This is a genomic window from Actinomyces sp. ICM47 (assembly GCF_905369875.1).
GTDB lineage: Bacteria > Actinomycetota > Actinomycetes > Actinomycetales > Actinomycetaceae > Pauljensenia.
Genome location: NZ_CAJPJE010000002.1, coordinates 57,672 through 107,948 on the forward strand (window position 1 = coordinate 57,672; position 50,277 = coordinate 107,948).

Genomic DNA, 50,277 nt, shown 5'->3' on the forward strand with positions numbered 1-50,277 from the left:
GCGCCTCGCAGGAAAACACGATGTACGACATCGAAGCCTTCAACAACACGGAATACGGCGCGTTCATTATGGACAACCTCGCCGAGGCCATGGGCGAGGAAGGCGTCTACACGACGATGGTCGGTCACGTCACGAACGCCTCCCACAACGAGTGGGCGGACGGTGCCGTCGCCCACCAGAAGGAAAAGTACCCGAAGATGACGCTGCTCGAGGCTGAGCCCCGCGTCGAATCCCAGGACAACGGCGAGACCGCCTACCAGACCGCCAAGGAAGTCCTCAAGAAGTACCCCGAAGTCAAGGGCATCCTCGGCACCTCCTCCTTCGACGCGCCCGGCACCGCCCGCGCCATCGATGAGCTGGGCCTGAAGGGCAAGGTCTTCACCGCTGGCACCGGCATGCCCGCCGCGAACGCCCAGATCCTCAAGGACGGCTCCGTCTCCACCCTGACCCTGTGGGACCCCGCGAACGCCGGCTACGCCATGGCGTCCCTGGCCACGAAGATCCTCAACGGTGAGACCATCGAAGACGGCGTGAACCTAGGCGTCGAAGGCTACGAGAGCATGCACTTCTCGTCCGGCTCCACCAAGGTCCTCGAGGGCACCGGCTGGCTCAAGATCACGAAGGACAACGTCGACTCCCTCGGCTTCTGATCCGCAAACAGGCGACGACCACCGAGGCTCCACGGCCTCGTCCCTCGCTCCATTGACGAGGCCGTGGCTGGGCCACTCCCGCGCGTGCACGGACGCTCGCGCATCCTTGTTCCTCCTGCGCGCGACGCCCGCGCGCGTGGGGGTGGCCTTTGGGCGGTGGCATGCGTCGGAAAGGACACCACATGGACACCCCAGTGCTGGCGGTACGACACGTCAGCAAATCCTTCGCGGGCGTGCGAGCCCTGGTCGACATTGACCTGGAGATCGCGCCCGGAGAAATCCACTGCCTGGCCGGGGAAAACGGGTCGGGCAAGTCCACGCTCATCAAGGTCATTTCGGGCGTACACACCCCCGAACACGGGACGGTCTCGATTGACGGCCGCGACTTCACGCGCCTGACGCCGGCCGCCGCGATCGACGCGGGTGTGCGCGTCATCTACCAGGATTTCTCGATTTTCCCGAACCTCTCCGTTATGGAGAACATCGCGCTGGGCAGCGAAGTGGCTGCCGGGCGTCGCCTGGTAAACCGTTCCCGCATGCGCGAGGTCGCGCGCGAGGCCGTGGCGAAGATCGGCTTCGACGTGGACCTCGACGAGCTGGTCGGCAACCTGTCCGTGGCCGACAAGCAGCTCGTCGCCATCAGCCGCGCCCTCATGGGCGACGCGAAGCTCATCATCATGGACGAGCCGACGACCGCCCTCACGAAGAAGGAAGTCGCCGCCCTCTTCGACATCGTCCGCGACCTGCAGTCGCGCGGCATCGCGATCCTTTTCGTGTCCCACAAGCTCGAGGAAGTCTTCGAGATCGCGCAGCGCTTCACTATCCTGCGCAGCGGCCATAAGGTCATCACTTGCCCGAAGGAGGAGCTTGACCGCGCGAGTTTCGCCCGCTACATGACGGGGCGTGACTTCGCGGAGGAACGCTACCAGCCGGGCACTATTGACGAGGCCCCGATCCTCCAGGTGAAGGGGGCGACGGTGAGCGGTGCCTTCGCCGACGCGTCCCTGAGCGTGAGGCCCGGCGAAATCCTGGGTATCACGGGACTGCTGGGGTCGGGCCGCACCGAGCTGGCCCTCTCCCTCTTCGGGATGCTGCCCCTTGACTCGGGGTGCATCCGCGTCAAGGGACAGGACGTCACACTGCGCGGCGTGCGCGACGCAATCGAGGCCGGCATCGCTTACGTGCCCGAAGACCGCCTCACCGAAGGCCTATTCCTATCCCGCTCGATCAGCGAAAACATCACCATCTCCGAGATGGAGAACTTCACCAAGGTACTCGGCTTCATCGATAAGAAAGCCATTCGCGCCGAAGAACAGAAATGGGTGACGCGCCTCGAAGTCGTCACCCCCGACCCTGCCAACGCCGTCAACACCCTGTCGGGCGGCAACCAGCAGAAGGTCGTCCTCGCCAAGTGGCTGGCCACCAAACCCTCCGTTCTCATCCTCAACGGCCCCACCGTCGGCGTCGACATCGGCTCCAAGTTCACGATCCACTCGATCCTGCGCGAACTCGCCTCCCAAGGCATGGCCGTTATCATCATCTCCGACGACATCGCCGAAGTACTCACCAACTGCTCGACGATCGCCATCATGCGCGCCGGACACCTCAGCGAAGCCATGAGCCCCGACACCCTCACCGAGGCCGAGCTGACCCGGCTCCTGTCCGAGGACCGCGCCCCGGCCTCGTCCACCGAAGGGGGAGAGAACTAATGCCCCGACTCATTACGAAAGTCCTCCACGCCAACGAATTCTGGGTCTTCCTGGTCATCGCAGCGCTGAGCCTGGTCATCCAGGCGCGCTCCGGGCAGTTCTTCACGGCGAACAACCTGGTCGACCTGGCCGGCGCGATGGTCGTCCCCGGCCTCTTCGCTGTCGCCGCGCACCTCGTCCTCGTCTCCGGCGGCATCGACGTATCCTTCCCAGCGCTGGCCTCCCTGGCGGTCTACGTGACCACAAGGGTCCTGGTCGACAACGGGTGGAATGGCCCGGTCATCGTGCCCTTCCTGATCGCCGCCGGCCTCGGCGCGCTCCTGGGTGCCTTCAACGGCATCTTCACCTCCAGGCTCACTGTGCCGACGCTGATCATCACCCTGGGCACGGCCAACGTCTTCAATGGCGTCATGCAAGGCGCGCTCAAATCCGTGCAGATCAACACGATCCCAGCCTCTATGCGCTCCTTCGGGTCATCCTCCCTGTTCGTCGCCCGCAACGACACTTCCGGCCTACAGTCGTCGATGCCTGTGTCCTTCCTGATCCTCGTCGCGGTTGTTGCCGTGGCCTTCGTCGTCACCCGCTACACCATGTTCGGGCGATCCCTCTACGCCATCGGCGGCGACGAAAGCGCGGCCGCGCGCGTCGGATTCAAAGTACGCGCCACCAAGTTCTGGCTCTACGTCATCGTCGGCATCATCGCCGCCCTGGCCGGCATGGTCCGCACCTGCGCCATGGGACAGATGCACCCCACCAACCTGCTCGGCATGGAAATGATGGTCATCGCCGCCGTCGTCCTGGGCGGCACCGCCATCACCGGCGGCAAAGGCTCCCTCACCGGCGTCATGCTCGGCACACTCCTCATCGTCATCGTCCAAAACTCCATGATCCTCATGGGCATCAAGACGTTCTGGCAGGGCTTCGCCCTGGGCCTGCTCATCATCGTGGGAACCGGCGTCTCCGCGCTCCAGGTCATGCGCGGCCGCCGCAACGCAGCATAGGAGGACCACATGTCAACGCTACTCGCCTCCCCGCGCCTCGCTTTCCTCAAAAAAGACAGCTACATGGCGCGCCTCGTCATCGTCTTCCTGCTCCTGCTCATCTTCTTCGCCGCCGTGCGCCCCGGCCCCTTCTTCGCCGTACGTACCTGGCAGTCCATGGCCGTCCAATTCCCCGAATTCGGCCTCATGAGCCTGGGCGTCATGTTCACTATGTTCACCGCCGGCATCGACCTGTCCGTCGTCGCCATCGCCAACGTCACCGGCATCTGCGCCGCCCTCACCCTGCGCGCCACCCTCACGGGGCCAGCCACGGCCTCGTCCATGGGAATGGCCGTCCTCATCGCGCTCGGCGTCGCCCTGGTCGTCGGCGTCGTATGCGGCCTCATCAACGGCATCCTCGTCGCAATCCTCAAGATCCCACCCATCCTCGCCACCCTCGGCACCCTCGAACTCTTCGGCGGCATCGCCCTGGTCCTCACCGAAGGCAAACCCGTCTCCGGCCTGCCCCCAGCGTTCAGCACCGTATTCACCGCGAAGGTGGTAGGCCTCGTGCCCATCCCCCTCGTTGTGTTCCTCGTGTGCGCGGCCGTCGCCGGTTTCATCGTCGCGTGCACCAGCTTCGGACGCACCATCCTCATGCTCGGCACGAACGACACCGCGGCGCGCTTCTCCGGCCTGAAAGTCAACAGCCTCCTGATCCGCACCTACGTGCTCTCCGGAGTCATGGCGGCCATGGCGGGCGTCGTCATGCTCGCGAATTACAACTCCGCGAAGGCCGACTACGGCACCTCCTACACGTTGCTCACCGTCCTCATCGTCGTCCTCGGCGGCGTCAACCCCAACGGCGGCTCCGGGCGACTGAGCGGCGTCCTCCTGTCCATCCTCATGCTCCAGGTCCTCTCCTCGGGCCTGAACATGTTCCCCAACATCTCCAACTTCTACCGGCCCCTCATCTGGGGTGGCGTGCTCCTGCTTGTCATCTGCATGAACGAGGGCCTCTTCTCCTTCACCTCCCTGCGCACATTCCTGAAAGGACGCTCCCATGCTGACAGTTAAAGACAAACACGTCGTCGTCGGTGCCGACTTCGCCGGGTACCCCCTCAAAGAAGCTGTCAAAGCCCACCTCGAAGAGCGCGGCTGGACCGTCACCGACCTGACGCCCGACGCCGAGAGCGCCCCCATGTACCACCGCGTCGGCTTCGCGCTCGGCGCGCAGATCGCCGAAGGAAAGTTCGAACGCGCCCTCGCGTTCTGCGGCACCGGCATGGGCATCCACATCGCCGCCTCCAAGTGCCCCCATGTGCACGCCGCCGTCTGCGAGTCCGTGCCCGCCGCGCGCCGCTGCGCCGCCGCCAACAACGCGAACCTGCTCGCCATGGGTGCCTTCTACGTCGCGCCGCGCACCGCGATGGCCATGGCGGACGCGTTCCTCGAGTCTTCCCTCGGGTCCGGGTACGAGGCCTGGGACGGCTTCTACGAGTACCACCGCATCGGGTACGACGAATGCGAAAACTTCGACTACGAGGCCTACAAAGCCAACGGCTTCGAGGTCGTCAACCCGGGGTTTGCCGTCCTTGCGGAGCAGCCGAAGGGGCTGGCGTACTGAGGCGATTCTGCCGCGACAGAGAGGTGGGGGCTCCCGTTTGGGAGCCCCCACCTGTGTGCATACTGGCACGGTGTGCTTACGTGTCGAATGCACGTGTGCTGTCGGCGTCGGCAGCTGATTCGGCTCTGGTCGATGTCGAAACTGACGAGTCGCTGTCGTTCTTTACAGCTGAATCTGAACCTAAACCCCACAGTTTGACAAGATCAATCGTCTCATTGTCGGGTCTGCGCCCCTCTGGCAGTTCATCGATCTTCACGATCGCGGGAATCTGGACACTGGTACCGGAAATGATGCATGTGCCTCGAGGAAGTGATGAGAGCTCATCGAACGACTTGGCGTCAAGATAGGAAACTGCGCGGCGTACAGCATCAATGTCCTTGGGATTGACGAGTTGGTGAAGAAGATAGTGATGTAGCTGTGACGTGATCGTTGCGGAAATGTCATGCGGACGCTGTGAAGCGAGCGTTACGAATACCCCAAATTTCCGGCCTTCTTTGAGTACCTCTTCGAACATCTCGAGGCGCGTGTTGCGCCACGTCTCGCTTTCTTGTGAAGACTCATATGACAACAGGTTATGAGCCTCATCTATGATGATATTCAAATAACGGTCAGAATGAAAGTTGTCCTTTTGTGTCTTATATGCTGCCCTTGTGACGAGTAGTGGAATTAACTTTCGTTCTTCGATACTACAGTAACGTAAATTTATGATTCTCATTGCTGGGCGTCTCAAGTCAACACTGCGCTCAAATTGAAATGCTCTTGCAAGGAGAGAAGTGCGTTGACGAAGGCGTCCAATCAGTGGTCGCAAATGTGCTACGATGTGAAAACCGCACGAAATATCATCGTAAAATTGGCAAACTATCTTAAGTTGCGTCAAACTAAGTGGATCGAGTCTGCTTCCAATGTAAGGAGAGTAAGCTTGGTTAAAAAAATTATCAATAAGTAAGTGGAAATTGTCGTCATTTACAAAAATTCTAGTATCGTTTGGCTTGGTAATGGCTCTTGAAACATTGAAACAACTGTCGCGAAAGTAACAGTCGCCAGAGGGGCTAAAAATACTAAAGTTGCTCTCAAAGCGCGCAAATGCCTCTTCGAAAGCGGTGTGGGTTCCATCTGCAATCGAATGAATATCGTTCAAATACTGAAAAATAAGAGTTGTGTCGACATCTCCGGACTTAGTTGCCGTGAGTAATTGAAGTAGTCGATGCTTGAATGTATCGCGTTGGAGCCAGTATGGTGTGGCGCTAGGTGAAATTGGAATTGTGAAATCGCGTAGTGCGCGCGCAATAAAAGGTCGCTGGGTCTTCTCGGTTGCTTCAAGTAGTGTGTACCAAAAATCTGGTTCCGTAAGCGTGTGTTCGGGAAGTGGGATCTTGGAGTCACCTTCATTTTGGTCATTAGAATGCTTCGATGGCTTGAGTGTGAGCACCTCTTTGAATGAGCTGGGACAGAATACTTCACCTCCAGAAGGGCTTGAATATTCACCATTCAAGTCAAAAATCAGAAATTGGGTGTGTGTGAATGATGTTTTTCGAACTCCAGCACTATCGGACGCTTGTGCTTTAGATTGGTCAAATGGGGAAAGTAGTTCAGCGAAGAGCTTCGTGTACAACTGTGTGAGTGTGTAAGATTTGCCTGAGCCTGTATTGCCGAAAATGCCAATGTGGCTAGCAAAAAATTTCCCGATGCTTAATTTAAAACGAACAGATGGATCGCTATTGAGGCTTCCGATTTCGAGAGTAGGTGGCATTGGTCTTTTTGTGGGTCCATTTGATGGCGGATCGCCCGTGCCGTATACGTCACCAACTTGTTGTTTCGTTGCGATGTAGGCTATGTTGCCAATCATGGGCATGATGGCGCGACCGCGTTCGAAGGAGTTGTCGATCAGCTCGCCCTGGAGTGTAGCTCTCAGTGTCCTCTTGTAGTGGTCTGCGTCTCGATGGTATTCGTCATCTCGCCACTGGCGATCCTCCGTGAGGTACTCCTCCTCGATATGTGCGACCAGTTTGCGGTAGCCACGGTGTATGATCACATGTGATCCGATTGTGACATTATCGATGATGTCACCCTTGTAGAGAATGCTCGGCTCATTTTTGTCAGCATCTACCGCAATCTCGACACCGCTCGCCCTGACTGCGCTTACAGTGCCGATTCGCAGAAGCGGTAGATCGTTATTTGTAATCTGTGTCATTTTGAAATCAACTCAAGAAGTGTAGCAACGTTGTTCAAATCTAGGTCTCCGTGTATGATCCCCTCGCCTTGTTTCATCGCTGTAACTGTAGTGACGTTGTGATTTGGGATTGCGTCGCATTCAGATAGCAAGTTTTCTTGAATGTCGTGTTCTGATTTTTTGTTGTAGCAAAATATTATGACATGGAGGGTCGGATTGGTCTCAGTAGCTCGCAAAATTAGTTTGCGAATGTGCTCATCGGCAAATGAAAATCCGATGATTAGTAGAATTGAGTTACGAACTTCTAATTGATTCGTAAGGCGTCTCAGCTGCGCGTAGTATATTTCATCGAGGACTGTGTCGTGGAATTTGTCTTTTGTTGGCCATACAATTTGCATGTTGTTGAACTGATTAATAAGTGTGTCGATGTCGGAAATTAAAGGCTTTATGTAATGTTTACTCGTCACTTCTTTCTTTAGCTTTGTGTATTCGTGTTCGGCTTGGTTGTGAATATCGATCTTTGGAAGTTTCATACCTGCTATTTTATTGATAGTCTCTATAAGATGGGATTGAGTGGTGTTGAAATATACGGAATGTGCATGATTTTTGGATGAATGTTCTGTTATCCATGATGCACAACCATGGAGTTTTACAAGATTTGCTGAAGCTAGTTCTGATTGATAGCCAAGTGTTAGTGTGCTCGTGGTGTATCGTCGGCCGAAGTCGCTCAAATCGAGCACCGCATTGTAGCGCCCTATGAAGCCCGAGTTTGTTGGTACCTTTGCGTGATCGAGTGCAAGGTCCATGCAGATATCGTAGTTTGTCACGAAGTATGATACTTGTTTTGGTGATATTGCTGCCTCTCGGTTCTTTGCTAAGTTGATAGAGGCAGCACAGAATCGTTGGTAAGCTCGTTTTGTTTCGAGTGTTTTTACAGTCGATGAGTTAGCGTAGCCATAATTGGCTTCTATCGCATGTTCAAAGAATGTTGCCCGAATTGTTATCTCGAGAACGCTCCTTTGATAACCGTCGAGTGTGTTATCTGCTTGGACCTTTTCCCAAAGTTGTTCAATGTTTCCGAGGGTGCCGAACGCCGGCATGGAGCATCCCGCACCCAGAAGGAAGTTGATGTTCGTACTTTCGCAAGTCCTGCGTAACTCGTCAATGAAGTTCGTATTCGTCTTGCGACGATTGATCGTGTCCAACGCTTCCCAGTCTTCCTTGAAAGTGTCCAAGAGGGCGATGGAACCTGCTCGCGCTCACGCACTGGCATGTCAAGACATTTTGAACGTTGTTCTTGTGTGTCTTACATGTCGTTCTCTCGTAGGAGTCTGCGCCCTCAATTCTGTTGTGATGATGCCAATAATAGTCGGTAACCTCTGTTGCATACGCGGCAGGACACACCTTCGAAGGAATACAAGTCAGATGCTGCGCTTGTGAGTAAATGACAAGAGCGCAGGCTCCTGACGCCTTGGTCCACACAAACCACCTCACGTCGCTCGTCAGCTCGCCTGCAGGCTCTGTTTTACCGCTGGTTGTTCGTGCGGACGGCCTTCAACCTGTAAATTTGGGTTGTGGCTTACTTGCGAAACAGCCGGCTGGACACTTCAACTACATGCGCAAGGTGGGGACCCCCATCCGGGGGCCCCACCTCAACAATGACCGCTCAGCCCTCCGCCTCGAGGGCTTTCTGCTCCTCGGGCGTGAGCTTGGCGATGCCGATGCCCGTGGCCGCCCACACGAGGGCGAAGAAGATGACGATCCAGTTAGAAATCGCCCAGGGCAGGTAGGCCAGGGTGGCGACGCCCAGGGTGCCGGCCATGTAGGCGCCCGCCGACGTCCACGGTAGGATCGGCTCCCACACGGTGGCCGCGTCCTCGATGGTTCGTGATAGGTTCTTCGGGTCCAGGCCCCGCTTGATGTACTCGCCGCGCAGTTCGCTGAGAAGAGAAGCGAGGCCGGGGCAAGCCACAACCGCGGCAGTCAGCGGCCCGACACGAGCGCCGCCCGGGCGACCTCCTCGAAGGTAAACGGGTTGCGGCCCGTCACATCGCGCACGGTCGTGGACACGACGTCCATCTCGCGGCGCGCGATCGACGTGTAGGTCGACACCCACGAGTCGTACTGCCACTGGGCGGCCGGCCACTTCTTGCGCGACTCGTACGCCTCCTCGACGGTTTCGCGCACGTACGTGACGGGGCGTCCCTGCACGCGGGTGAGGATTGCGGCGATCTCGTCGAGGGTGAGGGCCTCCGGGCCCGTCACGTCAAGGGTCTGATTCTCGTAACGTGCAGGATCTGTCAAGACACCCGCGGCCACACGCCCCGCGTCCTCGCGTGCGACCACGCCGACTCGCCCGTCGCCTGCGGGCCCGAGGATGCGGCCCTCCTCATCGGGCAGCGCCACGAAAAAGTCCGCGTAGAAGTTATCGCGCAAAAACGTGTACGTCATGCCCGACGCCTTGATGTGCTCCTCCGTGTGGAAGTGTGTGCGCGCCAGCGTGAACGTTGCATCGGGAGCCGGGTTCATAAACGACAAGTACACGATGTGGCACACCCCGGATGCGGCCGCCGCATCGACGAACGCGATGTGCTTGTCCAGGCGGTCCTCACTCTCGGGTGCGGACACCATGAAGAGGACGTCAACGCCCGTGAGGGCCTCGCGCGAGGCCGGGGTGTCCTCATACGAGCACTGGATGGCGCGCGCGCCGGGCAGCTTGGGCGCGCGCGACGGCGTGTTCGCGAGCAGGCGCAGGGGTAGGCCGCGCTCGGATAGGAGTCGGGCGACCACGCCGCCGACGTTTCCGGATGCGCCGGTGATCGCGAGGGGCGGGAGGAACGAGGCCTGGGCTGGCTCGTTCGTGCGGGCTGTGGGAGCGGGGGCGTCAGTCATGTGACCAGTGTGCTACCGGCGTTGTGGCGTGTGTGTACGCCACGCGAGGTTTGAGCCGTGGGCGTATCGGACGTTACCGCCGACGCGGGGCCTGCAGGGCCTGGCCGGGCTTCGAGATCGACCACTCCGAGCCGCAGGCTCGCGTGTGGCGATCTCGCGGGCGGGCAGGCTCCGCGTCGGCGGGAAAACGGGTCTCGTCGGTAAAGTAGGCCCCGCGTCCGTAGGGACGCGGGGCCTCGCACGCAGCAGGGAAGCGACTACACCCCGTAGCGCCTTGAGAAGTCGTGCTCGAACTGCTCCAGGGAGACGCCCCGGGTCTCGGGAACGATAAACAGGTAGAAGCACAGAGCGACGACGTTGATGATGCCGAAGGTCATGTATGTCCACGTGGCACCCAGGTGGCCGATCATGATGGGGAACAGCCACGTGACGACTGCGTTCATCATCCAGCCGCAGCCCACGGCAAAGCCCTGGGCGACGCCGCGGATGCGGGCGGGGAAGATCTCGGAGACCAGCACCCAGTTGACGGTGCCGGACTGCTTGGCGAACACGAAGAGGGACACGAGGACGAGGACCAGCCACGGCAGATAAGAAGGAATCTCGGGCGAAATACTCCCGTCGGCCAGCGTGTAGGGGCCGATGCCGAGTCCGAAAATGAGGGCGAGGGCGAATAGGGACAGGGTGACGCCCGTTTCCTGGTAGATGCCGACGTGGCGGCGAGCAAGCTTCGACACGAGGTACAGGCCAAATCCCGCGCCGATGCACGCGACGGCTCCCGTAATGACGTTGAGGGTGATGGAGTCGGCGGAGCTGAAGCCGGCGGCCGCCAGGATCTTGGGCAGGTAATACATGGCGGTGTTGATGCCTGTCAGCTGGTCGAAACACGCCAGGCCGATGCCGATAAACAGGAGCCGCCTGGTCCATGCGACCGATGCGGTGCGCCGCAGTGTCCAGTGCCCCTGGCTGGCTTCGGCGGCGTGCAGGGCCACAATCTCGCTGATCTCGGCGGCGACGTCGTCGCGCTGGGGGTCGCGGATCCGCTTGAGGGCACCCACGGCCTCGTAATAACGAGCCTTCGACGCGTACCAGCGTCCCGACTCGGGCATGAGGCGCATCCCGACCCACAGGAGCACCGCGGGGATTGTGGCGAGCACGAGCATCCACCGCCACGCCGAGCCGTCACCCTCGGAGACGACGGCGGTCGCGACGCGGGAGACCTCGTCCCACGAGTACCACTGGCCAGGCGTGAGCGTGCCTGACGGGTCGGCGCTCACGAGGACGCGCGGGCCGCCGTGCGCGTGGGAAAGCGCCGCGTTCATCGAGTAGGCGAGGAGCTGGCCGAACACGATCATGAACTGGTCGAGCGCCACCAGGGCACCGCGCATGCGCGTGGGTGCCGACTCGGACAGGTAGATTGGCACGGTCGCCGACGCGCCACCGACCGCCAGGCCGAGCACGAAACGGAACAGGTACAGCACCCAGACATTCGGCGCGAACGTGCACCCGAGCGTGCCGACGATGAACACGAGGGCGAGGAGGAGGATATTGTGCCGTCGCCCGTTGCGGTCCGACAGCCGCCCGGCGGCAATCGCGCCGATCGCTGCACCGATGGCGAGGACGCCGCCGACGAGGCCCTCCTCGAGTTCGTTGATCCCGAGTCCGCCGGCCGCGTGCGGCATATACATGTATGGCAGTGCGCCCGCGATGACGCCCGTGTCGTAGCCGAAGAGGAGGGATCCGAAGGTTGCGATGGCGGCCAGGAGTTTCACGGAACGCGCTGGCCCCGAGGCCGGGGTTTCCTCCGTGAGTGTGCGCAGTTCTTGGTCAGTGGGGGCACCGATGGCCCCAGGTCGGGTGCTCATAGGTTACATTGTGCGCCAGCGCACGCCGCGGTGCGCGGGTGAGTTTAATATTCAGGATTTTCCCAGGAAAGTCATAAGGCACGAATGAGGTGTTCATAGGTTTTTCATAGGGTTGCGTGGGGAAATAGGTGCATCGACAAAAGGAGACACCAATGACCGCCCTGATCCTGATTGCCATTGACCTGGTCGCCATGGCCGCCCTCGTGTTCGGCCTGTACTTCCCACGGCACCGCCGCGCCGACCTGGTCGCAGCCTTCCTCGGTGTGAATGTCGGCGTCCTCGCCGTCACGATCATCCTCGCGAACTCGACCGTGAGCGCGGGCCTCGGCCTCGGACTCTTCGGTGTTCTCTCAATCATCCGACTGCGGTCCGACCAGATTTCGCAGACGGAAATCGCCTACTACTTCGCGTCGCTGGCTCTTGGCCTGCTGACTGGCATGTCCTCGGCGGTGACCCCGCTGCTGGGTGGCCTCATTGCCCTGATCCTCGTGGCCCTCGCCTTCGGTGACTCGAAGCTGATTTTCGGCCGCTACACCTCGCAGACTGTGCAGCTGGACCGCGCGATTGCCGACCCGGCGGAGCTGAAGGCCGCCCTCGAGCAGCGCCTCGGTGCGTCCGTCGCCTCGGTCAACGTCGTCAAGCTTGACCTCGTGAACGACCTGACTCTCGTGGACGTTCGCTCGAAGGTCGCCTGACCCTCAAGGTCGCCTGACCCGCCGACCTGCCACCCGAGCCCGCCCTAGCAGCACCCTCGGCCCCGGCCTCGTCGCCACCACCCCGCAGACCACCTCTACTAAGGACACGACTCATGAACGCCACCCTGAACTCGCTCCTCGCCGACCTTGACGTGATCGGCCTCGACGACCTCAACAAGCGTGCGGCGATGCTGACTCGCGTGGACCGTAAGTACGCGCTGGACGCAGCCACGGCCTTGGCGATTCTGAGCCGGCTCCCCGAGGACGCGTTGGTCCTCCAAATCGCCGGCCAGGTGTCCCAGGGCTACGCGTCCACCTACTACGACACCCCCGACATGGATTCGTACCTGCTGACCGCCCTCAAGCGCCGCCGCCGCTTCAAGGTCCGCGCCCGCACCTACCTGTCCACCGGCACTTCCTTCCTCGAGGTGAAGACCCGGGGACCGCGCGGACTGACCGTCAAGAAGCGTATGCCGATTCAGCAGCACGAGGCCGGGGTCCCTCTCGCGGGTGAGCGCCGTTCCTGGGTCACGAGCAAGGTTGAGAAGACGGGGTATGGCCACCTGGTTCCTGCGCTTGAGCCTGTGCTCGCCGGAACCTACGAGCGCAACACCCTGCTCCTGCCCGGTGGCGCGGGCCGCGCGACGGTGGATACAAAGCTGACGTGGCGCTCGCTGCGCACGGATGGCACCGAGGTCGCACGCCCCGACCTGGTCATCATCGAAACGAAATCGGGAGCGACCCCGTCCATCGTCGACCACCTCCTGTGGGAGGGTGGCGTGCGACCCGTCAAGATCTCCAAGTACGGGACCGCGATGGCTGCCATGCACGACTTGCCCGCGAACAAGTGGTACCGCACGCTGCGCCGCTACTTTCCCGAATACGTCGAGGCCCCTGAGCTCACCCGCGAGGAGTCCCTCGCGATGGCTGCCTGAACGACCTCATACCGGCGCGCGAGTCATAGATAGCACACGACACGCAAGCGCTGAGCATAAGAAATACAAGCGTTAATTGCATGAAAGAGACATAGCAATGAAAGCCCTTCAGAAAATTTGGACTCCCGCCCGGACGATCGGCATGGTCGCCCTCGTCGGAACGCTGGCGCTGGGTGCCTGCAGCTCCTCGGGCGCGGCCTCCTCTGGTTCCACCGCGACGAGCGCGACCGCGGCCGTCGCGGCTGCCGGAACCAACGGCGACACGACCGCTCCGCCCACTGCGGCCGACGCCCTGGCCTCGAACGCGAAGGCCTCCCACGTGAAGGACAGTGACTGGAAGGCTTCGGACGCCGCCGACGTGACGCTCAGCGGCACGACTGCGACCTCCTCGTCCGACGTCGCGAGCGTGAGCGACGGCGTGCTGACCATCTCCAAGGCGGGCGTCTACAAGCTCAGCGGCTCCTTCACCGGTAAGGTCGTCGTGGCAGCCGGATCCGAGGACCGGGTCGTCCTGATCCTCGACAACGCGACCATCACCTCGTCCACGGGTGCCGCAATCGAGGCGACCAGCGGTGACGACCTCGTCCTGTCCCTTGAAGGCACCTCGACGGTCACCGACGGCACCTACACGGGGACCGAGGACGCGAACGCTGCAATTTACACCGACATGGATCTGACGATCACCGGCTCGGGCACGCTCAACGTGACCTCCGGCGCGTCGGACGCGATCACCTCCAAGGATGACCTGTACGTCCTGAGCGGCACGATCAACGCGACCGCCTCGGATGACGGTCTGCGCGGCAAGGACTCCCTGACGATCGCGGGCGGCACTGTCACCGTGAACGCCGGAGGCGACGCCCTCAAGTCCGACCAGGACAACGACGACACCAAGGGCTACGTGTCGATTATCGACGGAACCGTCACCCTGACCTCGGGCGGCGACGGCATCGACGCGTACACCGACGCGATCATCAGCGGCGGCACCCTGTCGATCACCTCGGGTGGGGGTGCCTCGACCGGCAAGCCCTCCACGGGCTCGGCCAAGGGTATCAAGGCTCAGACCTACATCATTGTCGACGGCGGCACGACCACCATCGACGCTGGGGATGACGCCATCCACTCCAACGGTGCGCTGCGCCTGAGCTCCGGCACGATCAGTGCTGCCTCCGGCGACGATGGCGTGCACACCGAGGTCGCGGCCGTCCTGGACGGCGCGAACGTGACCGTCACGCAGTCGAACGAAGCCCTCGAGGGCGGCCTCATCACGATCTCCAACGGCACGGTCGACCTGACCTCAAGCGACGACGGCATCAACGCCTCGGGCTCGATTACTGTCGAGGCCGGCCTGGCCGCCGTCGCCGAGTCCAGCTCCGATTCGACCAGCACCGACACAACCACGGCTACCGACCCGATGGCCCCCGGCGGCATGGGCCCCGGAGGCCCGGGTGACGGCGGCGGATCCATGGAAGACACGGGCGAGCAGATCACCATCACCGGTGGAACCGTGACCGTCAACGCGAATGGTGACGGCCTCGACTCCAACGGCTCGCTGACCATCAGCGGCGGCACGACGACCGTCTACGGCCCGGCGTCCGGCGCGAACGGCGCCCTGGACAGCAACGGTGCCATGAGCATCACGGGCGGCACGGTCATCGCCTTCGCCACCAACGAGATGGTGGAGACACCGACCACGACCGACGGCCAGGGCTGGGTTTCCGCATCCGCGACCGGGTCTGCCGGATCCACGGTGACGGTCACCGACTCCTCTGGCACCGTCCTGGGTACCTACACCTCGCTCAAAGCCTTCGGCAACGTCATCTACTCGACCTCCGGCATGACCAACGGCTCCACTTATACAGTGAGCGTCGATGGAAGCGCCACTGAGGCGACCGCCGGTGAGGGCGGCGGCATGGGCGGCGGTATGGGACCCGGAGGTCCGGGCGGTCAGCCCCCGGTGGGTGGTCCGGGTGAAGGTGGCCAACCCCCGGCTGGTGGCCCGGGTGAGGGTGGCCAGCCCCTGGCTGCGCCCCAGAACTGACGGCCATCTCTGATCGGCTTCCAGCCCCGACGGTCGGTTGGAGCTGGAAGCCAGTCGGCCCGGGTGTAGGCCCGATCTCGACAGTCGTTGTGGCCGCAAAGTCAGTGTGAACTGACGTCTCCAAGAATCTGTGCCCCGCGCGCTCACGAGCACGCGGGGCACAGTCGCAGGTGCCGAGGAGGCGGACGAGGTCGGCACCGGGATCTCACGACAGCACCCTCGCTCACCACCCCCTGGAAGAGCGCAACTAAACTGGAACCAGAGGACGAGGCCCAGGCCTCGTCAATCAGAACGAAAGGACCCCTCATGCTCCCCTCCGAGAAGCTCGCCGAGCTTGGCCTCGAGCTGCCCGCCGTCGCTACGCCCGTCGCCGCGTACGTGCCGGCCGTCATCGACCGCGGCGTCGTGCGCACCTCCGGTCAGATCCCCGTCGTGAACGGTGAGCCGGTGTGCATCGGCGCGGTCGGCGAGGATGGCGCGGACCCCGAGGATGCCAAGGACGCAGCGCGCGTGTGCGCCCTTAACGCTCTGGCAGCGGCGGCCTCCGTCGCGGGCGGCATCGACAATCTCGCGGGCGTTGTCAAGGTCGTGGGCTTCGTGTCCTCGCGCCCCGACTTCTACGGGCAGGCCGCCGTCATCAACGGTGCCTCCGAGCTGTTCGGCGAGATCTTCGGCAGCCAGCACGCCCGCAGCGCCGTCGGCGTTGCCGCGCTGCCCCTCAACGTCAGCGTCGAGGTCGAGGCCGAGTTCCTCATTAAGTGAACGCGCGTGCTCGGCTGAGGCGCGCCTACACTGGATAAGGTTCACTGAAGTGGCCCTGCGGGCCGAAGGATAAGGAAAAGATATGACTGATCGTCAGATGTTCAAGCTGGTCAACGCCAACACCGTCCCCTCCGAGGGCGGTAGCTGCGGGTGCGGCTGCGGCGGCGAAGGCAAGAAGGAGCGCGCCGAGCAGGCCGCTGTCGCCCAGCAGGCCCCCGCTGCTGAGCACACTGGCTGCGGATGCGGCGGCCACGGCCGCGCCGCACAGGCCGAGGCACCCGCGCAGACCCCCGCCGAGCGCCCTTATGAGATGGCCGCTGAACCCATCGCCTCCACGGCGGGCGGCTGCGGCTGCGGTGGTCACGGCGGCGGCCATGGCCACGGTGGCGGCCACGGCAAGGTCCACGCTGGCGGTGCTGGCGTCATCCACCGCCCCGGCGCGGACGAGCTTGTCATTCACTCGATCCCCCACGTCGTGCGCCACGCGGTCCTCTTCGCCGCGGTCGACAACCTGCCTGTGGGCGAGAATCTCCAGATCTGTGCACCCCACCAGCCCGAGCCGCTGTTCGCGCACCTGCAGAACTCTGAGCAGCACTACCGCGTGGAGACCCTTGAGGCCGGTCCCATCGACTGGCGCTACCGCATCACGCGCCTGGTCTGAACACGCCTCTTGACACGAGGCCGTGGTTGACTCTGCTTTTCCGGCGGAGCCAGCCACGGCCTCGTCGTATCCGAACGCAGATCGGCAGCAATTTTGTGACCTCGTTCGCGTGACGGAGCGCGTGCGAGCCGGTACCGTTGAGGTATGAGCATCTTTGACAGGACTTCTGACGGTGACGTTGAGGACGAGCTGGACCGCGTCGAGACCGACGTCGTCGTGGACTGTGACAGTGAGGCCGCGTGGGCGCTCGTGTCGGAGCCGGGCTGGTGGGTCAACGATGGCCCGCTGGGTGACCATGAGGTGAGCCTCGGGGACGACGGCATCTACCGCGTGAGCGACCCGGACGTTGGCGACTGGCTGATCGAGAAGGCCGACGAAGACCCCATGGATGTCGTTGCCTTCCGCTGGTACCCGCTGGCCGACGATGAGCTGCCCGACGAGTACGCGACCCGCGTCGAGATCTCTCTGTCCGAGGAGCGCGGCGGCGTCGGCATCCACGTCGAGGAGTCTGGCTTGGCGTCCGTCTCCGACGACGAGGCCGTGGCTCGTCAGGCGTACGAGGATGCGGTCGGCATGTGGGAGCAGGTCCTGGCCGCAGCGAAGAGCTACCTTGAGGGCCGCTGAGCTTCTGAGTTTCTGAGCCGACATCCGTTGATGTCGGTGAGGTTTCGCCGTCAACGGGTCGTTGGATGCGGCGGATTGGCGTCGTTTCGGCATCTGCTGGTGTCGTCGAGGTTTCGCCGTTGCAGCATTTCACCGGTGAAGTGCTCGTAGTTGGCGCATTGCCAGACTGTGAACCCCCGCAGTCTCACGGCTGCGGGGGTTTGTTGTGAGCGTGTGGCCAGTGACGTTGATGCTATCTGTCGGGGCAAGGGAGATGCCTGTACATGCATTGAAGCGGGGGCTATTGATCGTCTCAAAGGAGGGTGGCGTCAATGGGTGGTAGTAATGAGTTCGTTGAATGCTTCTGTGGGGGTGCGGTAGCCGAGGGTGGCTCTGGGGCAGTTGTCCGGGATTTTCCGATCATCAATGTCGGGGCGCTTCAATCAATCAATCGCATCCCAACAATGGTGGGACAAACCCGCCTCCAACCCCGCCATGATTGCAGTGTGATCCAGGGCACCAAGCATCCAACGACACCCCATGACCAGCCTCCAACCAGCATCACCGCTACACGAAAATTGCTGACACCCTACGATACCGACCGGTTTGGTCCGCGGTTGCGCTTGTGAGTATGGGTGCTGCACCCGATCCGTAGGCAGTGCGCCCGTTCTGATCGGGTGTAGCGTCCCGTAACGGGTGCAGTGCCGGGTGTAGGAATTGCTGCGCGAACCATGGTGGAGCTTGTGACTCTGAAGCGCTGCGCCATTTCGGGGAGCAGTGCACTAGCTAGCAAGTGGCGCGGTGCGCTAGGTAGCGTCATACCTACCCAAGTGGTGCATTGTTTGCCTCGATAGTCGTCCCGCCGTGTCTGGGCTTGTTCCTCAGCGGTGTTGCACTGTTTAGGGAGCATCGCACTAGCTGGGAGACGGTGTCATGCTCCCTAACTAGTGCAGAGCCTGCGGCGGCGTCGCTCAGGATCCCAGTAAGAGGTGCGATGCTCCCTCGATTGTGCGTCCCTTTTCAAAGTCGCATGCAATTCCCCTGAGAGTGTTTCAACTTTTTAAGTCAGAACGTTGAAATTCCGCGGTTTTGAGGCATTGACGCGTCAGGCCCTCAGGTAATTACGTGCAGAATTGATGGGGTGTTTGTAGATGTCGCTCCGGTGCTAGTTAGTTCGTCGCGCCTGATCCAACGTGGGCTTACTCCGCTGCTCCGCGCCTAGTCCGCGGTGAGCGCCGCGACTACTCCGCTTGCCCGGCCTCGCGCGTCGCCTCGCAGGCTGCTTTCTTGGCGCGGGCGTGGGCCTCGACCTCGTCGGGGGTGAGCGGACCCTGCGTGGTGCCGGCGCTGCCGTCGGTGCGCCGCCACGAGATGGTCAGGGCGTCGCGCACGCCGAATCGCGCCAGGTGAATGCCCGCGACGTGCTCGAGGTGATCAGCGCGCTCGGGGGTCGTGCGCAGCTCAAGAATCAGTGTCGACGGCATTGCGCTCACGTCGAAGCGTCCGACAGCGGGACCCTCGCGGTCAAAGAGGAGGTAGCCGCTGGCCGTTTCCTCGTTCCATTCGCCGGTGACCTTGTGTGCCATGTGTGTCACGAGCTGCTTGCCGTAACGCGCCGCGCGCTGCGTGGGCACGTTCGCGGTCGAAACCAGGGGGAACGAGGCCGGGGCGGGGGAGTGCGTCGTGTCAGGTGTCATGAGGCTAACCTAACCCCGCTGTGCGTTGTGTGCCATGCATCCCCACGATTCGGTCGCGGGCGGGCCGTTGCGGTAGCGTTGGAGGGTCAAGTGTGCTCCGTGCGCACGCAAAGACCGCGCAAAACTCTGCCTGTAGGCGGTACCAGCGGAAAGGAAAACGAATGAGCAGCGAGCCAGTCGTGCACGACGAGCCCCGTCAGGAGGGCGGCGAAAAGCTCCAGCGAAACCTGAAGAATCGCCATATTCAGCTGATTGCGATCGGCGGTGCAATCGGGACGGGCCTGTTCATGGGTTCGGGCAAGACGATCTCCGTCGCGGGTCCATCGATCCTGCTGGTCTACATAATCATTGGTGCTGTCCTGTTTCTGTTTATGCGCACGCTCGGCGAGCTGCTCCTGTCGGATCGCAAGTACGCGACCTTCGCGGACATCGCGCGCGACCTGATCGGCCCATGGGCGGGCTTCGTGACGGGGTGGACGTACTGGGCGTGTTGGGTTGTCACCGGCGTCGCCGACATGATCGCCATCACCGGCTACACGCACTTCTGGTGGCCGAACCTGCCTGCGTGGATCCCCATCACCGCCACGACCCTGCTGCTGTTCGCTCTCAACGCGATGACAGTTAAGGCTTTCGGTGAGACCGAATTCTGGTTCGCGCTCGTTAAGATCATCGCGATCATCGCCCTGGTCGTCGTCGGCTTCGGTATGGTCGCCATGGGCACGGTCGACGAGGAAGGGACCGCCGCAGCCGTCTCGAACCTGTGGAGCCACGGCGGCTTCTTCCCCAACGGATTCACCGGTTTCCTGGGCGGCTTCCAGATCGCGCTCTTCGCCTTCATCGGTATCGAGATGGTGGGCACGACGGTCGCCGAGACCGACGACCCGGACACCACTCTCCCCAAGGCCGTCAACTCGATCCCCGTGCGCATCATGCTCTTCTACGTGGCGGCCCTCGCGGCCATCATGATGGTGACCCCCTGGGATCAGGTGAGCCCGGAGAAATCCCCCTTCGTCACGATGTTCTCCCTGACGGGTCTGGGTGCGGCAGCCACGATCGTCAACCTGGTCGTGCTCTCCTCGGCAGCGTCCAGCGCGAACTCGGGCATCTACTCGACGTCGCGCATGCTGTACGGTCTGGCCCGCCAGGAGCAGGCACCCGGCATTTTCGCGCGCCTGTCGAAGCATCACGTGCCGCTGAACGCCCTGTTCTTGTCCTGCGTGTGCCTGCTGACAGCTATTGTCATCATGGCGACGGGCGGCTCGATTTCCGCGGCCTTTACGCTGGTGACCTCGGTGTCGGCCACCCTCTTCATGGGCGTGTGGGTCGTCATTGTCGTGTCCTACCTGGTCTATCTGCGCAAGCGCCCCCACCTGCACAAGGAATCGCACTTCAAGTCCCCCGGCGGTGCCGTTGGCGCGTGGGTGGTCTTGGCGTTCATGGGGGCCATGGGCCTTATTCTGGCGATGTGGGACGACACCCGCCCTGGCCTCGTCTATTCCCTGGTGTGGATCGCGTTCATCGTGGGCGCGGCCTTCGCGAACCGTCACTTCCTGCTGCGTCGCGCGGCGCGTGGCGTCCTGGGCGACGGCGGTACGGGCGAGGGTCCCCATCAGGGGCCTCACCTGCATGAGTAGCGTGATAAATACCAAGTGACTATGCTCACCACTGTGCCACGGGAGCTCGACGCGAGCTGAGAGGGGACCATCCCCGACCGTAGAACCTGATCCGGATCATACCGGCGTAGGAAGGCTCTTCCCTCGTGGCCGCCGTGCAACACGAAGGGAGTATTCTCGCATGGCTACCACTGCTCGGTCCCTTAGCTGGAGGGTCATCGATATCGTCACCGCCGCCGTCCTGGGCGTCGCATGCGGCCTCATTTTCGTCGCGTGGAACCAGGTGGGTAATGCCGCTTTGGAGGGCCTCAAGGCCATAACCCCCGGCCTGGACGGACTTGCGACGGGCATCTGGCTGCTGGGCGGCACGCTTGGCGGCTACATCATCCGTAAGCCGGGTGCTGCGCTCTTCGTGGAGCTGGTGGCCGCCACCGTCTCCATGGGACTGGGTTCGCAGTGGGCGGTCGAGACACTGTACTCGGGCCTCGCGCAGGGCATCGGTGCCGAGATTGTTTTCGCGTTTCTCGCCTACCGCCGCTTCAACGTGTGGGTTGTCGCCGCTGCCGGCGCGCTATCCTTCGCCTGCGAGTGGGCCCTCGAACTCTTCCTCTACGGCCACCTCGAGAAGGGGCCGCTCTACAACGCCATTTACTTGGTGTCCGGAGCGCTCTCGGGCATCGTTCTGGCCGGCGTCCTCGCGTGGGCGCTGACGAACGCGCTGGCGAAGACGGGTGCGTTGGATCGTTTCGCTTTGGGACGCGGAGCGCGTGAGCTTGTCTGATTCCCGCTCCATGAACGAGGCCTCCTCCGCTTTCTCCCGCCCCGTGTCCTCCCCGGATGGCCAGGTGCCGCTGGGTGAGGGGACGGGCGCGCGCGTGCGCGCGCGCGGATGGGGATGGCGTCACGCTGGGCGTAAGAACGCCGCGCTGTCGGGTGTTGATCTCGATATTGCGCCGGGTGAGCGCGTGTTGGTGCTCGGGCCGTCTGGCTCGGGCAAGTCGACGCTGATGGGTGGCTTGGCGGGCCTGCTGGGCGGTGCTGAGGAGGGCGAGGCCTCGGGTTCGCTCACCGTGGACGGCGTTGCCCCGGCGGAAGCCAGGGGCCGTGTGGGCCTGCTCATGCAGGACCCCGAGGCCCAGGTGGTCCTGGCTCGCGTGGGCGATGACGTGGCCTTCGGCATGGAGAATGTGGGTGTTCCCCGCGAGGAGATCTGGCCTCGCGTGGAGGAGTCCCTGAGCGCGGTGGGCTTGGACGTGTCCCTTGATCATTCGACGACGGAGCTGTCGGGCGGGCAGAAGCAGCGCTTGGCTCTGGCGTCGATCCTTGCCATGGGTCCGGGCCTGCTGATCCTGGATGAGCCGACCGCGAACCTGGATCCGAGCGGCGTCTCCGAGGTGCGCGACGTCGTCGCCTCCGTCGTGGAACGCACGGGCGCGACCCTGGTGGTTGTTGAGCACCGCGTGGATGTGTGGGCCTCCCTCGTGGATCGCGTCATCGTGGTGGCCGACGGTCGCATTGCCGCCGACGGCCCCCTGAGGCAGGTCCTCGAAGAGCAAGGCGAGGCGCTGCGCGAGCGCGGTATCTGGCTGCCCGGGGACGACGTGGCAGCCGAGGTCGGCCCCGCGCCCGAGTCCGCCCCGGCCTCGTCCGAGGACACCCCCATCGCCCGCGTCACCGACCTGACGATCGGCTACGACCAGGATGCCCCCGTGCGCAGCGGCATCAACCTGACGCTCGAGCGCGGCGTGTCCACCTGCATTGTGGGTGCCAACGGCGCGGGCAAGTCCACTTTCGCGCTCACCCTCGCGGGCCTCCTCAAACCCATCGCGGGTACGGTCGAGGTCGAGACCTCCGACGGCACGCGCGGCGACCCCCACGAGTGGTCGAGCAAGCAGCTGCTGGGCCGCATGTCGATGGTCTTCCAGGAACCCGAATACCAGTTCCTGGCCTCCACTGTCGCCGAGGAACTCGCCATCGGCCCGCGCGCGGTCGGCATGAGTGAGGAGGAGATAGTCCCCCTCGTCGAGGAACACATGGAGGCCCTGGGCCTCACCACCCTTGCACGCGCCAACCCCATGACGCTCTCCGGCGGCGAGAAGCGCCGCCTGTCGGTGGCGACTGCGCTCATCAGCGCCCCCGAGCTGCTCATCCTCGACGAGCCAACCTTCGGGCAGGATCGCGGCACGTGGCTGGGCCTCGTGCGCCTCCTGCGCGCCGCCCTCGCGCGCGGCGTCACCCTGGTGTCGATCACGCACGACCCCGCGTTCGTGGCCGCGATGGGCCAGCGCGTCGTCGACCTGGGATTGCTCGGGAGCCGAGGCAGGGGAGAGCCGCGCGGTTGCGCCGAGTCTGCGCTCGCCTCCCCACTTGACGAGGCCGACTCGGGTCGCGCGTCCCGCACGAGTGCCGGGTCGGAATTTGGCGACAGCGCCGACGCGGCGGCGAACGGCAACTCGACGGGTACCGAGGTGCCTGCGGACGACGCGCCTGCGGGCGAGGTGTCTGACAGTGCGGCGACCTCTGGTGCCGCACGGATGGGCGCGCCCGCCTCGGCCCGAGCGCCCCGTCGCGGCCTCCTGACCCGCACGAATCCCGTTGCCCGCGTGCTCGCCCTCCTGGTGGCGACTACGCCGCTGCTCATCACCATCGACCCGGTCAGCGCGGGCGTGGCGCTCGCGCTCGAGCTGTCCCTCATCCCTCTGTCGGGTGTGTCGGCGCGCAGCTTCTTCCTCAAAGCGACGCCGCTGCTCGTCGCCGCGCCCCTCGGTGCCCTCTCGATGCTGCTCTACGCCGCGCCCGGCGGGCACGTCTACTGGTCTTTTGGGCCGGCGGCGATTTCCGACCACTCGATGTGGCTGGCCCTCGGCATTGCCCTGCGCATGTGCGCACTTGTCGTCCCTGCCATCGCCCTGCTCGACCGCATCGACCCGACCGACATGGGCGACGGCCTCGCACAGATCCTGCACCTGCCCGCCCGACCGGTGCTGGCCGCGCTTGCGGGTGCGCGCATGACCTCGCTGATGGCTGCCGACTGGAAGGCCCTCGAGCGAGCTCGCCGCGCCCGAGGCGTGGGCGACGCCTCGCGCATCCGCTCCTTCCTGCGCGGCTCCTTCTCGCTGCTCGTGTTTGCGCTGCGACGCTCCGGCAAACTCGCGACCACGATGGAGGCGAGGGGCTTTGGTGCTTCCGGCGCGCGCACCTGGGCGCGCCCCTCGCGCCTGCGCGCCGCCGACGCGGCTCTTATGGCGGTCGCCATCGCCGTTCCCACCATCGCGCTGGCGCTCAGCGTCTGGGCCGGTACCTTCGCGCTGGTGGGACGATGAACGGCCAGGAGGGTGCGTCCGCAGGGGCGCTGGGCGGGGGAGTGCGGGTCACCGTCCCCGTGTCCCTCGCTCCCGACGAGGCCGCGCGAGGCCTCGTTCCGCGCCTGCGCGTGCTGATCGACGAGGCTGCCCCGGCCTCGTCCGGCGAGGCATACCCCGATGGGAGCGGCACCTACGCCGATCCTGTGATCACGCCGTGCCGCGTCCCCGTCGTGACAATCGACGGGTACTCGGGTTCGGGCAAGTCCACGCTGGCCGCCGCGCTCGTGTCTCTCTTGCCGGGCTGGCAGGTCCTGCACCTGGATGACTGGTACCCGGGGTGGGACGGGCTGGCGGCCGGCGCGCAGGTTGCGCGGCGCATCTGCGAGGACCTGCGCGCCGGGTGCCCGTCCTCGTACGAGGCCTGGGATTGGGAGGCCGACGCGCCCGGGGTGGTTGTAGACGTGCCCGTGGCCCCCACGATCATCGAAGGCTGCGGCGCGTGGGACGCCGACGCCGACCTGTCCATCTGGATCGAGGACCCCGGCGAGGACGAACGCCGCAGGCGGGCCCTCGCGCGCGACGGAGCGACCTACGCGCCACACTGGCAACGCTGGGCTGATCAGGACAAAGGGCGCTTTGTAAAATAGGTGTATGTTTGCCCCGCACCCCGAACCACCGCTGTGGGCGTGGCTCCTCCTTGGAGCCGTTGAATTCGCCATCCGTATCGTGGCGCTGGGTGTCGTGCCCAAACACCGGCGCGCCTCCACGTCGACCGCGTGGCTGCTCCTCATCTTCCTGTGGCCTTTCCTTGGAGTGCCCCTCTACTTCATCTTCGGTTCCTGGTGGGCCATGGGACGACGCCTCGATGACGACCCCGAGGCCAGCGCCCTCGTCGAGGCCATCCTGAAAGACTCCGCCAAGCCCGAGCCGACCGCCTACGAGACCCCCGACGGCTCCGACGACGACACCGCCTCGCTCATGCGCCTGACCGGCTCGCTCAGCGGCTTCCCCGACTCCTGCGGCCACGTCGTCGCCCTGCACAACGAGACGGCCGACACCTTCCGTGCGATGGCCGCCAGCATTGATCGGGCTACCCACCACGTCAACGCCCTCTACTTTCAGACCTCCTGGGACGAATACTCCGCTCCCTTCTACGAGGCCCTCGAGCGCGCGAAGGCCCGCGGCGTCACCGTGCGTCTCCTCGTCGACCACCACGGCATGCGCACCATACCTGGGCACAGGCGCTTCCGGCGTCGCCTGGATGACATGGGCATCCTCTGGCACCAGATGCTCCCCTTCGCGCCCCTGCGCGGACACATTCGCCGCCCCGACCTGCGCAACCACCGCAAGCTCCTGGTCGTCGACGGGCGAGAAGCCTACATCGGCTCCCACAACCTGGTCGCCCCCGACTACGACACGCCCTCCTTCCAGAAAGCCGGCATCACCTACGACGACACCAGCGTGAGCCTCACCGGCCGGATCGTCACCCAGATCGAGGCCGTCTTCGCCCTCGACTGGTACTACGCCTGCAAGGAAGTCCTGACCCCCGCCGACCTCACCCCGCCCACCGCGCGGGAGGAGGACGAGCGCGAGGACACCCCGGCCTCGTCGATGCAGATCATCCCGTCGGGACCCGCGTTCCGCGGCGAACCCAACCTGCGTGCCTTCGTGCACATGGTGTCATCGGCACGCACGCACGTGTCTATCGCGAGTCCGTACTTCATCCCCGACGAGGCCCTCATGACCGCGCTGACGAACGCCGCCCTATCCGGCGTCGAGGTCGAGCTCTTTCTTTCCGAGCAATTCGACCAGTTCCTGGTCGGCCACGCACAGCGCTCCTACTACGGGGCACTCCTCAGGGCGGGCGTGCGCATCCACCTGTACCGCAAGCCGACTATGCTGCACTCCAAGTATGTGATCGTCGACGGCAGCCTGTGCGCGATCGGCTCGTCCAACATGGACGTGCGCTCCTTCGGCCTGAATTACGAGATCACGCTCATCGCCGACGACGCGTACCTGGTTGAGCTGCTGCGCGGCAACGACGAACGCAACCGTGAGCGCTCGCGCGAACTCACCTACCGCGAGTGGCGCGATCAGCCCTGGCACGTGCACTACGTTGACAACGTGTGCCGACTGTGGAGCTCGCTCCTGTGAGTGCTTCCGGGGACGAGGCCACGGTCAGATTCGCTGGATCAGATGCGTGTGGGAACAAGGATGCTATGACAATATCGAACGCAGCGTCCGCTTCTCTGGAGGCGAATCCCTTCGTGGGGGAGGGCGGCGCATACGCCTCCGTGCGCCCCGCCTACCCCGACGAGGCCGTGGCCGCGCTGCTGGCGTCCGCTCGGTCGTGTGGTGGGGTGACGGGGGGTATCGAGCCTGCCGCTGGCGATCCTGCCGATTCGCCCTCAGTCGAGGCTGCTTCCATCGTTCCCGCTCCCACCATCCCCACCTCGTCCGCGCCGCTGCGCGTCGCCGACATCGGTGCCGGCACCGGCAAGATGAGTGAGCTCCTGGCGCGCGCGGGTGCCGTCGTGGACGCGGTGGAACCCTCGAAGGCGATGCGCGCCCAGGCCTCGTCGATTCCCGGCGTGACGTGGCACGGCGGTGTCGCCGAGGACACGGGACTGTCGGACGGAGCGTTCGATATCGTCGTGTTTGCTCAGTCCTGGCATTGGGTTGATTCTGAGCTAGCGGGCCGGGAGGCCGCGCGCATTCTCACGCCCGGGGGCACGCTCGGCATCGTGTGGAACCAAATGGACGTGTCGATCCCGTGGGTGCACCGGCTCACGCGCATCATGCGCTCCGGCGACGTGCACCGGCCCGACCGTCGACCCACGCCCGGCGGCGGATTCACGCCCATGCGCCTCACCCAGGTCACATGGGAGGACATCATGACCCCCGAACAGATCCTCACCCTGGGGACCACTCGTTCCTCGTTCATCCGAGCCTCGCAGGCCGGTCGCGACCGCATGCAGGCGAACCTGCGCTGGTACCTCTACGAGCACCTCGGTTACGCGCCGGGGGAGAACGTTGCTATCCCGTACACGACCCTCGTGTGGATGGGGGAATCTGCGTCCGAGTGAGCACTCGTGCGACCGCGTGCTCCTGAAACTACTGGAAGGTAATCTCGCGCTGCGTGGCGCTGTCGACCCGGCGACCGCTGGCGGTCGTTACTGGACGGGGACCAGGAAACGGTCCGAGGCCCCCTGAGGCAGGGCGAGGCAGCGCGCGCGGGCGTCGCGCAGCGCGGGTTCCAGGACCGCGAGGATCGGATCCCACGAGTCGAGAGGCCGAGCGGTGTTCAGGGACGTGCCATCCTCGCTCACGCACATCTCCTCGTAGACCTGGATCGTGACCCCCGCGAACTCCTGTGCGGGGTGCTGGCAGAAGTAGGTACCCGGCAGGTAGGTGACCTCCTGAAGGTTGACAGTCGGTGCCCCCGCCATGAGGGCCGTCAAGTCGCGTCCATTCGCGCCCACAACCACGCCGACATGCGGCCAGCGCAGGTTGTTCGTGGCGATCGCGATGCTATGCGAGGTCGCCGTCAGTGCCGGGGAGACGACGATGCGCGCCTGGGTGACGGACGTGTCGACGAAGCCTCGAAACGTGATCGACGGTGTGGAGGGCAGCTTGTTCAGGAGCGACAGGAAATTGCGTGCGCTCTCTTCAAAGTCCTGGGTCATGTCACACTTTCTGTGGAAGGCCGCCACGCGTCGGCGCGAGCATGTACTGCGAGGCTATCAAGCCATGGCGAACGGACCGCCCATCGGCTCGCCGCCGTGGGAGAGGTTGTGCAGCCATTCTTTCAGAGACTTCAGCAGTTGGTCGGCACCGGAGAGCTTCACGCCCAAGTTCGACAGCGATTCCTTCAACGCGATGATGCGCGCAGCCACCCCCTCGATCAGTGCCCCGACCGACGAAGCGATCTGCGCCATGACCAGGGGGAACGCCGTCACGAAGGACGAGGTTAGCTCGACCGCGTAGGGAGTGATGGCCTCGACGACCTGATTGATCGCGTCGCGCACGAAGTCGTACACGAACTGGATGATGACGGCACACACGTCGTAGGCGGTGCCCACCGCGCGCGACAACGCCCCCGTCATGCCGATGCCGCGGGTCGTCGCTCCCGACGCCGCCAGATACGAGGTGACGGCAGAACCCGCGAACGCGCCATCCGGGAAGGAGAGCCGGACGTCGTCATCAATGTTGTGCGCCGTGGCCTCCAGCAGTGCGCCGACGTTCCTCCACGTACGCCCGTGGGTGCGCAGCTGGTCGGCGTCCCCAGCCAGCTCAATCAGCCACCCCTTCAAAGGCGCGATGAGGTCGAAGACCCACCCCATCCCCCAGGAGATGAGGGTGGCACGAGGATCGGGCGTGGGGGGAAGCATGTCAGCTCCCATAGCGACGCCAGCAAGGTCACCGCTCACCCACGACTTGTCGACGATCGCCGAACTCAGTGCCGCGATTCCATCCAAAACACCCGCCTGAGGGAACGCCGAACCATCACCCGGCACCCGTGCGGCCACAGGGCGCATGTCAGCTGTCACGACCGTCTCCCCACAGGGCTGCCCCGGCCTCGGGAATCGTCACCTGCGACGACTCGCCCACCTGGACGGCGCGCGCGCTGGCCACGAGCGTCTGACCGAGCTTGTCGAGGGCGCACTCAGCGCCGCTGATCGCGAGATGCTCGCCCACTTCCACGAGCTGAAACAGCGGTGCAATAAGAGGACCGGCCATGAGGCCAAACGCGCCGTCAGAGGCGGACGCCTGACGCAGCGTCGCCGAGGCATGCTCAAGGTCGCTCTGGTAGGAAAAAATCCGAAGAGCGTGCGCCGTAATGGCCGCCGGATCGGCGGGAAATTGCTCAGACACGCTCAGAGCCTCCGCTGATGCACCCGGGGATCCGAGGCCTCGGCCAGTGGGACGTCGGGGGAGGGAACACCGTACAGCGAACGCAAGCGCTCGATGCCCGGGAAGGACTCGCCGAAAGCGTCCTGGGAGGCGGTGATAACCTGTTCGCCGACGTCGCGGCGCGCGGCCGCATAGGCAGCAACAATGGCGTCGCACAGCTCAGTCGGGGCATCGTCGATAGCGAGGGCGAGGAGGGTACCTGCGGAGTCAACGGTGACCGTCACGCCCCGGCTAGGTGAGACACCCACCCCGTGGATAGATTCAATGCGTCGACGCATTGCGTGGGCGCGCTCTGCCTGCTCTCGAACCTGACCTTCCTGACGGCGAATCAGGCCGGGATCATCCTCGAATAGCGACATTGTCACCTCCCGCCAATAGCATTTTCATTGTAGATGAAACGTTAACCTGGTGGCAAGAATACGCCGTTATTCCGCCCTTTTCTCGTCCATTTCGCGCGCGTAAATCCCGGCCGTTAGCATCGCGCTCTGACCCATTTGTCAGGTGCATCCGGGCAAGTGTACACGCGGGAGTCAGCCCAGGCCTCGTCCCAGTCCTGAGCAGGTACCAACCACCTGGCACAATGGGTGTCATGGGTTTGTCGTTCCTGGGAGTGATTGCGGCGCTCGCCATGTATGCGGTGAGTGTGTCCCCCTCGCTCATGGCGCGCTCGTGGACGTGGCACGCGGTCGCCTCCGGCATCCTGGTGGCCTGCGGCTACGTCGCCGGCCTCGTCGTGCAGAACGTGGGACTGCTCGTCATCCGCCTCACTGGGCTGACGGTCAGGGCCTCCGATCCCGCCGAAATTGGCTTCCGCGTTGCCGCCGCCGCCCTGTTCGCCATCTGGTGGTTCTACGCTGTCATCCAGTCGTATCGCCGCGACCGCGTCGCCGCCACACTCGTCAACATGCCGGGGGAGACCATCGGCGAATACCTCCTTGGGACGGCGGGAGCAATCGCCGTCGCCTGGGCACTGCTCATGATCGTGCGCGCCTTCAACCATCTTGGTCGCATTCTCATCGCGACCCTCGCGGGCTTCATGCCCCGACCCGCCGCCATCATTACGGGCGTCGCCATCCTCTTCGTCATCATCTTTTTCCTGACCTCAAAAGTCATCCTGCGCGGCGGCATCGGCTTCTTCCGTCGCAAAGCAGAGCAGCTGAACATGCGCACCGCGCGCGGCATCTACAAGCCGACTGTCCCGGAGCGCTCCGCATCCCCGGCATCGCCCGTCACCTGGGAATCGGTCGGCGGGCAGGGGCGTGTCTTTCTCGGGCGAGGTTCCTCGCGCCGCGACATCGCGCAAGTGTGCGGCGTCGACGCCATGGAACCCATCCGCGTCTACTCCGGCATGCCCACGGGTGGAACCGGCATCGAGCAGGCCGCGGCGACCGTCGTCGCCGAGCTGCGCCGCACGGGCGCCTTTGATCGTGCCGTCATCCTCATCGCCGCGTCGACCGGCTCTGGGTGGGTCGACGAATGGCAGGTCCAGCCCCTCGAGTTCCTTACGCGCGGAAACTGCGCCACGGCCTCGTTGCAATACTCCTACGTGCCGTCCGTGCTCAACTGGCTTGCCGGACTCGAGCCCGCGCAGGACGCCTCCGCCGCGCTCTTCGCCGCCGTGCGCGCCGAGCTGGACCTCATGGACGAGGCCTCACGCCCCGCGCTGTTCGTCTGCGGCGAGTCCCTCGGCGCCTTCGCGTCGCAGTCCGTGTTCTCCTCCGTTGAAGACGCGCTCACCCAGGTGGACGGCGCACTGTGGGTAGGCACCCCCGCCTTCACCCCCATGCACGAGGCGCTCACCGCCGCGAGGCACACGGGCAGTCCCGAGGTCGCGCCCGTCGTCAACAATGGGCGCCGCGTGCGCTTCGTCAACGAACCCTCCGACCTGCGCACAGACCTGTACGGGCGCGAACTCGGCCCGTGGGGCTTCCCGCGCATCGTCTACGCCCAACACCCCTCCGACCCGGTCGTCTGGTGGAACAACAAGCTCATCTGGATGCAGCCCGACTGGCTGCGCGAGCGAGCCGGGCGCGACGTCTCGCGGGACGTGGAGTTCACGCGCTTCGCCACCTACATCCAGATCCTCGCCGACCTGCCCGTCGCCGGGACCGCGCCCGGCGGGCACGGGCACACCTACCATGAGGAACTCATCCCCCTGTGGCGCGCGATCCTCGGGTTTGATCGCCTCTTCGACGAGGCACCCGTGCACCCGCGCCTGGCTGCGCTGGATGGTAGCTGGGTGGACGATGCGATGGTTGAACGTATCGGCATTGTCGTGCGCGCGAACCTGAAGCTGTCCGACCGACAGTAAGCGTGCCGCGAGCCTGCGGCTCGGAGTGGTCGATCTCGAAGCCCGGCCAGGCCCTGCTGCCGCCCCCGGGCACCAATTTCGTCCCCGGGCCCCAAGCAGTCGAAGTGTTTGACAGGTGTGGGATCGCAAAATGATCGTAAATGCGCAGGTGACGGATCATTTTGTGCTTGTTAGTTTCAGATCGCCCGCAGACTTACCGAGCAAATAGGTGATACTTTCATTGAGATGTTAAGGGATTGAAGGAAAGTGTGTGTGAGAAAACGTGCGGCGGGTGTAGAACATTTGTTCATCGGTCAGGTTCCCAATGAAAAACTGCCAAAAAGCGCGCAAAACTATTATTAGTAATACCGCAAATTAACTTGTGACTACATGATGGTAAGTCAGTAACGCGTTGCTAGGTATCCATTTACGCAGTAGTGTTCATTATGCGGATCCCAAGCCTAACCATACGGTATGGTCCGTTGAATCAACATTGGAGTGAGTATGTCCCAGTTAGTTCACAGGGCGTTCTTGGCGACCCTGGCGACCGGCGCGATGGTGGCGTCCGGTGCAGCCTTCGGTGCCCCCGCGTTCGCGGCGCCCGCCCCCGACATGTACGGCCCGACCATTTCCGACGTCGAAACCACCAGTGAAGGTCTCGGCGGTTCGGTCTCCTTCGTCGTCGAAGATATCCCCGGTCTGTCCAGCATCGACCTGCGCGACCCCTCGACCGATGCGATCTTCTATCGCCGCGTCGTCGACTTCCCTGGCAATGTTTCGGCTGACGGTGTCCACCGCTACACGTTCGACATCAAGTTCTCCGACATACAGGCCGCTTGGACCAAAGCAGGCCACACGGATGCTCTGCCCGCTACGGTTAAGCTCGTTGCGTGGGGCAGTGATGGCCTGCCCTCCAAGCGAGCCGATGTGGCCCTCGAACCCGTGGCCATGACCTCGCTTGACTTCGGCATCGAGTCCGGCAAGCTTGACCTGCGAGTCGGCCAGCAGACGAACATCGGTGTCACGCACCAGCCTGAGAACGCAAATAAGACCAAGATCAATTGGTCCGGCGACGACATCGACGTCCTGAATGTCGATGAAAAGTCGGGCCTCGTGACTGCTCAGAAGGAAGGCTGCTCGGACGTCCGGGCTGTCGCCGACTACGCGGATCCGATGGTCTTCGATCCGGTGATGGCTACTGTCAACGTCTGCGTCACCGAGCTGGGCGAGGACGAGATCGCCGTCAATCACCTCCGCGTGGACCTGGCGGAGGGTGAGACCGTCACCCTCAAGCCGCTGCTGCCCGAAAAGTTCAAGGATGCCACCCTGTCCTGGGGCTTGGAGTACGACGGTGTGGCCATTCTGAAGGCGGCCGATGACGGCAAGAGCGCCACGATTACCGGCGGTAACTCTCTTGACTGGGATCAGGTCAACCTGACCGCCACCCTGGCCGACGGAACCGAGGCGACGGCGACGATGATTGTCGTCGTGAAGTCCGTCAAGCAGGATGCGACCGCTCCCGCGCCGTGGGTTGATCCGCAGCCCCAGCCGGACCCGCAGCCTCAGCCCGCACCCACGGGCACGTGGGAAAAGGACACAATCGGCTGGTGGTACCGCAACGCTGACGGTTCCTACCCGAAGGACACCGTGGCCACGATTGACGGGCGCGTTTTCCGCTTCGATGCTCGCGGCTACGTCCGGACCGGTTGGGTCGAGGAGTCCGGCACCTGGTACTACCACGACGCGAACGGCTACATGGTGACCGGTTGGCTCAACCTGGGTGGCACCTGGTATTACCTAGACGCCAACGGCGCGATGGCGACCGGTTGGCTCAACCTGGGTGGCACCTGGTATTACCTAGACGCCAACGGCGCGATGGCAACCGGTTGGCTCAACCTGGGTGGCACCTGGTACTACCTGAAGGCCTCGGGCGCGATGGCAACCGGTTGGCTCAACCTGGGTGGCACCTGGTACTACCTGAAGGCCTCGGGCGCGATGGCGACTGGCTGGCTGAACCTGGGTGGCACCTGGTACTACCTGAAGGCCTCGGGCGCGATGGCGACTGGCTGGCTGAACCTGGGTGGCACCTGGTACTACCTGGATGCCAACGGCGTATGGGTCAAGTGACCTGATCGCCTCTACAACACGGGCCGGGCCCGGGGACATCACACCTAAGCGTCTCCGGGTCCGGCCCTTTTGACATTTCAGATCGTCTTAATTGTTTCGTTAGCAATCTGAAGATTGTCAGTCGCGTCTTTTCCAGTAGCGTTGTGCTAGGCGGCTGCGACGTGGGAGCGCCCACGCTGGCAGTGGTCGTCTGTGACACTAATTGGAGAAGGCTTATGTCAATGAAGAAACCAGCTGTCCTCCTGGCGTTTGTCGGTGCGTGCGCGCTTGCGTTTACGGGTCCGGCGTCCGTGGCCTCACCGCTGCGCGCGGGTCCGGTTCCCGCGGAGGATACCCCGGCCTCGTCCCTGCCGGTCGGTGACCTTGACACGGCGCTGACCTCGAAGGACGGGCAGGCACCGGAGGTTGCCGAAGTCGTCGACCGGGACTCGGCGCGACTTGTCGGCGTCATCGTGCAACTCGAGGAAGGGATTGATCGTAGCGCTGCTCTTGCGACCGTGAACGAGGCCGTGGCTGCGTCGTTTCCAGGAGTGCAGGTTTGGGTGGAGCGGGAGTACGCCAACGTCCTGGATGGCTTCGCGCTGAGCGCCCCCGCCGGCAGCCTGGAGGAGATCCGCGGTGTGGCGGGTGTCAAGGCTGCCTTCCTGGAGCGCGAGGGGCACGTCAGTGATGCGGCCGCCGTTGACGCGGAGGGCGGCACCAGGGCCTCGCAGATCGAGGGGCAGGATCCCGCAAACCTGAGTGCCCAGCTCATGATGCGCACCGACCAGGTGACTCAGAAGGGCGAGGGGAAGGTCATCGCCATCATCGACACGGGTGTCGACATGACGCACCAGGCGTTCACGCCCGCGCTCACGGCCACACCTGCCCTGTCGGAGGACAAGGTGGATGAACTCAAGGCCCAGTTGGGGGAGGGGAAGACCGGCGTCTATGTGAATGAGAAGTTCCCCTTCGCCTACGACTACGCGGACGGTGACAACGATGCCTCGCCGCGCGAGGGAGGGTCGGGCTTCCATGGGACGCACGTCGCGGGTATCGCGGCGGGTAACGCCGACAAGATTGTCGGCACCGCCCCGGACGCTCAGATTATCGTCGGAAAGGTAACGCGCACCGAGGATGATGCGCTGCTGGATTCCGCTCTGCTGGCCGCACTCGACGACATGCTGATCCTGCATCCGGACGTCATTAACCTGTCGCTGGGCTGGACGGCCGGAATGGATAACGAGGCGGACACGGTCTATGCGACCGTCTACAAGAAGCTGCAGGAGGCGGGGATCACCGTCAACGCGGCTGCGGGCAACGCTTTTTCGACCGGGTACGGCAACATGTCTGGTAAGGGCCTGCCCTATGCTTCAAACCCCGACTCCTCGGTCATTGACGAACCCGCGACTTACCCCTCGGTGGTCGCCGTCGCCTCCGTCGAGAACGCGCTCATCCGCAATGCTTTCACGGCAGCCGGGAAGGATATCGGCTACCAGCGTTCGCGCGGCATGAACGGCGAGAAGGTCGCCTACTTCTCCGACCTGCCCGCCGGCACCTACGAGTATGTAGATGCGGGATTCGCCTCCGAGGAGGACGTGGCCGCCCTCACGGAAAAGTATCCGGATGGCCTCACCGGCAAGATTGCGCTTGTCTCGCGCGGCAACATGACCTACCAGAAGAAGGTCGAGAACCTGTACGACCTGCACCCCGCGGGTGTCCTCGTCTACAACAACGTTTCGGTCGGTTCCCTCATCATCATGAACCTGACGACCCAGGACGTGCCCGCCGCGTTTATCTCGCAGGCGGATGGCCAGGCCATGCTGGAGGCCGCTGATCATCACCTGACGATGGCTGAGGGCCAGGTTCTGCCGCAGTCCTCCGTCTACGAGGCCTCGGAGTTCTCCTCGTGGGGCGTTTCCCCAGATCTGCGCCTCAAGCCTGAAATCGCTGCGCCCGGTGGCAACGTTTTCTCCGCGATACCGAACGGTGCGTACGAGCAGACCTCGGGCACCTCGATGGCGACCCCGCAGATGTCGGGTATCAGTGCGATCGTCCTGCAGCGTGTCCAGTCTGATCCTCTTTTTGCCTTGATGAGTGCGCGTGAGAAGGTGGATGTCGTCCAGAATCTCATTATGGGCACCGCCCGCCCCCCTGACCGACGCGGCTCAGGATAGCGGGGTGCTGTATTCTCCGCGTAAGCAGGGCGCTGGCCTGGTTGACGCTCTGGCGGCCACGACCTCGTCTGTGTATCCGACCGTCGAGGGTGCCCCCGAGGTCTCCCGGCCCAAGGCCGACCTGGGGGATGGCACGAAGGGCTGGAACTTCGACGTCGTCCTGCACAACCTGTCCGACGCGGAAGCGACCTATGAGCTTTCCTCCCAGGCGCTCTCCGAGATCATCGACGACGGCTTCTTCACGGAGCATTCCTCGGATTGGCGAGGCCGTGGCGTGGCTGTGTCGTACAGCGGCGCGGCGTCGGGAGCGGGGGAGGGGGCGACCGTCACTGTGCCCGCGAAGGGCGAGGCCACCGTTGGCATCGACGTTACCCCCGGGTCCGAATTCGCCCAGTATGTCGCTGACAACGCTCCCTCGGGGACTTTCCTCGATGGCTTCGTGCGCTTCACCTCGCGCACCGAGAGCCAGCCCAGCCTGTCCGTGCCTTACCTGGGCTTCTACGGCGACTGGGGCAAGCCGGCCATCTTCGACGCACTCGCCTCCGAGGGCTACGGGCACACTCACGCCTCACAGATCGTGAATGGCGCGACCGGCAATCAGCTCGGCTACAACCCCCTTATCAAGGTGGGTGCACGCGAGGGTCGGCCCAACGCCGACCGCTACGTCATCTCGCGCTCCGGGGCTCCAGGTGCGCCCACGATCCTCGAACCCCGCACGGGCACGCTGCGCAGCGTCCACACGCTCACCAGCATCTACACGAACAAGGCCGGGGAGAAAGTCTCCTCCGTCACGAACCATCGGAACTGGAAGTCCGTGTATCTGACGAGCACCGAAGAGAACACGTGGGTCGAGGCCTACCACGAGCCCACCGCGCTGGACGCACGCTCTGACGCCTACAAGGACCTGCCCGACGGTGAGTACACGCTGACGATTGAGGCGAGCAACGACGGGCCGTCAAGCGCAGAGCAGTCGATCTCCTACAAGTTCCGCCTCGACGCGACCGCGCCCGTCATCTCCAACCTGACGTACGGGGGTGAGGGGCCAGACATGGTCATTTCCTTCGACGTCACCGATGCCTCGCCCCTGGCTGGCATCGACCTGCACGATCCTGTCGACGGCCTGTGGTTCTACCGCCACATTTTCACCCCCAGCGAGGGCAGCGTTGGCGAGGATGGGGCCTACAGCTACCACGTGGAGCTGCCCATCATGACGATCATGCAGGCGTGGGAGAATCAGGGCGGAACCGGGGGAGTTGTCTCGCACCCCTACGTGCTTGCATGGGACTACGGCCTGAACCCCTCCGATCCTGTGACCCTGGACCTGCCCACCAATAACAATCCGAACGTCCGGCTTCCCTGCGCCGATCCTGCGGGTGGTTCCTGGGTGAAGGATTCCGTCGGCTGGTGGTACCGCTGCGCGGACGGTGTGACCTACCTGAAGGCGGGTTGGTTCACCATCAATGGCTCGGAGTACCAATTCGGTCCGTCCGGCTACATGATGACCGGGTTCCTCAAGCGTGTGAGCGGAGAGTGGGTCTACGCGGACCCCGAGGGCGCTCTGGTGGGCGGCTGGGTCCGTGATGGAGTGTATGGAGGACCCCATTGGTATTACCTCGACCCAGCCACGAAGGTCATGCGCACCGGATGGTTGTTCGAGCGCGGTTCCTGGTACTATCTGGGAGCTTCCGGCAACATTCACACTGGATGGATCACGTACGGCAGTTCCTGGTACTACCTGGACTCAACTGGAGCGATGTGCACTGGATGGTTCAACCAGGGGGGCACCTGGTACTATCTGGGGTCCGATGGGGTGATGCTGACCGGTGTGCAAAAGATCAATGGGCGCGCCTATACTTTTGACCCTTCGGGCGCGTTAGTCGGGTGACGTGAGGGGGAGAAGACCGCACAAAGCCTGGGTTCGATGGTGCTTCGTGAGAACATCACCGAACCCAGGCCTTGTCGTTGAAAAAGTGTCGGGATTTTGCAAAAGGACTTCCAGATTCTGCGATAAGTGTTGTACTCTAATTCCGGGTGACCAATAGGTCAGACTTTAGGTAGGCCTGTAAGGGTCCCCAGACGCCAACATTGGAGTTAGACATATGACACTGAAGAAACCGGCGAAACTCATCGCTATCGCCGGCGCATGCGCGGTTGCAGTCGCGCTGCCGACGTCTCTTGCGCTGCCCGGGTCTTATGGACCCGAGGCTGATTCTGACCCCGAGGCTGCGCAATCCGCAGCCGGAGTGGTCGCGCAGCCTGAGCCCGAGCCTGAACTGCCCGTGGGCAACGCTGAAAATGCGTTGACCTCAGAGGAGGGCGAGCAGGTGGTTGATGGGGAAACTCAGGCCTCCACCGATGACGGATCCTCGCGCGTCGTGGATATGATCGTCCAGCTGAAGGACGGCACCGACACTGCCGCCGCCCTCGCCTCTATCAACGCGGCTGTTGCTGCGGCCTACCCGGATGCCTCGGCTGAGGTGTCGCGGGAGTACAGCAACACCTTTACGGGCTTCGCGCTGAGCGCTCCCATCGGCTCGATGGATGCGATCCGCGGCGTGAGCGGTGTCCAGAGCGCCTTCATTGATCGCGAGACCCAAGTCAGCGACGATGCAAACGGCGACTCTGACGATGCAGGCAGCGGTTCCGCAACGACTGCGTCACGTTCGCAGCACCCCGATAACCTGAGCGCGCAGATCATGATGCACGCTGACAAGGTTACTCAGAAGGGCGAAGGCAAGGTCGTCGCCATCATCGACACGGGCGTGGAAATGGACCACCCCGCGTTCTCGGGAGCCCTGCACGGAACTCCCGCAATCGACAGTTCCAAGGGCGCTGCTCTGGCGCAGCAGGTGGGCAAGAGCGGCACCTACGTGTCCGAGAAGTTCCCCTTCGCCTACGACTATGCGGACGGTGACAACGATGCCTCCCCGGCGGGTGCCCACGGCACGCACGTTGCCGGCATTACCGCAGCCAACGGTGATCAAATCATGGGTATCGCCCCCGATGCTCAGATCATCGTTGCGAAGGTTGCGCGCAGCCGCGGTGGCGGCATCCCCGACTCCGCGCTGCTCGGAGCCCTGGACGACATGGCGGACATTAAGCCTGACGTCGTGAACATGTCCCTCGGCCGCACGGCCGGCATGGACAGTGCGGCCGACACCCTGTTCGCGGGCGTGTACGAGAAGCTGCAGGAGAAGGGCATCACTCTCGACGTTGCTGGAGGCAACGAGTTCCAAGCCGGCTACGGCAACAAGTCGGGCAAGAACCTGCCCTACGCCTCCGACCCGGACTCCTCGACCCTGGGTGAACCCTCCACCTTCGCGCCCGTCGTGTCGGTGGCCTCCATCGAAAACGCGCGGAACGGTCGCGGTGCCTACACGATGTCTGACTTCAGCTCGTGGGGCGTGTCTCCTGACATGCGCCTCAAGCCTGAGGTGACCGCCCCCGGTGGCAACATCTACTCCTCCGTGCCCGGCGGCGGCTACCAGTACATGTCAGGCACGTCCATGGCGACCCCGCAGATCACCGGCGTCAGCGCCGTCGTTCTTGAGCGCATTCAGAACGACCCGCTCTTCTCCTCGATGAGCGCGCGCCAGAAGGCCGACGTCGTCCAGAACCTCATCATGGGCACCGCTGTCCCCGTCGCCGATCCGAACGCCGGCTCCGGTGCCTACTACTCCCCGCGTAAGCAGGGCGCAGGCCTCGTGAACGTTCAGGCTGCCACGACCTCGTCCGTGTACCCGACCGTGAACGGTGCTGCCGACTCTTCCCGCCCCAAGGCGGAACTCGGTGATGGCACCAAGGGCTGGCACTTCGACGTCACCCTGCACAACCTGTCCGGCACGGCGGCGACCTACGATCTCTCCGCTCAGGCCCTGTCTGAGAACATCTCGGGCGGCCTCTTCACCGGCAGCTCCACCGACTGGAACGGCAAGGGCGTCAGCGTCTCCTTCTCCAACAATAGCGTGACCGTCCCCGCCAAGGGCGAGGCCACCGTTGGTATCGACGTCACCCCCGGCAGCCAGTTCGCCCAGTGGGTGAGCGCGAACGCCCCCTCGGGCACCTTCCTGGACGGCTTCGTGCGCTTCACGGCTCGCACGAATGGCCAGTCCGACATGACCGTGCCCTACCTGGGCTTCTACGGATCCTGGGGCACGCCTTCGATCTTCGATCAGATGGTCTCCGAGGGTGACGGCCACGCTGCTTCCTCGGCCATCTACAACGGCCAGAACGGCAGCCTCCTCGGCTACAACCCCCTCGTGAAGGGCAGGGATCGCGAGGGTCGTCCCAACGCTGACCGCTACGTGATCTCCCGTTCCACGGCCTCGGGCGCGCCCACGGCCATCACTCCTCGCACGGGCACGCTGCGGTCCGTCCACACGATGACCACGACCTACGCGAACGAGGCCGGCAAGAGCGTCGCTTCCTTCACCTCCACGCAGAACTGGAAGTCGGTGTATAACTCCGACGAGCGTCGGATGACCTGGGTTGAGGAAAACCACGAGTCGCGTTCGATCAACCTCAACGACTACAAGTACTCGAGGCTGCCCGACGGCAAGTACACGCTGACGATTGCCGCCACCAACGACGGCCCCTCGCCGACGAAGCAGTCCCTGACCTACAACTTCCGCGTTGACACCAAGGCGCCCGTCGTCGAGCGTGCCACGCTGAGCAACGGGGGTTCCACCCTCAACGTGGAGATCAGCGACGAGTCGCCGCTGGCTGGCTTCACGGTGAACGACTCGAACAGCGGCCAGTACATCTACAGCGACGTCATCCGTAACGACGCTGACCAGACCTACTCGAACGGTCGTTACCACTACACGGCTACCGTCGACATGAGCAGGGTGAGCGGCGGCAGCAACAACAAGCCCTACGTGCTTGCGTGGGACTACGGCCTCAACCACTCCAAGGCCATCACGATCGGGACGGCTACCGGTAACGACGGCGGCAACACCGGGGACCAGCCCGGTAACGGCGGCGGCGATAACGGTGGAAACACCGGCGATCAGCCCGGTAATGACGGCGGTAACGGCGGCAACGTGTGTAGCCCCTCCATGGGTGGGCGCTGGGTGACCGACGGCTACCGCTGGGCGTGGCAGTGCAACAACGGTGCGTACCTACGTAACGGCTGGTACCTCATCGATGGTCGCTACTACTACTTCGATGGCAACGGCTACATGAGCTCCGGCTGGGTGCGCGGTAAAGGCTCCTGGTACTACCTGGGCAACGACGGTGCCATGCAGACCGGCTGGGTTAAGAGCGATGGTCGCTGGTACTACCTGGGCAACGACGGTGCCATGCAGACCGGCTGGGTTAAGAGCGATGGTCGCTGGTACTACCTGGGCAACGACGGTGCCATGCAGACCGGCTGGGTCAAGATCGGTGGCCGCTGGTACTACCTGGGTTCCGACGGTGCGATGTACAGCGGTATCCGCACGATCGATGGAAACTCCTACGAGTTCAGCGAATCTGGCGAGTGGATCAAGTGATCTGACGTCCTCTTCGTGAAACATACCGCCTGGGCCCGGGAACGCTAGTGCGACAGCGTTTCCGGGCTCAGGCCTCGTTGGTTGTGGGCGGGTGCTGTGTCATCCGTGAAACGGTGTCAAACTCGCGTGTTGTGTCGTGTACCCTACGAAGTAATGACCGACGGGTCGGACTTTGTACTGCGCCCGTGCGGTCTGTCATCAACACATGGGAGTTTTACGACTATGACACCGAAGAAACCAGTGGCGCTGCTTGCGCTCGCTGGGGCGTGCGTGCTCGCGGTCGCGGCTCCGGCTGCCCTTGCGGCACCGCCCGCCCCCGCCCCCGTCACCCCACAGCCCGCGCCGTCCGCGACCGAACCGATCATTCCGGTCGGCGACGTCGACACCGCGCTGACCTCGAAGAGCGGCCAGACCCCGGCCGCTGCGCCGACCCAGGCCTCCGCTGCTGAGGACTCCGCGCGCGTCGCCGGCATCATCGTCGAGCTGGCGAGCGGCACCGACCGCGCTGCCGCCCTCGCCGCCATGAACGAGGCCGTGGCTGGGGTTGACCCGGGTGCCTCCGCCGAGGTGAGCCGCGAGTACACCAACGCCTTCAGCGGATTCGCGCTGAAGGCCCCCGCTGGGTCGCTTGACGCGATCCGCAGCGTGAGCGGCGTGAAGGCCGCGTTCCTCGAGCGTGAGATTCAGGTCGACGATAACGTGACGACCGACGCCGAGGGCGGTTTCGCGGCCGCGCGCCTGGCGGGCCAGAATCCCGACAACCTGAGCGCCCAGCTCATCATGCACGCCGACCAGGTGTCCCAGAAGGGCGCGGGCAAGGTTATTGCCGTCATCGACACGGGCGTGGACATGACCCACCCGGCCTTCGCCGGTACCCTGTCCGGGACTCCCGCCCTGGATGCGGGAAAGGTGGCCTCCCTGGCCGCGCAGCTGGGTGCGGGCAAGACGGGCACCTACGTCTCTGAGAAGTTCCCCTTCGCCTACGATTACGCGGATGATGACGCCGACGCGTCTCCGGCAGGTTCCCACGGTACGCACGTCGCCGGTATCGCCGCGGGTAACGCCGGTGAGATCATGGGCGTGGCCCCCGACGCGCAGATCATTGTCGCGAAGGTCGAACGCGACCGCGGCGGTATCCCGGACTCCGCGCTGCTATCCGCCCTGGATGACATGGCGGTCCTGCGCCCCGACGTCGTGAATCTTTCGCTCGGCCAGACAGCCGGCATGGACAACGCCGCCGACAGCGTCTACGCGGGAATCTTCGAGACGCTGCAGGAGAAGGGGGTCGCAGTCGACGCGGCCGCCGGTAACGAATTCTCCGCAGGCTACGGCAACAACTCGGGTAAGAACCTGGCCTACGCCTCCGACCCCGACTCCTCGACCCTGGATGAACCCGCTTCCTACGCCCCCGTGGTTGCCGTGGCCTCCCTCGATAACGTGCTTCAGGCCAACGGTTTCAAGGCAGCCGGACGAGACGTCGCCTACCAGCGTGCGCGCGCGGAGAACGGTGACAAGATCGCTGACATCGCCGAGCTGCCCGCTGGCGACTACGAGTTCGTTGACGGTGGAATCGCCTCCGAAGAAGATGTGAAAGCTCTCAAGGAGAAGTACCCGGACGGGCTGGCCGGTAAGTTCGTGCTCGTGTCGCGCGGTAAGCTGACCTTCGACGCTAAGGTGTCGAACCTTGCAGACCTCAAGCCCGCTGGCGTCCTCGTCTACAACAACGTCCCCGGCGACGCGCTCATGGTCATGAGCCTGTCGACGCTGAGCGTGCCCGCCGGTTTCATGTCGCAGGCCGATGGTCAGGCCATGCTGGCTGCCGCCGACCATCACCTGACCCTCGTTGAGGGCATGACGATCACGCCCAGCAGCAAGCATTCGATATCCGGCTTCAGTTCGTGGGGCGTCACCCCTGATCTGCGGCTCAAGCCCGAGGTGACTGCCCCCGGCGGCAACATCTATTCCTCGGTGCCTGACGGCGCATACGGGTTCATGTCCGGCACGTCCATGGCGACGCCCCAGATCGTCGGCGTGAGCGCCGTCGTGCTTGAGCGCGTTCAGAACGATCCGCTCTTTGCCTCGATGAGTGATCGTGAGAAGGTGGACGTCGTCCAGAACCTCATCATGGGCACAGCCGCCCCCGTCGTCGATCCACTCCAGGACACTGGTGCCTACTACTCTCCGCGCAAGCAGGGATCCGGCCTGGTGAACGTTCTGGCTGCTACGACCTCGTCTGTGTACCCGACCGTGAAGGGTGCCCCCGAACAATCCCGACCCAAGGCCGACCTGGGGGATGGCACCAAGGGCTGGCACTTCGACGTCGTCCTGCACAACCTGTCCGACGCCTCGGCGACCTATGAGATGAACTCCCAGGCGCTCTCCGACATCGTGACGGACGGCTTCTTCAGTGAGCGCTCCTCCGATTGGCGTGGCAAGGGCGTGGAGATCGCCTACTCCGGCGCTGCCTCGGCCACCGGCGAGGGCGCGACCGTCACCGTTCCCGCGAAGGGCGAGGCCGCTGTCGGCATCGACGTCACCCCCGGATCCGCGTTCGCCCAGTACGTGACAGACAATGCGCCGTCGGGTACCTTCCTGGAGGGCTTCGTGCGCTTCACGTCGCGCACGCAGGGTCAGTCTGATCTGACCGTGCCCTACCTGGGCTTCTACGGTGACTGGGGTAAGCCCGCGATCTTTGACCAGCTTGCCTCTGAGGGTGATGGGCACATCCTGGCCTCGGGCATCTACGACGGGGTGAACGGCAGTTCGCTGGGCTACAACCCCCTCGACGATGCGACGAAGCGTGAGGGTCGCCCCAACGCTAAGAATTACGTGATTTCTCGCTCCGACAGCATGTTCGCGCCCACGGCTGTCTACCCTCGCACGGGCACGCTGCGGTCTGTCCACACGATGACCACGACCTACACGAACGAGGCCGGCGAGGTCGTCGCCTCCTACACGTCGCACCAGAACTGGAAGTCTGCCCTGGATTCGAATGGGGTCATGACCGCTGTGGAGCAAGGCCATACGTCCAGAGGCTTGGACCTGATGTCCGACGAGTTCAAGAACCTACCCGACGGCACGTACAAGCTGACGATTGCTGCTAGCAACGATGGCCCTTCTACCACCGAGCAGTCCATCTCCTATGACTTCCGCGTCGACACGAAGGCCCCGGTTCTGAAAAACGTGAACGTGGACCTCGCCGATGTCGGCGGTCCTACCCTCAGCCTGGAGATCAGTGATGAATCGCCCATTGCGGGCTTTACCGTGCACGACCCCGGAAGCGGACTGTGGTTCTACCGCGAGGTCGTTGATAACAGTTCCGATCAGTGGTTCAACAACGGTAGGTACTACTACAGCCTGAGCCTCGCCCTGGGTGAGCTAGAGAGCGCTTGGGCTGCGCAGGGTGGCACGGGTGACATCATCGCCCACCCCTATGTCATGGCGTGGGACTACGGCCTCAACCACTCCGAGGCCGTCACGATTGACCTGCCTTCCGACAACGAGGGTCCGATCGCTCCGTGCGTGAGCCCCACGGGCGGACACTGGGCCCACGACTCCACCGGCTGGTGGTACGCCTGCGCGAGTGGCACGGACTACCTCAAGGGTGGCTGGTTCACGATCAATGGCTCCGACTACCTGTTCGGTCCCAACGGCTACATATCCACCGGTTTCCTCCAGCGTCCCTCCGGCGAGTGGGTCTACGCGGATTCCGAGGGCGCCCTGGCGGGCGGCTGGGTCCGTGACGGTGCCTCCTGGTATTACCTTGATCCGGCTACCAAGGTCATGCGCACCGGCTGGCTGCTCGACCGCGGCTCCTGGTACTACCTGTCCGACAGCGGTGCGATGGCCGTCGGCTGGGTGCAGGTTGACGGGTCCTGGTACTACATGAACGCCGACGGCATCATGCAGACTGGCTGGGTGAAGGTGGGTTCCTCCTGGTACTACCTGTCCTACTCCGGCGCGATGCTGACCGGCACGCACACGATCAATGGACGTACCTACGTCTTTGATGAGTCGGGCGCGCGGGTCAGGTGATCTGAGCGTCGGCGTCTGACGAAGAATCGGCCCGGGCCTCGGAACGTTGTTATGTAAGCGTTTCGAGGCCCGGGTCCGGTTTATTAGTAAAATATTCTTCAATCGTTTCCCAATGTGAAACAAAGTTTGTCATAAGCCTTTTGTCATGTATGTTGGGTGTGGCGGCCGACACGGCGCGGTCTCCTTCACGCCCAAGGGCGGCCGCTTGTCGACACATTGGAGTTACGCACATGACAACGAAGAAACCTACGGCGCTCCTCGCGCTCGTCGGCGCCTGTGCGCTGGCGGTCACGGGACCCGCGTCCCTTGCATCTCCGCCGACGCCCACGGCGCCCCAACCCACCCAGGACGCCCAGGCCTCGTCCCTGCCCGTGGGTGACATCGACACCGCGCTGACCTCGAAGAACGGCGAGACCGCGACGCTCGAGGCGGACGCGACGGTGAACGACCAGGATCCGGCGCGCGTCGTCGGTATCATCGTCCAGCTCCAGGACGGAGCTGACCGCAGCTCCGCGCTCGCCTCCATCAACGAGGCCGTGGCCGGGGCCGTCCCTGGATCCGCCGCCACGGTAGAACGCGAGTATGACAACGCCCTGGACGGCTACGCCCTCAAGGCACCCGCCGGGTCGCTCAGCGCGATCCGCGCCGCGAATGGCGTCAAGGCCGCCTTCATTGAACGCGAGACCCCCGTCGAGGATGCCGACGACCAGGTCGCTGGCGAGGGAGCGACGAACTCCGCCCGTACCTCAACCCAGGACCCCGCCAACCTCAGCGCCCAGCTGATGATGCACGCCGACCAGATCACCCAGAAGGGCGACGGGAAGGTCATCGCCGTCATCGACACGGGCGTGGACATGACGCATCCGGCGTTCGCGGGCGCCCTCGGGGGGACCCCCGCGCTCTCGGCGGACAAGGTGGCGTCCCTGACCCCCCAGCTGGGCGACGGCAAGACCGGCACCTACGTGTCGGAGAAGTTCCCCTTCGCCTACGACTACGCGGATAACGACCCGGACGCCTCGCCGACCGGACAAGCCGGATCGCACGGCACGCACGTCGCCGGCATCGCCGCGGGCAACGCGGGCGAAATCGTCGGCATCGCGCCCGACGCGCAGATCATCGTCGCCAAAGTCGCGCGCAGCGTCGAGGGCGACATCACCGATTCCGGGCTGCTCGCCGCACTCGACGACATGGTGATCCTGCACCCCGACGTCATCAACCTGTCGCTCGGCCAGCTCGGAGGTATGGACAACGAGGCCGACTCGGTCTACGCGACCGTCTTCAAGAGCCTGCAGGACGTGGGCGTGACCGTCAACGCGGCAGCCGGTAACCACTACACGGCCGGATACGGCAATACCTCCGGCAAAAACCTGCCCTTCGCGTCCGACCCGGACTCCTCCACCCAGTGCGAGCCAGCGACCTACTCCTCCGTGGTCTCCGTCGCCTCCGTCGATAACTCGCTGGCGCACAGCGCGTTCACCGTCGGCGACCGCGACATTCCCTTCCAGCGGGCCGGTGGCGCTGACGGTCAGAAGATGCCCGACCTGTCCGACCTGACCGGCGGCCCCTTCGAATATGTCGACGGCGGCATCGGTTCGGCCGAGGACGGCGCCGCGCTCAAGGCCAAGTACCCCGAGGGCCTGGCCGGAAAGATCGTGCTGGTCAAGCGAGGCTCCCTCACCTTCCAGACCAAGTTCGACAACATCGCAGGCTCCAAGCCCGCCGGCTTCATCGTCTACAACAATGTTCCCGGTGACTCCCTCGTCGTCATGAGCCTGGCGACGGACGGCGTGCCCGCCGCATTCATTTCGCAGGCGGACGGCGAGGCCATGCTGGCCGCCGCCGACCACCACCTGAGCGTCGCCCCCGGCAAGGTCGTCGCCCCCAGCTCGAAGTACTCCATGTCGAGCTTCTCCTCCTGGGGTGTCACCCCCGACCTGCGCCTCAAGCCCGAGGTCGCCGCACCCGGCGGCAACATCTACTCCTCGGTGCCCGGAGGCACCTACGAGTTCATGTCCGGCACGTCGATGGCGACCCCGCAGATGGCGGGCGTGAGCGCGGTTGTCCTGCAGCGCGTCCAGAATGATCCGCTGTTCGCGTCCATGAGCGCACGCGAAAAGGTGGACGTCGTCCAGAACCTCATCATGGGCACGGCCGCTCCCATCGCTGACCCGCTCCAGGACACCGGCGACCCGTACTCCCCGCGCAAGCAGGGCTCGGGTCTGGCGAACGTCCTGGCTGCCACGACCTCGTCCGTATACCCGACCGTGGCGGGTGCCCCCGAGTCCTCCCGACCCAAGGCCGACCTGGGGGATGGGACCAAGGGATGGCACTTCGACGTCACCCTCTACAACCTCTCCGGCGTCGAGGCCACCTACGCCCTGAACACGCAGGCGCTCTCCGAGTTCGTTGAGGATGGATTCTTCACCGGCCACTCCTCCGACTGGCGAGGCAAGGGCGTGGACATCGCCTACTCCGGCGCGGCCGTGAGCGGCACCGGCGAAGGCGCGACCATCACCGTCCCCGCCTCGAGCGAAGCGACCGTGGGCGTGGACGTCACGCCTCGCGCCGCCTTCGACTCCTACGTCGCGCAGAACACGCCCAACGGCACGTTCCTCGACGGCTTCGTGCGCCTCACCTCGAAGACCGACGGTCAGCCCGACCTGACCGTGCCCTACATGGGCTTCTATGGCGACTGGGGCAAGGCCCCCATCTTCGACGCCCTCGCCTCCGACGGGGGAGCGCACACCCTGGCCTCGGGCATCTACAACGGCACCACGGGCCAGCAGCTGGGATACAACCCCCTGGTCAAGGCCGACGCGCGCACCGGCACGCCCAAGGCTGACCGCTACGTCCTCTCCCGCGCCGAGGCCTCGGGCGCTCCCACGGTCCTCGAACCGCGTACCGGCACCCTGCGCAGCGTCCACACGCTCAACACCGTGTACGCGAACGCCGCCGGTGAATCCGTCGCCTCGTACGTGACCCACCAGGCCTGGAAGTCCGGTGTCAACCCCAGCACCGGCAAGATGACATGGGTAGAGGACGGGCACGAGTCCACCGCGCTCGACCTGCGCTCCGACGCGTACAAGAACCTGCCCGACGGCGACTACACGCTGACGCTCTCCGCGCACAACGACGGCCCCTCGCAGGCCGAGCAGTCGATCTCGTACAACTTCAGCATCGACACCACCGCCCCTACGGTCGACACCCTCGCATTCAGTGAGGACGGCGACGCGCCGCAAGTCACCATCGCCGTGACCGACAACAAGCCCCTCGCGGGTATCGACCTGCACGACCCAGCAGACGGCCTGTGGTTCTACCGCCATATCTTCTCCGACACCGAGGGTGTCAAGGGAGACGACGGCAAGTACCGCTACGAGCTCGACGTCCCCATGTCTGAACTCTCCCAGGCGTGGACCGACCAGGGTGGCTCCGGCGAAGTCATCGCCCACCCGTACCTGCTCGCATGGGACTACGGCCTCAACCACTCCGAGCCGCGCACCGTCGACCTGCCCACCAGCAACGAGGGTGCGAAGCTTCCCTGCATCGACCCCGCGGGCGGACACTGGGCGAATGACGCCACCGGCTGGTGGTACGTCTGCGCCAACGGCTCCGACTACCTGGCGAGCGGCTGGTACACCATCAACGGCTCCGACTACCAGTTTGGCCCTGCCGGCTACATGATGACCGGGTTCCTCAAGCGCCCCTCCGGCGAGTGGGTGTATGCGGACGCTTCCGGCACTCTGCTGAGCGGCTGGATCCGCGACGGAGGCTCCTGGTACTACCTGGGTGACTCCGGCGACATGCACACCGGCTGGGTCACGGTCGACGGTCTCTGGTACTACCTCTCCTCGTCTGGCGCGATGCACACCGGCTGGCTCCAGCAGGGCGGCTCCTGGTACTACCTGGGACCTGACGGTGCCATGTTCACCGGTACGCATACGATCAACGGCCGCACCTACACCTTCGATGAGTCGGGAGTCTGGCAGCACTAACGCTGGCTGCTTCTGATTCACGAGGCCTGGGCCCGGGAACGTTCCACCGCGGACGTTCCCGGGCCCACTCGCTGTTGCGCACGTGGGCCCTCTGTTCCGTGCGTGGGCAGCCTCGCTCACGCACGGAACAGCGGGTTTGGCTGCGGATGAGAGGTCCCACGTGCGGATGAGGGGCAACGCGTGCGTGGTGGACGTGGATGCCGCGCACGTCGCTTGTTGTCCTGCGGTATGTTGGATGCATCTGCCGATACAGCGGCGACGACGCAACTGCCTCGGTCGCCTGTGAATGCGAAGGAATGCACCATGTCCATGAAGAAACCAGCCGCCATCCTTGCAGGCGTCGGAACGTGTGCGCTCGCGGTCGCGAGCTGTTCCGTGTCCTCTCCGCAGACGCCCTCCGCCCAGTCCGACCCTGGCGCGGACTCGCAGCAGTCTGCTCCCCAGTCCGCTCCTCAGTCGGCTCCCCAGTCGGACCCGCAGTCCAGCTCGACGGCTCCCGTGCTGCCGGTGGGTGACGCCGATACTGCGTTGACCTCCAAGGATGGGCAGGACAGCCCGGATGTGCAGAGCGGTGCCCCCGCGCCGTCTGGCGATGCCGAGGCAGCGGAACCTGTCGTCGTCATCGTCCACCTTGAGGAGGGTGCTGATCGTGAGGCGACCCTTGCTTCCATCAACGAGGCCGTGGCTGGGGTTTATCCGGATGCGACCGTCGAGGTCGAACGCGAGTATAAGAACGCCTTGCAGGGCTACGCGCTGCGCGTGCCTGCGGGCTCGCTGGACGCGATCCGTGGAGTGAGCGGCGTGAAGTTGGTGTCCATCGAGCGTGAGACACGCGTCCAGTAGTTGTCCTGTAGGCGGTGGTCGGGCGAGCGTGTGAGGTCGCCCGACCACCTTTTTGTCTCTGCATACACGGAATCATTAAGTTTGACAGCGTGGTAGTAATGAGGCTCTTCGCATTTAAGGGTGTAGGAGGTGTTGGAATCCGCCGGAGTGGAGGAGGCAGCGTAGGCGGTAGTTTCGGTGGTTGACGAATCCTTGGGCGATGCCGCGTAGGTGTTCGAGGCGTCCGTTG

At 64.0% G+C, this 50,277-nt stretch carries 32 protein-coding genes, 2 pseudogenes and 1 riboswitch (1 of these 35 cut by a window edge); of the genes and pseudogenes, 24 read left to right on the forward strand and 10 right to left on the reverse strand.

What is annotated here, in order from left to right:
* The 5 genes from QZ149_RS00875 to QZ149_RS00895 form a co-directional block, all read left to right on the forward strand.
* Positions 1 to 650, forward strand: partial view of an autoinducer 2 ABC transporter substrate-binding protein gene (locus tag QZ149_RS00875; protein ID WP_291448760.1) — the 3' portion only. 391 nt of this gene lie to the left of the window's left edge; 650 of the gene's 1,041 nt are visible here — the last part of the coding sequence; the start codon falls outside the window, past its left edge; it ends in the stop codon at positions 648 to 650.
* Between the two features lie 182 nt (positions 651 to 832).
* Positions 833 to 2,359 (forward strand): sugar ABC transporter ATP-binding protein, encoded by a 1,527-nt coding sequence (locus QZ149_RS00880; protein ID WP_291448762.1) that lies wholly within the window; start codon positions 833 to 835, stop codon positions 2,357 to 2,359.
* Entirely contained in the window at positions 2,359 to 3,360 is a 1,002-nt protein-coding gene (locus tag QZ149_RS00885) for an ABC transporter permease (protein ID WP_291448765.1), read from the forward strand. The genes QZ149_RS00880 and QZ149_RS00885 overlap by 1 nt, the downstream gene beginning before the upstream one ends.
* A gap of 9 nt (positions 3,361 to 3,369) precedes the next feature.
* Positions 3,370 to 4,416 carry an ABC transporter permease gene (locus QZ149_RS00890; RefSeq protein ID WP_291448768.1) on the forward strand — a complete coding sequence of 349 codons (1,047 nt, stop codon included), beginning with the start codon at positions 3,370 to 3,372 and terminating at the stop codon, positions 4,414 to 4,416.
* Positions 4,403 to 4,966, forward strand: a complete 564-nt coding sequence (locus QZ149_RS00895; protein WP_291448770.1) for an RpiB/LacA/LacB family sugar-phosphate isomerase — start codon at positions 4,403 to 4,405, stop codon at positions 4,964 to 4,966. Before QZ149_RS00890 ends, QZ149_RS00895 begins: the two co-directional genes overlap by 14 nt.
* 76 nt (positions 4,967 to 5,042) lie before the next feature.
* Here QZ149_RS00895 and QZ149_RS00900 read toward each other — a convergent pair whose 3' ends face one another.
* The 5 genes and pseudogenes from QZ149_RS00900 to QZ149_RS00920 form a co-directional block, all read right to left on the reverse strand.
* Positions 5,043 to 7,157, reverse strand: coding sequence for a DUF87 domain-containing protein (locus QZ149_RS00900; protein WP_291448774.1), 2,115 nt, complete (start codon positions 7,155 to 7,157; stop codon positions 5,043 to 5,045).
* Entirely contained in the window at positions 7,154 to 8,371 is a 1,218-nt protein-coding gene (locus QZ149_RS00905; RefSeq protein WP_291448777.1) for an SIR2 family protein, read from the reverse strand. The genes QZ149_RS00900 and QZ149_RS00905 overlap by 4 nt, the downstream gene beginning before the upstream one ends.
* Positions 8,372 to 8,802: 431 nt before the next feature.
* Positions 8,803 to 9,072: pseudogene (locus tag QZ149_RS00910) on the reverse strand (Na+/H+ antiporter NhaC family protein); the annotation flags it as partial.
* A gap of 47 nt (positions 9,073 to 9,119) precedes the next feature.
* Complete coding sequence (locus QZ149_RS00915; RefSeq protein ID WP_291448780.1) at positions 9,120 to 10,028, reverse strand: SDR family oxidoreductase; 909 nt, start codon at positions 10,026 to 10,028, stop codon at positions 9,120 to 9,122.
* A gap of 257 nt (positions 10,029 to 10,285) precedes the next feature.
* Positions 10,286 to 11,890, reverse strand: a complete 1,605-nt coding sequence (locus tag QZ149_RS00920; RefSeq protein WP_291448782.1) for an MFS transporter — start codon at positions 11,888 to 11,890, stop codon at positions 10,286 to 10,288.
* 152 nt (positions 11,891 to 12,042) lie between these two features.
* Here QZ149_RS00920 and QZ149_RS00925 point away from each other — a divergent pair, with 152 nt between their 5' ends.
* From QZ149_RS00925 to QZ149_RS00950, 6 genes are all read left to right on the forward strand, one after another.
* Positions 12,043 to 12,585 carry a DUF4956 domain-containing protein gene (locus QZ149_RS00925; protein ID WP_009647729.1) on the forward strand — a complete coding sequence of 181 codons (543 nt, stop codon included), beginning with the start codon at positions 12,043 to 12,045 and terminating at the stop codon, positions 12,583 to 12,585.
* Between the two features lie 113 nt (positions 12,586 to 12,698).
* Positions 12,699 to 13,520 carry a polyphosphate polymerase domain-containing protein gene (locus tag QZ149_RS00930; protein WP_291448788.1) on the forward strand — a complete coding sequence of 274 codons (822 nt, stop codon included), beginning with the start codon at positions 12,699 to 12,701 and terminating at the stop codon, positions 13,518 to 13,520.
* A 97-nt stretch (positions 13,521 to 13,617) separates the two neighbouring features.
* Positions 13,618 to 15,558 (forward strand): carbohydrate-binding domain-containing protein, encoded by a 1,941-nt coding sequence (locus tag QZ149_RS00935; RefSeq protein WP_291448790.1) that lies wholly within the window; start codon positions 13,618 to 13,620, stop codon positions 15,556 to 15,558.
* A 306-nt stretch (positions 15,559 to 15,864) separates the two neighbouring features.
* Positions 15,865 to 16,320 carry a RidA family protein gene (locus QZ149_RS00940; RefSeq protein ID WP_291448792.1) on the forward strand — a complete coding sequence of 152 codons (456 nt, stop codon included), beginning with the start codon at positions 15,865 to 15,867 and terminating at the stop codon, positions 16,318 to 16,320.
* Positions 16,321 to 16,402: 82 nt separating this feature from the next.
* Positions 16,403 to 16,981: a DUF2249 domain-containing protein gene (locus tag QZ149_RS00945; protein WP_291448795.1), complete on the forward strand. Its 579-nt coding sequence runs from the start codon at positions 16,403 to 16,405 to the stop codon at positions 16,979 to 16,981.
* A 144-nt stretch (positions 16,982 to 17,125) separates the two neighbouring features.
* The gene (locus QZ149_RS00950) at positions 17,126 to 17,605 is read left to right on the forward strand and encodes a toxin (RefSeq protein WP_009647239.1); all 480 of its coding nucleotides are present in this window, start codon (positions 17,126 to 17,128) and stop codon (positions 17,603 to 17,605) included.
* Between the two features lie 1,220 nt (positions 17,606 to 18,825).
* Here the strand turns inward: QZ149_RS00950 and QZ149_RS00955 are convergent.
* Entirely contained in the window at positions 18,826 to 19,281 is a 456-nt protein-coding gene (locus QZ149_RS00955; RefSeq protein WP_291448802.1) for a DUF2218 domain-containing protein, read from the reverse strand.
* A 161-nt stretch (positions 19,282 to 19,442) separates the two neighbouring features.
* On the opposite strand from QZ149_RS00955, the gene QZ149_RS00960 reads away from it, so the two are divergent.
* From QZ149_RS00960 to QZ149_RS00985, 6 genes are all read left to right on the forward strand, one after another.
* A complete protein-coding gene (locus QZ149_RS00960) occupies positions 19,443 to 20,915 on the forward strand; it encodes an amino acid permease (protein ID WP_291448806.1) in 1,473 nt (490 codons plus the stop codon).
* 28 nt (positions 20,916 to 20,943) lie between these two features.
* A riboswitch (TPP riboswitch) is annotated at positions 20,944 to 21,045 on the forward strand.
* Positions 21,046 to 21,075: 30 nt separating this feature from the next.
* On the forward strand, positions 21,076 to 21,675 hold the full coding sequence (locus QZ149_RS00965; protein WP_291448809.1) for an ECF transporter S component: 600 nt from the start codon (positions 21,076 to 21,078) through the stop codon (positions 21,673 to 21,675).
* Positions 21,676 to 21,685: 10 nt separating this feature from the next.
* Complete coding sequence (locus tag QZ149_RS00970; protein ID WP_291448848.1) at positions 21,686 to 24,217, forward strand: ATP-binding cassette domain-containing protein; 2,532 nt, start codon at positions 21,686 to 21,688, stop codon at positions 24,215 to 24,217.
* Positions 24,214 to 24,846 (forward strand): hypothetical protein, encoded by a 633-nt coding sequence (locus QZ149_RS00975; RefSeq protein WP_291448812.1) that lies wholly within the window; start codon positions 24,214 to 24,216, stop codon positions 24,844 to 24,846. Before QZ149_RS00970 ends, QZ149_RS00975 begins: the two co-directional genes overlap by 4 nt.
* A gap of 4 nt (positions 24,847 to 24,850) precedes the next feature.
* On the forward strand, positions 24,851 to 26,353 hold the full coding sequence (locus QZ149_RS00980) for a phospholipase D-like domain-containing protein (RefSeq protein WP_291448815.1): 1,503 nt from the start codon (positions 24,851 to 24,853) through the stop codon (positions 26,351 to 26,353).
* A 65-nt stretch (positions 26,354 to 26,418) separates the two neighbouring features.
* Positions 26,419 to 27,285 (forward strand): class I SAM-dependent methyltransferase, encoded by an 867-nt coding sequence (locus tag QZ149_RS00985; protein ID WP_291448817.1) that lies wholly within the window; start codon positions 26,419 to 26,421, stop codon positions 27,283 to 27,285.
* An 87-nt stretch (positions 27,286 to 27,372) separates the two neighbouring features.
* On the opposite strand, the gene QZ149_RS00990 is transcribed toward QZ149_RS00985, so the two are convergent.
* From QZ149_RS00990 to QZ149_RS01005, 4 genes are read right to left on the reverse strand one after another with little or no spacing between them, the layout of a single operon-like run.
* Entirely contained in the window at positions 27,373 to 27,885 is a 513-nt protein-coding gene (locus QZ149_RS00990) for a hypothetical protein (RefSeq protein ID WP_291448820.1), read from the reverse strand.
* Between the two features lie 57 nt (positions 27,886 to 27,942).
* On the reverse strand, positions 27,943 to 28,749 hold the full coding sequence (locus QZ149_RS00995) for a hypothetical protein (protein WP_291448822.1): 807 nt from the start codon (positions 28,747 to 28,749) through the stop codon (positions 27,943 to 27,945).
* Positions 28,739 to 29,074: a hypothetical protein gene (locus tag QZ149_RS01000; protein WP_291448825.1), complete on the reverse strand. Its 336-nt coding sequence runs from the start codon at positions 29,072 to 29,074 to the stop codon at positions 28,739 to 28,741. The genes QZ149_RS00995 and QZ149_RS01000 overlap by 11 nt, the downstream gene beginning before the upstream one ends.
* Before the next feature lie 2 nt (positions 29,075 to 29,076).
* Positions 29,077 to 29,472, reverse strand: a complete 396-nt coding sequence (locus QZ149_RS01005) for a YbaB/EbfC family nucleoid-associated protein (protein ID WP_291448826.1) — start codon at positions 29,470 to 29,472, stop codon at positions 29,077 to 29,079.
* 221 nt (positions 29,473 to 29,693) lie between these two features.
* Between QZ149_RS01005 and QZ149_RS01010 the strand changes: the two genes are divergently transcribed.
* From QZ149_RS01010 to QZ149_RS01040, 7 genes and pseudogenes are all read left to right on the forward strand, one after another.
* A complete protein-coding gene (locus QZ149_RS01010; protein WP_291448829.1) occupies positions 29,694 to 31,424 on the forward strand; it encodes an alpha/beta-hydrolase family protein in 1,731 nt (576 codons plus the stop codon).
* 483 nt (positions 31,425 to 31,907) lie between these two features.
* A complete protein-coding gene (locus QZ149_RS01015) occupies positions 31,908 to 33,530 on the forward strand; it encodes an Ig-like domain-containing protein (protein ID WP_291448832.1) in 1,623 nt (540 codons plus the stop codon).
* 215 nt (positions 33,531 to 33,745) lie between these two features.
* Positions 33,746 to 37,571, forward strand: a pseudogene (locus QZ149_RS01020) (S8 family serine peptidase).
* A 214-nt stretch (positions 37,572 to 37,785) separates the two neighbouring features.
* Positions 37,786 to 41,178: a S8 family serine peptidase gene (locus QZ149_RS01025; RefSeq protein WP_291448835.1), complete on the forward strand. Its 3,393-nt coding sequence runs from the start codon at positions 37,786 to 37,788 to the stop codon at positions 41,176 to 41,178.
* 222 nt (positions 41,179 to 41,400) lie between these two features.
* Entirely contained in the window at positions 41,401 to 45,213 is a 3,813-nt protein-coding gene (locus QZ149_RS01030; protein WP_291448838.1) for a S8 family serine peptidase, read from the forward strand.
* Positions 45,214 to 45,443: 230 nt separating this feature from the next.
* Entirely contained in the window at positions 45,444 to 49,205 is a 3,762-nt protein-coding gene (locus tag QZ149_RS01035) for a S8 family serine peptidase (RefSeq protein ID WP_291448841.1), read from the forward strand.
* A gap of 303 nt (positions 49,206 to 49,508) precedes the next feature.
* Positions 49,509 to 50,048, forward strand: coding sequence for a protease inhibitor I9 family protein (locus QZ149_RS01040; protein ID WP_291448843.1), 540 nt, complete (start codon positions 49,509 to 49,511; stop codon positions 50,046 to 50,048).
* Positions 50,049 to 50,277: the final 229 nt, after the last annotated feature.

Bases quoted from the DNA above. Each gene is read 5' to 3' on its own strand.
- QZ149_RS00880 (WP_291448762.1), top strand. From the start codon at position 833: ATGGACACCCCAGTGCTGGCGGTACGACACGTCAGCAAATCCTTCGCG.
- QZ149_RS00885 (WP_291448765.1), top strand. From the start codon at position 2,359: ATGCCCCGACTCATTACGAAAGTCCTCCACGCCAACGAATTCTGGGTC.
- QZ149_RS00890 (WP_291448768.1), top strand. From the start codon at position 3,370: ATGTCAACGCTACTCGCCTCCCCGCGCCTCGCTTTCCTCAAAAAAGAC.
- QZ149_RS00895 (WP_291448770.1), top strand. From the start codon at position 4,403: ATGCTGACAGTTAAAGACAAACACGTCGTCGTCGGTGCCGACTTCGCC.
- QZ149_RS00900 (WP_291448774.1), bottom strand. From the start codon at position 7,157: ATGACACAGATTACAAATAACGATCTACCGCTTCTGCGAATCGGCACT.
- QZ149_RS00915 (WP_291448780.1), bottom strand. From the start codon at position 10,028: ATGACTGACGCCCCCGCTCCCACAGCCCGCACGAACGAGCCAGCCCAG.
- QZ149_RS00920 (WP_291448782.1), bottom strand. From the start codon at position 11,890: ATGAGCACCCGACCTGGGGCCATCGGTGCCCCCACTGACCAAGAACTG.
- QZ149_RS00925 (WP_009647729.1), top strand. From the start codon at position 12,043: ATGACCGCCCTGATCCTGATTGCCATTGACCTGGTCGCCATGGCCGCC.
- QZ149_RS00930 (WP_291448788.1), top strand. From the start codon at position 12,699: ATGAACGCCACCCTGAACTCGCTCCTCGCCGACCTTGACGTGATCGGC.
- QZ149_RS00935 (WP_291448790.1), top strand. From the start codon at position 13,618: ATGAAAGCCCTTCAGAAAATTTGGACTCCCGCCCGGACGATCGGCATG.
- QZ149_RS00940 (WP_291448792.1), top strand. From the start codon at position 15,865: ATGCTCCCCTCCGAGAAGCTCGCCGAGCTTGGCCTCGAGCTGCCCGCC.
- QZ149_RS00945 (WP_291448795.1), top strand. From the start codon at position 16,403: ATGACTGATCGTCAGATGTTCAAGCTGGTCAACGCCAACACCGTCCCC.
- QZ149_RS00950 (WP_009647239.1), top strand. From the start codon at position 17,126: ATGAGCATCTTTGACAGGACTTCTGACGGTGACGTTGAGGACGAGCTG.
- QZ149_RS00955 (WP_291448802.1), bottom strand. From the start codon at position 19,281: ATGACACCTGACACGACGCACTCCCCCGCCCCGGCCTCGTTCCCCCTG.
- QZ149_RS00960 (WP_291448806.1), top strand. From the start codon at position 19,443: ATGAGCAGCGAGCCAGTCGTGCACGACGAGCCCCGTCAGGAGGGCGGC.
- QZ149_RS00965 (WP_291448809.1), top strand. From the start codon at position 21,076: ATGGCTACCACTGCTCGGTCCCTTAGCTGGAGGGTCATCGATATCGTC.
- QZ149_RS00970 (WP_291448848.1), top strand. From the start codon at position 21,686: ATGAACGAGGCCTCCTCCGCTTTCTCCCGCCCCGTGTCCTCCCCGGAT.
- QZ149_RS00975 (WP_291448812.1), top strand. From the start codon at position 24,214: ATGAACGGCCAGGAGGGTGCGTCCGCAGGGGCGCTGGGCGGGGGAGTG.
- QZ149_RS00980 (WP_291448815.1), top strand. From the start codon at position 24,851: ATGTTTGCCCCGCACCCCGAACCACCGCTGTGGGCGTGGCTCCTCCTT.
- QZ149_RS00985 (WP_291448817.1), top strand. From the start codon at position 26,419: ATGACAATATCGAACGCAGCGTCCGCTTCTCTGGAGGCGAATCCCTTC.
- QZ149_RS00990 (WP_291448820.1), bottom strand. From the start codon at position 27,885: ATGACCCAGGACTTTGAAGAGAGCGCACGCAATTTCCTGTCGCTCCTG.
- QZ149_RS01005 (WP_291448826.1), bottom strand. From the start codon at position 29,472: ATGTCGCTATTCGAGGATGATCCCGGCCTGATTCGCCGTCAGGAAGGT.
- QZ149_RS01010 (WP_291448829.1), top strand. From the start codon at position 29,694: ATGGGTGTCATGGGTTTGTCGTTCCTGGGAGTGATTGCGGCGCTCGCC.
- QZ149_RS01015 (WP_291448832.1), top strand. From the start codon at position 31,908: ATGTCCCAGTTAGTTCACAGGGCGTTCTTGGCGACCCTGGCGACCGGC.
- QZ149_RS01025 (WP_291448835.1), top strand. From the start codon at position 37,786: ATGACACTGAAGAAACCGGCGAAACTCATCGCTATCGCCGGCGCATGC.
- QZ149_RS01030 (WP_291448838.1), top strand. From the start codon at position 41,401: ATGACACCGAAGAAACCAGTGGCGCTGCTTGCGCTCGCTGGGGCGTGC.
- QZ149_RS01035 (WP_291448841.1), top strand. From the start codon at position 45,444: ATGACAACGAAGAAACCTACGGCGCTCCTCGCGCTCGTCGGCGCCTGT.
- QZ149_RS01040 (WP_291448843.1), top strand. From the start codon at position 49,509: ATGTCCATGAAGAAACCAGCCGCCATCCTTGCAGGCGTCGGAACGTGT.